Genomic DNA, 56,780 nt, shown 5'->3' with positions numbered 1-56,780 from the left:
GACGATCTGGGGGAAGGTTTCACTGCGCGTCTTGGTGGCGGCAAGCCCGTCGCCTGCGGGATCCCGCGGGCCGTAAATATCCGATCCGGTGCCCTTGTAGGCGACGTCGGCCCGGCCGGCGACGCTGAGGTTCATCCGAGCCTCGGCAACCTGCTCCACAAACGCTCCCGTGGTGCTGTTGCGCAGCTTGCTGCCACCCAGGACGAAGTAGAGGATCACGGCGATGAAGGTGTTGAAAAGCAGGCTGGCCATAAAGACGGCGAACGGGCTGGAGTCCAGATCGGTCTCGGCGATGATGCCGTTTACCGTGACGCCGTAGACGGCGATGGGGGAGAAGCCGCCGGCCTGCGCGCCGTGGATGACCATCATGCCCATCATCAGCGGGTTGATCCGGTACTTTGCGGCGAACCCGAGGGCGATGGGAGCCACGATGGCGACGGCGGCCGGTGACAGTGCGCCTACTGCGGTGATGACCGCGGTGATGGCGAACATGATCCACGGGATGAGCGCCACCCGGTTACCGACAAGCTTCACCGCTCCCCGGACCAACAGGTCGATGGTGCCGTTGTTCTGGGCAATGGCGAACAAATACGTCACGCCGACGATGGTCAGGAACAGGCCGCCCGGGAAGTTGGCGAGGATATCCTCGGTGCTCATGCCCAGGAAAACAAAGCCCAGCAGGAAGGCTCCGACGAAGGCGAGTGCCCCCATGTTCAGTGGCAATACGGTGGCCAGGAGGAACATGGCCACCAATATCAGGATGGAAAGGAGCGGAGCGGACATCATTGTTCCCTCGGTCGATGGTCAGGGGCCGCCCGGCAGCGGCGGCGGTGAGTGTGATCTACACCACAAGCACTGGACTAGCCTCCTAAACTCTCACCGTCTTGTCAACGCGTAATCCGGGCTGGCTATACTCGGATTCCTGGCCGGCGGATGCCGTGCAGGCGAAGAGAGAGGTTCCAATGCCCGGCAGTAACGGCGGCGGCGGGTTTGTCCGGGTGTCGCGTCCCCGGTTGTACGAGCGCCTGGTGGAACAGCTCCTGGGGTTCATTGCCGCGACGGGACTGGGGCCGGGAGACCTGCTGCCCGCTGAGCGGGAGCTGGCCGAGCGGATGGGTGTATCCCGGGCCACACTGGCGCAGGCACTGGTGGCGCTGGAGGTGTTGGGCGTTATCGATGTGCAGCATGGCACCGGTGCCGTACTGGTATATCGGCCCAGCGTTGCCTCCGTGCTGCGGGAACTGCGCGAGCACGGGGACCGGATGCCGGAAATCGTTGAAGCGCGCAGCACCCTGGAGGTAAAACTCGCAGCGCTTGCCGCCGAGCGGCGTACGCCCGCCGACCTTGCGGCGGTGGAGGCAGCGCTGGAAGCCATGGCCGGGGAGATTTCCAGCGGCAGCCGCGGTACCCATGGGGATGAACTCTTCCACCAGGCAGTGGCTTCCGCAGCACACTCCTCCATCCTCGCGTCCATGATGACGTTCATTTCCGAGCTGGTCCGCGAGACCCGGCTGGCCTCCCTGGGGCAGCCCGGACGTCCTGAGCGCTCCCTGGAATCCCACCGCGCCATTGCCGATGCCATCCGTGCGGCGGATCCGGACGCCGCGGCTGCGGCGATGCAGGCCCACATCGATCTGGTGTCGGAAACCGGCATCTAGACGGGCATAAAAAAGGGAACCGCCACGGGTGTGGCGGTTCCCTTCTTTGGTTTCTCCTAGGCAGGAGACGCGGCGGGACGCTTAGGCGTCGCCCCCGGCGTTTCCGCTGGTGCCGGCGTTCACGTCCAGCAGGTGGTACTTCTCCATTGCCTCCTTGGGGGCGTTGGCATCGACTTCACCGCGGCGTGCAAGCATTTCGAGCGCCCGCACCACCATCGAGTGGCTGTCGATCTTGAAGTACCGGCGTGCTGCTGCCCGGGTATCCGCGAAACCGAAGTCGTCGGCACCAAGGGTGGCGAATTCGTTCGGCAGGAACTGGCGGATCTGGTCCGGTACGGCCTTCATGTAGTCCGTGGAGGCAACGATCGGACCGGTGGCTCCGGCCAGCTGCTGCGTAACGAACGGCACGCGGGGCTCCGAGCCGGGGTTGAGGAAGGCTTCCTCTTCGGCGGCCAGGCCGTCGCGGCGCAGTTCGTTCCAGGAGGTGACGGACCAGACGTCGGCCGAAACTCCCCAGTCCTCAGCCAGGAGCTGCTGGGCTTCCAGCGCCCACGGCACGGCAACGCCGGAGGCCAGCAGCTGCGTGCGGGGGCCGTCGATCTTGGCCGGTGCAAGCAGGTAGATGCCCTTGATGATGCCTTCCACGTCCAGGTCCTCGGGGGCCTTGGGCTGCTGGATCGGCTCGTTGTAGACCATGAGGTTGTAGATGACGTTCGGATCCTTGGAATCCGGGCCGTACATCTCCTCGAGGCCGTGGCGCACGATGTGCCCGATCTCGTAGCCGTACGCCGGGTCGTAGGTCTTCACCGCGGGGTTGGTGGAGGCCAGGATCGGCGAGTGGCCGTCGGCGTGCTGCAGGCCTTCACCGGTCAGGGTGGTGCGGCCGGCGGTTGCCGAGATCAGGAACCCGCGTGCCATCTGGTCAGTGGCTGCCCAGATGTAGTCGGCGGTGCGCTGGAACCCGAACATCGAGTAGAACACGTAGACGGGGATCAGCGGCTCGCCGTGGGTGGCGTAGGACGTGCCCGCTGCGGTGAAGGCCGCGATCGAGCCGGCCTCGTTGATGCCCACGTGGACGATCTGGCCCTGCGGGGACTCCTTGTAGGCCAGGACGAGGTCCCGGTCCACGGAGAGGTAGTTCTGCCCCTTGGGGTTGTAGATCTTGGCCGTCGGGAAGAACGAGTCCATGCCGAAGGTGCGTGCCTCGTCGGGAATGATCGGCACAATGCGCTTGCCGAATTCCTTGTCCCGCATCAGGTCCTTGAGCAGACGGACGAACGCCATGGTGGTTGCAGCCAGCTGCTTGCCGGAGCCGCGGTTGGCTACTTCGTAGGCCTTGTCGTCCGGAAGGTGGACCGGTTCGTGCTTCACCCTGCGTTCGGGGACGTTGCCGCCCAGTTCGCGCCGGCGCTCCAGCATGTACTTGATCTCCGGAGCGTCGGCTCCGGGGTTGTAGTACGGCGGCCGGTACGGATCGGCTTCAAGCTGCTCGTCGCTGATCGGGATCCGCAGGTGGTCGCGGAAAGCCTTCAGGTCATCGAGGGTGAGCTTCTTCATCTGGTGGGTCGCATTGCGGCCCTCGAAGTGCGTACCCAGGCCGTAGCCCTTGACCGTGTGGGCCAGGATGACCGTCGGGGCGCCCTTGAACTCCGTGGCGGCCTTGTATGCGGCGTAGACCTTGCGGTAATCGTGGCCACCGCGCTTGAGGTTCCAGATTTCCTCGTCGGTCAGGTTGGCCACGAGTTCCTTGGTCTCCGGGCTCTTGCCAAAGAAGTGCTCGCGGACGAACCCGCCGGACTCGGCCTTGTAGGTCTGGTAGTCGCCGTCGGGGGTGGCATTCATGATGTCCACCAGCGAGCCGTCCTTGTCGCGCTGGAGCAGGTCATCCCACTCGCGGCCCCAGACAACCTTGATGACATTCCAGCCGGCGCCGCGGAAGAAGGCTTCCAGTTCCTGCATGATCTTGCCGTTGCCGCGGACCGGTCCGTCGAGACGCTGCAGGTTGCAGTTGATCACGAAGGTCAGGTTGTCGAGCTTGTCATTGGCGGCCAGCTGGAGCAGGCCGCGCGATTCCGGCTCGTCCATTTCGCCGTCGCCCAGGAAGGCCCACACATGCTGTTCGGAGGTGTCCTTGATGCCGCGGTTCTGCAGGTAGCGGTTGGACTGTGCCTGGTAGATGGCGTTCATGGGACCAATACCCATGGAAACCGTCGGGAATTCCCAGAAGTCCGGCATGCTGCGCGGATGCGGGTAGGACGACAGCGCATGCCCCTCGCGGGACTTCTCCTGGCGGAAGCCGTCCATGTCCTCTTCGGACAGGCGGCCTTCCAGGAAGGCTCGGGCATACATGCCGGGGGAGGCGTGACCCTGGAAATAAATCTGGTCTCCGCCACCCGGATGGTCCTTGCCCCGGAAGAAGTGGTTCATGCCCACTTCGTACAGGGTCGCTGCGCCTGCGTAGGTCGAGATATGCCCACCGACGCCGATACCCGGGCGCTGGGCCCGGTGCACCATGATCGCGGCGTTCCACCGCAGCCAGGCGCGGTAACGCCGTTCAACTTCCTCATCGCCGGGGAATTCTGGTTCCTGATCAACCGGGATGGTGTTGACGTAGTCGGTGGTGGTTACCATCGGCACGCCCACGCTCTGGGAACCGGCACGCTGGAGCAGCGAACGCATGATGTACTGCGCGCGCTCAGTGCCCTGCGAACGGATCAGCTCATCGAGTGATTCGATCCATTCTGCGGTTTCCTCAGGATCACGGTCCGGCAGCTGGTTGGTTAACCCGCTCAGGATGTCCGTTGTGTCTTCTGCGGCCACGGCCAACCTCTCTCATGTACAGATTGTGTCTGCGACATTCTTTACTGTGGGAATCCGGCCGGTGTCCGCCGGATCTTCACTTGCGCGTTTTGCGCGTGTGCGCGCCTCGGCGCCCGGATCTGCTTTCCTTCCACTCTAGTCCCGTGCCCCGGTTGTTGCGTAGCCTGCACCGGGAAGCATCGCTGACGGCGTACAGCCCGCTGGGCCTTGAAGCCTGCAGGTTTTAGGTGTTTCGTTGACTCTGAGACAGCGCGGATCAGGCAAATGTGTGATTCCCTTGTATTTATGCAGTCAACCAGGAGGAGTGAAGTGAGCGAGGCCGAGGCCGTCACTGAGGAAAACGTGGCGAGCAGATTGGGTTTCAAGGACGGCGACCTGGTTCAGGAGTTCGGCTACGACGAGGATGTGGATTTCGACTTCCGTGAGGACCTGGAAGACCTCATCGGGGGCGAACTCCTCACGGAAGACGACCACGATGTTGTGGATGGCGTCATCCTCTGGTGGCGTGCCGACGACGGCGACCTCGTGGATGCGCTGGTCGATTCCCTGACCACGCTGGACGAGGGCGGAACGGTCTGGGTGCTGACGCCCAAGTCCGGCCGGGACGGCTACGTTCCTCCGGCGGATATCGAGGAAGCGGCACCCACGGCGGGACTCCACGTCACCACCTCTCCGGGTGTCAGCGACGACTGGGCCGCTACCCGCCTGGTGAGCCGACGCAAGAAGTGACTGCAGGCCTGCCAGCGGCAGGTGCTGTGGTTCCCGGCTTCTGCCTCCCCAACCAGTTCGGCGAAGACGTCCGGCTGGAAGGACTGCGGGGCACCGGCGTCGTGCTTGTGTTTTTCCCCTTCGCGTATTCGAAGGTGTGCAGGGGTGAACTCGAGGAGCTGCAGTCCGCGAAGGGTCTGTTCGCCGACGCCGGCGTCCGCCTGCTGGCTGTCTCCTGCGATTCGAAGTACACCCTCCGGGCCTGGGCGGAGCAGGAGGGGTTTGGCTTCGACCTGCTTTCCGATTTCTGGCCCCACGGAGAAGCCGCCCGGACGTTTGGCGTCTTCGACGGACGCCGCGGGCTGGCCGAACGGGCCAGTTTTGCCATTGACCGCGGGGGAGTCCTCCAGGCATCGATCCGGACGGATTCCGGCGCCCCGCGTCCCCTCGACTGGTACCGCAGCGCTTTGGAGGACCTGTGAATGCAGAGCAGGATCCACGGCCGGGGCTGGGACTGACGGGCTTCGCCAGCGGACGTGCCCGCGGCACCGCACCTGCGCCTACCGGGACGGAGCTGCGCCTGCTCAGGCGCGCCGCTGAATACCTCGGCGGGCGGCGTCTAGCCCTGCTTACAGGCGCAGGGCTGAGCACGGACTCCGGAATCCCCGACTACCGCGGGCCGGACGCTCCGCCGCGCAATCCGATGACGTACCAGCAGTTTGTTGGCGACCCGGTACTCCGCCGCCGCTACTGGGCCCGCAACCATGTTGGCTGGCACCACCTGCGCCACGCCGTACCCAACTCCGGCCACCAGGCAGTAGTGGAGCTGGAACATCGGGGACTGCTCTCCGGCGTGATTACCCAGAACGTGGACCGGCTGCACACCGACGCCGGCAGCGTCAACGTCGTGGACCTCCATGGACGCTACGACAGAGTGGTCTGCCTGGCCTGCCATTCCGGCTTTTCCCGCTCCGAAGTCGCAGAACTGCTGGAGGAACTCAACCCGGGCTACCTGGACCGCCCCCGTCACGACGGCGAGATCGCCCCCGATGCCGACGCCGACGTCGTCGACACCGAAGACTTTGTGGTGGCGGACTGCCCGGTCTGCGGCGGCATGCTCAAACCCGATTTTGTGTACTTCGGTGAGAATGTCCCCAAGGACCGGGTGGCACGGGCCTTTTCCATGGTGGACGACGCCGGTGCACTCCTGGTGGCCGGCTCGTCCCTGACCGTCATGAGCGGCCTTCGCTTTGTCCGGTACGCGGTGAAGGCGGATAAGCCCGTAGTCATCATTAACCGCGGCGCCACCCGCGGGGATCCGCTGGCCACCCTGAAAATCGATATGGGAGTCAGTACCGCCCTAAGCTGGCTGGCGCGGAACCTGCCGGACCTGCCTGCACCGGAGGACCAACCCGCCGATTAGGCATCCGTGCGCTGAATGCGGTAACGTAGTTCCTCGTGATGCAGGGCCTGCGGAGTTATCTCGCCTCGGCCGGGCAACATGTTTTGGGTCTTTAGCTCAGCTGGTAGAGCGCCACGTTTACACCGTGGATGTCATCGGTTCGATCCCGGTAGGACCCACCAACGGCCGCCGTTACATTCCGCAGGAGCGGGAAGTAACGGCGGTTTTTTGTGTGCCCAAATGCATCCTTCCGAAGGATTAACCGCACAGCTATACGGAACACAGGGGATTGATGGGAAATACGGGGAAATCCGTCTGCGCCGCCGTGACGGCGCTGGTCCTGCTGGCCGGGTGCACGGCGCCCACGGATCCGGCTCCGGTGGAATCCACGGCCGGCTCCGCCGCGGCACCCTCAGCTCCAGCGGAACCTGTTCCTGCCCCGGTTGCCGCCGCTCTCGATGTGGTCGCTGCGGACCGGAAGGCGGATTTCTCCTTCGCCGTCCAGGACAACAGGACAGGCCGGTCATGGAGCTACAACCCGGACGCGCGGTACCTGGAGGCGAGCCTGGTCAAGGTTCCCATCCTCCTGACCCTGGTCCGCCAGGCCACGGAGGAAAAGCGCAGCCTGACGGCGGAGGAAGAGGAACTCGCCACCCTGATGATCGAATACAGCGACAATGAGGCCACCAGCGAGTTGTACGCCGACCTGGGCGGCCGGGAGGAACTGAACCGCACCTATGAACTCATCGGAGTGACCGACACCGAAGCCGGCGAAATATGGGGAGCCAGCGAAACCACCGCCAGGGACCAGATGGTGATCGCCCGGACGGTGGCCAACGGCGCCGACTGGCTGGATGCGGACCTGCTGGCATTCGCCGTCGGCCTGATGGAGAACGTATGCCCGGAGCAGAACTGGGGGATCAGCGCGGGCGTTTCCTCACCCCTGACGGAAGTGGCCCTGAAGAACGGCTGGCTGCCGGATGACGACGACGAGTGGGCTGTCGGCAGTTCGGGTTTTATCCGCGACGGGGAAAGGAACTACAGCATCGCGGTGCTCAGTTCCCGGAACAGCACGCTTTCGGAGGGTATCGGCGTCGTCGAAAACGTTGCCTCCGTGATCAACGGCTACGAAGCCGGTGCCTAAGGGCGCGCGTGTGGCGGCGGGATAGCGAAGAAGCATAGGCTGGAGCCTGAACACGGCGTGGCCATCCTGCCCCGTCCCGCCCGAACGATCCTTGGAGAGAACTTGAGTGCACAAATTGGTGTAACCGGCCTTGCCGTCATGGGTGCGAACCTCGCCCGCAACCTTGCCCGAAACGGTTACACGGTGGCCCTGCACAACCGTTCCATCGAAAAGACGGACGCCCTGCTTTCCGCGCACGGTGATGAGGGGAACTTCATCCGCACCGAGTCGCTCCAGGAACTCGTGGACTCCCTGGAGACACCGCGCCGCGTCCTGATCATGGTCAAGGCCGGTGCGCCCGTGGATTCCGTGATCAGCCAGCTGGTGCCCCTGCTGGAACCGGGCGACATTGTGATTGACGGCGGCAACTCGCACTTTGAAGACACCCGCCGCCGCGAGGCTGCGCTGGCCGAGAAGGACCTTCACTTTGTTGGCGTCGGCGTTTCCGGCGGTGAAGAGGGCGCGCTCCTGGGGCCGTCCATCATGCCCGGTGGTTCCCGTGAGTCCTATGACTCCCTCGGGCCGATGCTCGAAAAGATTGCGGCCAAGTACGACGGCGACCCCTGCTGCACCTGGATCGGCACCGACGGCGCCGGGCACTTCGTGAAGATGGTGCACAACGGCATCGAATACGCGGACATGCAGGTGATCGGCGAGGCCTACGACCTGCTGCGCTCCGCCGCCGGCATCGAGCCGGCCGAGCAGGCAAAGATCTTCAACGAGTGGAACGCAGGCCAGCTCAGCTCCTTCCTGATCGAAATCACCGCCGAAGTCCTGGGCCACGTGGATGCCAAGACCGGGAAGCCCTTCGTTGACGTAGTCGTGGACTCCGCCGGCCAGAAGGGCACCGGACGCTGGACCGTCGTGTCCGGCCTGGACCTGGGCTCCCCGGTCTCCGCCATTGCCGAGTCCGTTTTCGCACGCGCGCTGTCCTCCCAGCGCGGGCAGCGGGAAGTTGCCCAGGAGACGCTCCAGGGCCGCGAATCCACCGTCGAGCTGCCCGAGACCTTCGTGGAGGATGTACGCCAGGCCCTCTACGCCTCCAAGCTGGTCAGCTACGCGCAGGGCATCGACATGCTCAACGCGGCCGCGAAGGAATACGGCTGGGAACTGAAGCTGGATGAGATCGCCTCGCTCTGGCGTGCCGGCTGCATCATCCGCGCCGAGCTGCTGGACGACATCATGAAGGCCTACGCCGGCAGCGAAGCTCCTGCCAACCTGCTGTTCGCCCCCGCCTTCGCCGAGTCCATCGCCGCAGCCGTTCCGGCCTGGCGGCGTGTGGTCTCCGTTGCCGTGCAGCTGGGCATCCCCGTACCGGTGTTCTCCTCCTCGCTGGCCTACTACGACGGCCTGCGCCGCAAGCGGCTCCCGGCGGCACTCACCCAGGGACTGCGCGACCTCTTCGGTGCGCACACCTACCACCGGGTGGATGCCGAAGGCACCTTCCACACCATGTGGGGCCAGGACCACGCCGAGGTCGAAGCAGTGGACACCCACTAGGGCTCATCGCTTACAGGACATACAGAAAGGCCCGCAGCGGACGCTGCGGGCCTTTTGCAATGTCGGCCATGCCTTGCCGGCCGGCTAGATGTAGATGGCCGGGTCGACGTACTCCGCCGGATCGACGGCCGGCTGGGTCATTTTGGTGTCCCGGTGCCGCCACGTGGCGGGAATGCCGGTAATGATCGAATCCGCGGGAGCGTCCTTCACCACCACGGCATTGGCTCCCACCGCGCTGTTGGCGCCGATGACCACGGGACCGAGGATCTTCGCGCCGGCACCCACCGTGACGCCGTCGCAGATCGTGGGATGCCGCTTGACCTTGGCCAGTGAACGCCCGCCCAGGGTCACCCCGTGGTAGAGCATGACATCGTTGCCGATCTCGGCGGTTTCACCGATGACGACCCCCATGCCGTGGTCGATAAAGAACCGGCGGCCGATCGTGGCACCGGGATGGATTTCAATGCCGGTGGCGAAACGGGTCACCTGCGACAGGACACGGGCCGGGAACCGCAGCGCGGGCCGTGCCCACATGCGGTGCGTCACCCGGTGCATCCAGATGGCATGCAGGCCGGAATACACAACGAAGTTTTCAAACGAGCCCCGGGCCGCCGGATCATGTGATGCGGCGGCGTCGAGGTCTTCGCGCAGTCGGGCTAACAGACTCACAGAGAACTTTCTGCTCGGTTGGTCCGTCCCGCAGGGGGCGGAGCGCGGTCTAGCCGCGGATGTCGTCGTACAGGACGGTGGAGATGTAACGCTCTCCGAAGTCGCAGACAGTGGCAACAATCAGCTTACCGGCGTTCTCTTCCCGCTTGGCGAGTTCCAGTGCGGCCCAGACGATGGCCCCGGAGGAAATGCCGCCAAGGATGCCTTCCTGCGTGCCCAGTGCCCGGGCGGTGGCGACGGAGTCCTCGATGGAGGCGTCGAAGACCTCGTCGTAGATGGTGGTGTCGAGGATCTCGGGAACAAAGTTCGCGCCGATGCCCTGGATCTTGTGCGGGCCGGGGGAACCGCCGTTCAGGATGGGGGAGTCCTTCGGTTCCACGGCAACAATCTTCACATCCGGCTTGCGTTCCTTCAGGACCTGCCCGACGCCGGTGATGGTGCCGCCGGTGCCGATGCCGGCAACGAAGATGTCCACCTGGCCGTCCGTGTCCGCCCAGATTTCCTCGGCGGTGGTGGCCCGGTGCACAGCCGGGTTCGCTTCGTTCGCGAACTGCTGGGCCCAGATGGCGTTCTCGGTGGTGGCGACAATTTCCTTGGCCTTGTCCACTGCGCCGCGCATGCCGTCGGCACCGGGGGTGAGGACAATTTCGGCACCGTAGGCACGCAGCATGACCCGGCGCTCAGTGGACATGGTCTCGGGCATGGTGAGGATGACCTTGTAGCCGCGGGCTGCGCCCACCATGGCCAGGGCGATTCCGGTGTTGCCGGAGGTGCCCTCCACAATGGTGCCGCCGGGCTGAAGGGCGCCGGCCTTCTCGGCGGCGTCGACAATTGCCACGCCGATCCGGTCCTTGACGCTGTTGGCCGGGTTGTAGAACTCCAGCTTTACGGCGACCTGGGCGTGGAGTCCCTCAGTGAGCCGGTTCAGGCGCACCAGCGGGGTTCCACCTACGAGCTGGGTTACATCGTCATAAATACGAGCCATGGTTTTCCTCTATTCCTTCAACGTTCGTTTCACCGGATGGAGTGATATCCGTTCCAGCCTATCGGCGTGGATGCAGCGGCCTAGTCCTGGAGCCATTGGGAGTAATACTTGCGCGCTTTGGCCAGTTTCGGATTAATAATCACCTGGCAATAGCCCTGGCCGGGGTGCTTTGCGTAGAAATCCTGATGGAAGTCCTCCGCCGGGTAGAAGCGCGGAAGGGGCACGATCTCGGTGACGATCGGATCCTTCCAGTTCTCCCGTGCCCGCTCGACGGCGGCGTCGAAATCACTGCGCTGGCCCTCATCGGCGTAGAACATGGACGAACGGTACTGGGTGCCGACGTCGTAACCCTGGCGGTTCAGGGTAGTGGGATCGTGCTGCGAGAAGAACATGTCCAAAATGACTTCGGAGGGGATGATCTCCTCATCGAAAGTCACGGCCACCACCTCTGCGTGCCCGGTGATCCCGGCGCTCACACTGTCATAGTCCGGGTTCTCGGCCGCGCCTCCGGTGTAGCCGGAAACTACGTCGGTTACGCCGCGGACCTTGCGGTAGAGAGCATCGAGGCACCAGAAGCAGCCTCCGCCTAATACGTAAGTCATCATGCCTATAACAATGCGCCCGGGACCGCTTTGATTCCCGGCGCCCGGCAAGGGGCCCGGGGACTGTTCCCTGCATCACGGCAGGCGCGCCGGAATTGAGCAGGGCAACAGCCGCAGGGTAGAACTAGAGCTATGGAAGCGGATTCCCCCCACGAGCGCTCCGGCGCGGACATACCCGAGGACCAGGTTCAGGCACCCGAGGCCGACGTGCCTACCCTGGGCGATGTACTGCTGGCAGCCGAAGAACTCTGGCCCGAATCCCTGGCCGAGGGCTGGGATGCTCCCGGCCTGGTGTCCGGACGCGTCGACCGGGAGGTACGGCGGATCCTGTTCGCTGTTGATCCCACCAGGGAAGTCATCGACGAGGCCCTCGAATGGGGCGCGGACCTGCTCCTGACCCACCATCCACTGCTGCTGAAGCCGGTGAATTCCGTCGCCGCCAGCACCTTCAAGGGCGAGGCCGTGCACCGCCTGATCGAAGGCGGCTGCGCGCTCCTGACAGTGCACACCAACGGCGACAGCGCCGTCGGGGGAGTATCCGATGTCCTGGCCGATGCCTTCGGCCTGCGGCACGTTGCCCCGCTGGTGCCGGCCGCCGAAGGACTGCCCGAAGAGGGGATCGGCCGGGTCGGCGACCTGCCCGAGGTGCTCAGCCTGGCCGACTTCGCGGAACGTGTGTTCAGCATCCTGCCCGCCGTCGCCGGCGGCGTGCGGGTTGCCGGGGACCCGGACGGCCTGGTCCGCAGGGTCGCCGTCTGCGGAGGTGCCGGCGACGGCCTGTTCGACGCCGTGCGTGCCCAGCAGGCGGACGTCTATGTCACCGCGGACCTGCGCCACCACCCGGCGTCGGAACTGCGGGAGCGTGCCGCCACCGGCAACGGCCGCCCGTACCTCATCGATGTGTCCCACTTCGGCAGCGAATGGCTGTGGCTGACACCCGCTGCGAACGCCTTGGAAAACGTCCTCACGGACCAGGGCTTCGCCGCTGACGTGCGCGTCAGCGGAGTCAACACCGATCCATGGGACTTCGTACTTACTCCCGGGCTGAAGTGATCCCCTCCAGTGGCATAGGCTTAGGAGAGCCGGGCCAGGCAGGTCCGGATATACACGGAGGTATTCGGTGGCAAAAGCATCGCCCGCGGAGCAGCTGAGGCTGCTGGATCTGCAGGCCCTGGACAGCAGGATCAAGTCCCTGCGCAACCAGGCCCGCAACGTTAGCAACAATCCCGAGATCGCGTCCCTTGGCGATGCCGTAGCCGCCGCCGAAAGCGCACGCGTGTCCGCCGGTACCGAGGTCGCCGATATTGAACGCGAACTGGCGCGGGCCGAAGCGGACGTAGCTTCGGTCGTCGCGCGGATGGCCCGTGACCAGCAGCACCTGGACAGCGGGAAGGGCGGCTCCAAGGAGCTCACCGCCCTGCAGGCGGAGATCGTTTCCCTCGAACGCCGCCGGTCCGACTTGGAGGACGTTGAACTCGACGTGATGGAACGGCTGGAAACAGCCCGCACCCGCGAGGCCGAGGCAGGCGAGGCCCTGGGTGCCCTGCACGCCAAGCGCCGGGAACTGGAGGAAAAGCGCGACGCCGAGCTGGCAGTGATCGGCACCGACACCGCAGACGCTGAAGCCCGGCGCGGAGAACTCGCCGCCAGCTTCGAACCGGCCCTCCTGGCGGTGTACGAAAAGACCCTTTCCAAGCACGGTATCGGCGCTGCCCGCCTGTTCCACGGCACGTCCGAAGGCTCTGGCATGCAGCTGAGCCCCGGCGACCTCGCTGATATCCGTAAGGCCGCCGATGAGGACATTGTGTTCTGTCCGGATTCGGGCTGCATCCTGGTCCGCTCCGCCGAGTGGGGCAGCTGAGAAGTGACATTGTTTGACCCGGAGCCGGAGCCGGACTCCGGCGCCGAAGCTGAGGTTGCCCGCGTCCCGGCCGGCGGACCCCGTCGTACCCTCATCGTCGAAGCGGATGGCGGTTCGCGCGGCAATCCGGGAATCGCCGGCTACGGCGCCCTGGTCCGCGATCCCGACACCGGCCGCATCCTCGCCGAGAAGGCGGAATACGTAGGCCGCGTGTCCAATAATGTCGCGGAGTATTCGGGCCTCATCGCCGCCCTGGAGCTGGCGCACAGCATCGACCCGGACTGCTGGATCCTGGCCAAGATGGATTCCAAGCTGGTCGTCGAGCAGATGAGCGGCCGCTGGAAGATCAAGCACGCCGATATGCAGAAGCTCGCGGCTAAGGCACGTTCGATCGTGAATCCGCAGCGGGTTAAGTACCAGTGGATTCCGCGCGAGTTAAACAAGGACGCGGACCGGCTGTCCAACGAAGCGATGGATGCCGGAACCGCCGGAATTCCGTGGAAGCCGCGCGCAGGCGCAGACACCAAGGCGGCGGCTGCCGCAGCCGTACTGGAAGCGGCTGCGTCTCCGGCTCCTGCGCCCGCTCCCACGGGACGGCTGCACCACACGGAGATCTGGGTCAATGACTTCGCAGCGGCGGAGAAATCCCTCGGCTGGCTGCTGGAGCGGCTGGGCTACGTCCGGAAGGAAACCTGGTCCACCGGCGGAAGCTGGCAGGGCGCTGAGGGGTACATCGTGCTCGAGTCCGGGCCCGACGTCGAACGCGGCCCCTACTCCCGGAAACGGGCGGGCCTGAACCACCTGGCGTTCCGTGCCGGTTCGGAGGCCGACGTCGAGCTCCTGGCCCGTCGTGCGTCCAGCCACGGCTGGACCCTGTTGTTCGCGGACCGGCATCCCCACGCCGGGGGAGCGGAGCACTACGCCGCATACCTCGAAAACGACGAAGGCTTCGAAGTGGAACTGGTCGCCGGCTAGTTACCCGTGCAGGATGACGTTGAGCTGGTACGGTTTCCGGCCTGCCGGAGGCACCAGCTCGGCGTCCCACTTTTCCTGCGCGGCAGCCAGGAGCTCCTGAGGCGTAGCCGGCTCCACACCGGCCCGCTCGAGCAGGTGGCGGGCCAGCTCGCCCCGGGTGTGCTTGGCGAAATGCGAAACAACCTTCCGTTCGCCGTTGCGCACGGAGAACACGTTGACCGCCGCCGTGTTCCGGGGATCCGGTGACCAGGCAGCCGCGTAGGTGCTGGAGCGGCAGTCAACCACCAGGGAGTTCCCCGCATACTCATCCAGCGGGCCCGTGAGGTGCTGCTTCCAGAAAGCGGCGAGCCGGCCGGTTTCCGGCAGCCGCACCGACATGGAGAGCCGGTAGGCCGGGACCGGATCAGCAAAGCCAAGGGCACCCCACAGTGCGGACATCACAAGCACCGCGTCATCGGCACGCCGCTGCGCCGTGGGGGAAAGCGTCGCGTAGCCCAATGCGTCGTACAGCACGCCCGTGTAGACCCGGTGAGCGGGCGCACAGGGTTCCGTCTCCAGAGTGGTGTTGCGGCGCACTTCCGGTGCCAGCGTCGCCCCCACGCCCAGAACTGAGAGGGCGTCGCCGGAACTGCTCGCTTCGGCCAGGGCCTTGAGCACCAGGGAGCGGGGTTCGGACAGCAGCGGGAAATGCAGCCGGGACAGGTCCAGGGCGGCTCCTGTCGGCGCGGGCGTTTTTCCTTCGGAGGGCGGGAGCAGGATCAGCACCGGTTAATCCTACGCGAGCCGGGCGGCGGGTTCCGGAACACCGTCCGGGACGGGGCGGACCCCGCGGGACGGTAGAGTTGACGATGGACGGGTTGGCCAGGCAATCGCGTCGGTGCGGATGCCTTCGGGACATCCGCTGCCGCCGAGGAAAGTCCGGGCTCCACAGGGCAGGGTGGTGGGTAACGCCCACTCGGGGAAACCCGCAGGCCAGTGCCACAGAAAAGAAACCGCCGGCCCGGGCTGCTTTGCAGCCTGAGCAGGTAAGGGTGAAAAGGCGGTGTAAGAGACCACCAGCGTCCCGGGTGACCGGGACGGCTAGGTAAACCCCACCCGGAGCAAGGCCATACAGGACACGTTTGAGGGCTGCCCGCCCGATGTGTCCGGGTAGGCCGCTTGAGGCCGCCGGCAACGGCGGTCCTAGATGGATGATTGCCGCCCCGGTCCGGTAACGGTCCGGGCGTACAAAACCCGGCTTATCGGCCAGCCCGTCCACCCATCCTTCCGCCGAACATTCCGCCCGGCTGCCGCAGAACGCGCGTTAGCCACGCTTTAGCGCAAAGTTCACTGTTTGGTACGTTGACGGATCGCATTTCCCGGGTGCTGGGCTATTCTGTGGCAATGTCCAAGACCAAGGCGGCCGCAAGGCCACTGGTTATCAGAAACGCCAACTTCCGGCGGTTGTGGATCTCGTCGACCGCCGGCATCTTCGGCACGGCCGTCACCAGTGTTGCGCTGCCCGTCATCGCGGTCATGGAACTGGACGCCTCCAATGCCACAGTTGCCGTCCTCTCCGGCATGGCCTTCCTTCCCTGGCTCCTGTTTGCCCTGCCCATCGGCGTATTGGTGGACCGGCAGCGGCGCCGGCCCCTGATCGTGGTCTCACTCGCCGTACGGACCCTGTTGCTCGCCAGCCTGCCCGTGGCCTGGTGGCTCGGGCTCCTGACAGTTACCCAGCTGTTCGTAGTGTCCTTCGGCGCTGGTCTGGCAGCGGTGTTCTTCACCCTTGCGGAGCAGGCGCTGGTGCCCCAGGCAGTGGACCGGGAGGAACTCGTGGAGGGCAACGGGCTGATGACGGGTTCCGGTGCACTGGGCGACGCCGGCGGGCGGGCACTGGGCGGCTGGGTCACCGACGCCTGGGGTGCTTCCAATGCGCTGCTTCTCCAGGTGGCGGCCTCATTTGCTTCCCTGGCGGCGGTCCTGCGCCTGGACATTACCGAACCCCGTCCCGGCCGTGCGGAGAAGCGGCACGTGGTGAAGGAGATGGCCGAGGGGGTGCGGTACATCTTCAGTACCCTGGCCCTGCGGATGCTGCTGATTACCGGCGCGTTGTGGAACCTCGGCGGAAACATCGTCAACTCGCTGCTGGTTCTGCTCGTGCTCCGGTCGCTGGGGGAATCGCCCGGCATGCTGGGCCTGCTCACCGCGGCCACCGCCGTGGGAGGCACCGTGGGCGGACTGTCAGTAAAACGCTTGGCCGACCGATTCGGCTCCGGCCGGGTCTGGCGCTATTCGATGTTTCCCGCCGTGGCAGGTTACGCGAGCCTGTTGTTCATCTCCCCGGGCTGGGGGATGGCGGTCGGATTCGTTGGGCTTTTTGTCGCAGGCTTCTCGATTTCCCTGAACATTGTGGTCGCCACCGCGTTCCGCCAGCGTGTCTGCCCGCCGCAGATGCTTGGCCGCCTCGGTTCTGCCCAGCGGATGGTGAGCTGGGGGATGCTGGCCGTAGCTGCTTTTGCCGCCGCCCTGCTGGTGGAATTCCTCAGTATCCGCGGTTCCATCCTGACGGGGATCCTGGTGGCTGCCCTGGCGCCGTTGGTGGCTGCGTTCGGCCCGCTGCGCGGGATCCGGGACCTTGCCGAACTGGAGCCGGACCGGCCGGAGCTTCCGGCAGCCAGCCCTGCCACGACCGGACGGCACTCCGCGAAGATGTGACCTTTCTCTCCCCAGAGATACGGGTGGGAAGTTTGTGACCTAATACACTGGGAGGGACTACCGCCAACCGGCACAACGCAGTGCCGGCTGATAGAAGGATGTGAAGTTCTGTGAGCTCCAATTCGGATACGTGCCTTGACGCCTGGATGGATCGGGAGGCCCTCGCCGAGGCCATGATTCCGCTGATCGGACGGCTCTACCGGGAAAACAGCGTGGTGACCTCGGTGTACGGGCGTCCGCTCGTCAATAAATCGGTGATCGACATCCTGAAGGCCCACCGATTTGCCCGCCAGATCGACGAGACCGAACTGCCCGTGGCCGAAACCTATCCGCTGCTGCTGGCGCTGAGCGAGCTGGAACTGGGCGCCGCGTCCGTGGACCTGGCCCGGATGGGCAACAAGTACAAGGAACACGGAGGGGATCTCAAGGAGTTCCTACGGACCGAGCTGGCCGACGTCGCCGGTAAGCGCGGCGCGGACGAGAGGACCAGTACCGACGTCGTGCTCTACGGCTTCGGCCGGATTGGACGCCTGCTCGCCCGGATCCTCGTGGAGAAGGCAGGCGGCGGACGCGGCCTGCGGCTGCGCGCCGTCGTGGTCCGGAAGGGTTCGGAAAACGACCTCGTCAAGCGCGCCAGCCTGCTGCGCCGGGATTCCGTCCACGGTGCCTTCAACGGCACCATTTCGGTGGACGAGGAAAACAACACGATCCTCGCGAACGGGACGCTCATCCAGGTCATCTACTCCAACGATCCCGCCACAGTGGACTACACCGCGTACGGCATCAACGACGCAGTGGTGGTGGATAACACCGGTCGTTGGCGCGACGAGGAGGGACTCTCTCGGCACCTTGCAGCGAAGGGTGTGTCCCGGGTGCTGCTGACCGCTCCGGGCAAGGGCAGCCTGAAGAACATCGTGCACGGAATCAACCATGGTTCCATCACCGACGACGACCGCATCATTACGGCCGCCTCCTGCACCACCAACGCCATCACTCCGGTGCTCAAGGTCCTCAACGACAAATACGGCATTGTGAACGGGCACGTTGAAACGGTGCATTCCTTCACCAATGACCAGAACCTGATCGACAACTTCCACAACGGCGACCGGCGCGGGCGCTCGGCGGCGCTGAACATGGTCATCACGGAAACCGGTGCGGCCAAGGCAGTGGCCAAGGCCCTGCCCGAGCTTGAGGGCAAGCTCAGCGGCAACGCCATCCGGGTCCCCACCCCCGACGTGTCCATGGCGATCCTGAACCTCAACCTGGAGAACGCCACCACCAGGGACGAAGTGAACGCGTTCCTGCGCGAAACGTCGTTGAACTCGCCGCTGCACAAGCAGATCGACTACATCGCGTCACCCGAGGTGGTTTCCAGCGACTTCGTCGGCTCCAAGCGTGCGGGGATCGTGGACGGACTGGCCACCATCTCGAACGGCAAAAACCTCGTGCTGTACGTCTGGTACGACAATGAATTCGGCTACAGCTGCCAGGTCGTCCGGGTGCTGGAGGAGATGGCACGCGTCAATCCGCCGGCCTTCCCGAAGGCGGAGTCGCTGGCCGCCATCGCCGGCTAGCAGCAGGCCCGGCTGGGGCATCCAGACAGGTTAGGACAGCACAGGCCCGCAGGAGGAATCCTGCGGGCCTGTGCTGCTTTTTTGGGGCAGTGGTGTCAGTGCCCGAACGGGTCCGGATCCACGCCCGGCATCCAGGTGTTGCCCGGAACAGTCCAGCCCTGGGCTTTGATGACTTTCCGCGCCTTCCGGCTCCACCGGTCGTTGAGCCGATCGACGTAGAGCTTGCCGTCCAGATGGTCGTACTCGTGCTGCAGTACGCGGGCAAACCAGTCGGTCGCCTCGAACTCGACCGGCGCCCCGAATTCGTCAAAGCCGCTGATCTTGACCCAGTCCGCGCGGTTGACCGGGAAGTTCTCCCCGGGAACGGAGAGGCAGCCTTCAGAGGTTTCGTCCGGATCGGGGGCGGAGCCCGGGACCTTCGAGGTGATCAGGGTCGGGTTGATGACAACGCCGCGGTCCGGGGCGTCGTCGTCGTTCGCGTAGTCGAACGTAAACAGGCGTAGGCCGACGCCGATCTGCGGGGCAGCCAAGCCCACCCCGTTGGCCACGTCCATGGTCTCGTACATGTCGGCAACCAGGGTGCGGAGTTCTTCGTTGAACTCTTCCACGGCGGCAGCCCGGCGGTGCAGAACGGGTTCTCCATGGATGACGATGGGACGAACGGTCATTACTGTCTTTCTCTCGTGGTGATATGCGGGGATCAGGCTCAGCGTGCGATGCCGCGCCCGATGACTTCCCGCATGATTTCGCTGGTGCCGCCGAAGATGGTCAACAGCCGGGCCGCCAGGAAGGCCTGGGCCACCGGGTATTCCAGGATGTAGCCGTAGCCGCCGTGCAGCTGCAGGCAGCGGTCCGTGATGGACTTGGCGCGTTCGCTGGCCCAGAGCTTGGCCTTGGCGGCCGAGACGGCGTCCAGCTTCCCCTCGTTGAAGGCGAGGATGGCGGAATCGACATAGGCTTCGGTGACTTCGACCTCGGTAAGGATGTCGGCCAGCACGAACCGGCTGTTCTGAAAGTCGGTGATCCGTTCCCCGAAGGCGTTGCGGTTCCTGGTGTACTCCAGTGTTGCTTCGTAGACCTGCCGGGCGACGGCGGAGGAGGCGACGGCGATGGCCAGCCGGCCCTGGGGGAGCTGGCCCTCGGCATACTCCAGCCCGCGGCCGACTTCGCCCACGAGGTTTCCGGCCGGAACGTACACGTCGTCAAAGAACAGCTCCGCCGTGTCGGACGCTTTCAGGCCCATCTTGTCCAGCTGCCGGCCGGTGCTGTAGCCCTCGGTCTTCTCCACCATGAACATGCTGAAGGAATCGCGCATCCCGCGGCCGGTGCTGCCGTCGGTCCGGGCCAGAACCAGGGACGCGTCGCCGCTGATGCCGTTGCCGATGAAGGTCTTCTGGCCGCTCAGCCTCCAGCCGCCGTCGTCGGCCCGGACCGCCTTGGTGCGGATACCGCGCAGGTCGCTTCCGGCGCCGGGCTCGGTCCAGGCAACGGAGGTGACCTTGTCCCCGGAGACCATGTCCGGCAGCCAGCGTTCCTTGAGCTCGTCGGAGCCGTAGGCAAGCAGGTGCGGGAGGACCATGTCATCGTGGAGGTGGAAGGCCAGCCCGACGGCGAGATGGTTGTTCCGGGCGAATTCCTCATCCATCACGGCTCGGAAGCGGTAATCCGGCATACCGGCGCCGCCGAACTCTTCCGGGACGGCCAGTCCGAGCAGGCCCTGCTCACCGGCGGCCTTCCAGAGACCGCGGGGCATCATGTGCGCCGCATCCCAGTCCGGGTATGCTGCAGCGATTTCTCGGGAATCGAATTCCCGGACGACGTCCCGGAACAGCTCATGGTCCTCTTCGAACAGTCTGCGGTCCAAGGCGGCCTCCTCATTGATAAGCCACGCGCAGGCGCAGCAGGTCCGGCACGGGCCGGTACCCGTGGGCGCCGTGCGCACCGTGCCGCTAACAGTGAAAGACAAACATAAAAGGCCGCCCCGGACTAATCCGAGGCGGCCTTTGGAAGCTGGAACTGCCAGCCTCATTGGGGTGAGTAACGGGGGTTGAACCCGCGACCTCCTGGACCACAACCAGGCGCTCTGCCAACTGAGCTATACCCACCATGTGCCTCAAACGTTCATCCGCGAAGTCCAGGCGAGTGGTCTTGCGGACTCATTTATCTGAGGCAGCGGAATCAAGCTTACACGGTTTTTTGAGTGCTTCTGACACACCCGGCCACCGGAGGCCCGATTGTGACAGACCTAACCCGAAATCCCGGCGGCGATCTTCTTGGCCGTGGCGGAATCCGGTCCCGGGGCGGGAACGAAGACAGCTTCCCGGTAGTAGCGCAGCTCGTTGATCGAATCGCGGATATCACCGAGGGCGCGGTGTCCGCCGCTCTTGGCCGGAGCCTGGAAATAGGCCCGCGGGTACCAGCGGCGGGCCAGCTCCTTGATGGTGGACACGTCAATGATCCGGTAGTGCAGGTAGTCGATGACTTCCGGCATGTCGCGGGCCAGGAACATCTTGTCCGTTCCCACGGAGTTGCCGGCGAGCTGGGCCTTCTTCGGCTCGGGGACCCATTTGGTGATGTATTCGACGACGGCGGCCTCCGCCTCGGCCATGGTGATGCCGTTCGGCAGTTCATCCAGCAGCTTCGAGGTGGTGTGCATCTGGCGCACAAAGTCGCCCATCTGCGCCAGTGCGGCGTCGTCCGGCTTGATGACCACGTCCACACCGTCGCCGAGGATGTTCAGCTCGGAGTCCGTGACGAGGACAGCCACTTCGATCAGGGCGTCGTTCTTGATGTCCAGACCGGTCATTTCACAGTCGATCCAGACCATACGTTCATTTGTTATTGGCACGTGTCCAATGTACCGCTTCCACACGGACACTTCCGGGCGGCGGCTCCGGAACTAGAGGCTGGAGTGGCTGCGCTGGCGCCGGTCCGGCAGCCCGGCATCGGCGGTGGCATAGCTGGCCGGAATACCGCTCAGGTAGGGCTGCAGGGGGATCTGGCCGGTGTCGGGCGGCCCGAATGTACGGGTCCAGCGGCTTGGCTCTGCGGGCATCTCGTGGAACACCGGAGCAACGGCGGCCCGCCGGCCGTGCGGCGCGGTGCGGATGCGGGCCGGGTGGGAGACAGCGGGGTGAAGCGGGGCTGCTGCGGTGCGGACCGGAGCGGCCGCGCGGAGGGCTGGTGCCGGCAGGCGCTCCGCAGCAGGTGCGGCGGCCGCCGTCGGACGCGGGGGAGTGAGCGCCCAGCTGAGCGCAAAAGCGAAAAGCAACAGAGCCGAAGCGGATGTGACCCCGCCGTACGGCACACCCACCCACAGCATGGCCACGGTGGCCACCACGGTGAGGAAGGCACCCCAGGCCAGCAGTTCGTGACTGCGTTCCTGCTTCACTGCCTGCTTCAATTTCTGACCCGGTGCCGGCTTCACTGCCTGCAGGGACGCCGATTGTGCAGCCTCGGCCCGTCTCCTTGGGTGTTTGCTGGTCCTAACAGGTTCTGCCCGGTGGCGCCCCACAGCCAATACCGCCTTGCTTCGTTTATCACAACAGAAATTCCAGTCTATGCGACCGTGCGCCGGCTCACAGCATTGACAGCGGCCGAGTCGGGGTATCTCCGGGGGAGGCGCAGGCCGCGGTGCTAATATCAGCCTGTTGAAGGTACCCGGGCATTCCTGTGCCGGCATTCACTCCGCGACCGGACCCTGACTGCTGCCAGGCCCGCAGGACAAGTGTTTTACCCAGAGATTGGAACCACGTAGATGACCGCCCAGGTCCCAGCGACTGAGCCTTCGTCTCCGGGCCCGGAGATAGCGAAAGCCGACCGCCCCAATATTGCGATCCTGCAGGGGTTCATCGGGTCCCTTCTGATGCTTGTCGGCTCGTTTGGAGTGGGCTGGCTTTCGCTTGCCTCAGTCGATCTCCGCAGCAATCCGCTGATTATCTGGATGCGCTTCGACGAGCCCGTCGGCGCCGTCGCAGCCGTCCTGATGCTGGCAACGGGCGGGATGCTCCTGGTGCGGTCCTGGCTGCGCCTGGGGCAGCGGATGAAGGGGTGGGGCCCGGAATCCCGGCCCGTGGTCCTGCGCGCAGTCATCGCCTGGTCCGCTCCCATGTGCTTCACGCTGCCGCTGTTCAGTCGTGATGTCTTCGCCTACATCGCCCAGGGCCTGGTGATGGTGAGCGGACTCAATCCGTACAAGGACGGCTATTCCCAGATCTCCAACTACCTGCAGCTCGGTGCGGATGATCTCTGGGCGCAGAGCCCCACCCCGTATGGTCCGGTCTTCCTCTGGATCGAGGAACTGGTGGTACGGATCACGGGCGGTCAGCCCGAGTTTTCCATCCTGCTGTTCCGCGTGATTGCGCTGATCGGCGTGGCGCTCTGTGTCTACTTCGTGCCGAAGCTGGCCGAGCTGCACGGCATCAACCCGAACCGGGCACTGTGGCTGACCGCCGCCAACCCGCTGTTCCTGGTGAACTTCATCGCTGCCGTCCACAACGATGCGCTGATGATCGGCCTGGCCCTGGCCGGGCTCTACCTGGCCGCGACCAACCGTTCCCTGGCCGGGATCCTGCTGGTGACCCTGTCCATCGGCATAAAGCCCATCACCGTTATCTTCCTGCCGTTCATCGGCCTGCTGTGGGCCGGGAAGAATGCGTCGTGGCGGCGGAAATTCGCTTACTGGGCCATGACGGCCGGCATCTCCCTGGGGCTGCTGTGGGTCATGGGCCTGATCAACGGCTTCGGTTTCGGCTGGGTGGGGGCGCTCAGTACGCCGGGCAGTGTCTGGATCTGGTACGCCCCGGTGGGCTTTGCCGGGATGCTGGTGGCCACGTTAGGCAACGCCCTCGGACTGCCGGGCTGGACGCTGGCAGACATCGTGCACACCATCGGGCGGCTGGCCTCCGTGGCCATTGTGCTGTGGCAGATGTTCGTGGGGCAGCACAGCCGCATGATCAGGCGCCTGGCACTGGCCTTCGCGGCCATCGTGATGCTGGCACCGATGATCCAGTCCTGGTACGTCGTCTGGCTCATCCCGCTGTTCGCGGTGACTGGCCTCCGCGATGACTGGCAGGCGAAGACGCTTTACCTCTTCGTTTCGTTCTTTATGGTCTACGCCATCAGCGACCAGCTGGATATCTGGCCCTACTTTGAGTTCAGCCTCAGCGCGGCCCGCCAGATTGCCGCAGTCACCGCGCTGGGCTTCGCCCTCTACCTGATCTTCGTGGACCCCAAGACCAAGGTCCTGTTCCGCAAGCGGCTTACGGCGCCCGCTCCGGGCGAACTGCGGACGCACTAAGCGCCGTGCCGCCCGCCCGGGTCAGACGGATGACCCGGGCCAGCGACCAGCCGAAGAGCACCAGCAGCAGGATATTGCGGGCGGTCAGGAGCAGGGCCACGGCAACATTCAGGTCGTTGTACAGAGCCGAGTAGAACATCGGATACACCAGCGTGGTCAACGCCGCAATGGCGGGCATCAGCATCCCGGGCACCTTCCAGGACCGGCCCTCCCACGCCAGTCCGACGGCCACCACCGCACCCAGCCACAGCATGAACTGCGGCGAGCCCACCTTGTTGAACACAATGAACGCGCTGACCAGGGCCAGTGACCCGGAGATCAGGAGCGCACGTGGATCCGCGCCGCGGCGCAGGGCCCAGATGAGCAGCCCGACGACGGCGAGGGCAGCCAGTGCCAGCAGCGGCGTCATGAGTGCGGCCACCGGCTCGCCCAGGGCGCCGCGGACTTCGCGGGTGTTGATGATCTTGTCTTCGTAGATGTGCGCATCCGACGAGCCAAGGATCGCCTGCCAGAGACCCGGCGTCGTGAACGGTGCTTCCATCTGCATGCCCCGGGCACCCTGTTCACCGAAGAAACTCAGCAGGTGGGGCAGGCCGCCGGAAACCGCCACGGCTACAGCGATCACCGCCGACACGGCGGCACCCGTGGCCAGCAGGGTGAGGCGCTTCTTCCACGCAACGAGCACCGCCAGGATAACGGCGGCAGGCCAGACCTTGATCCAGGTTGCCACTGCCAGCAGTGCGGAGGCCAGTACCGGACGGGCGGCCAGGAACAGCAGGCCCATGATCACCAGGGGTGCGGTCAGGCCGTCCACCCGTCCCACGGCAACCGGCCCCAGCAGGGAGGTAACGGCCAGCCACCAATACGCCGCCGCGGTGCCCCGGGACCCCGCACGGCGGCTCAGGACAGCCACCCCGCACGCGTTGAGGGCGGTGAAGAGCAGGAACCAGGCAAACTGGTAGCCGCCGTAGCCGAAGACCGCGGCCAGGACCATCGGCACCAGGGCGGCGATGGGATAAACCCAGCCGGCGTCGATTCCGACCCAGTGGCCGTCCTGGAGTCCCTCGAACGCCCAGCGCCGGTAGAAGCCGACATCGCTGAGGACATCGCCGTTCAGGATGCGCGATGCGAGGGCGGCAAGGAAGCCCAGATGGACTACGGCAAAGACCGTCCAGAGGGTGGCCGGGCGCAGTGCCCACTGCCGAAGGGAAGCCGGTTTCCGGGTCATGCGAGGGTGGTGCTCCTTAGGTAAATCCGCTGCCGTGCCGCGTCCGGGCACAGCGATAAGGCTACCCAAGCCACACACCCGGCATGCAATCCGCGCCCGGACACGGGATACTGAAGTAATGACCGACCTAACTGAAGAAGTAATTGTGGCGGATTTTGACGTTTCGGAGTGGGAACCCACCCCGTACCAGGTGGAAGGAACCAACAGCGAACTCTCCACGGTCCGGGCAGTGAAAATCTTCGAAGGAGACATCACCGGGACCAGTGTTGCGGACCTGATCATGGCCGGAAATTCCGTGGGCGCAGGCTATGTCGGCTCCGAGGTGTTCGCCGGAACCATTGCCGGGCGTTCCGGGACCATGGTCATCCAGCACTGGGGCCTCGCCGAGGGCACAGCCACGGCGAGCTCCGGGCACATCATCCCGGGCTCCGGCACCGACGGACTCGCCGGCATTGCCGGCAAGGCCATCTATACCCAGGAAGAAGACGGCCAGCACCGGCTCGAACTGCGGGTGACCTTCCCCGCTCCCCAGGCCTAGGCGCCCGCGCGGGATTATCCGCGCAGGAAGGCGAGGGCCGACGTAGCCAGCGAAGCGGCGATCACGAGGGCGAACCCCGCCAGCCAGACGACGGCAGGAACCCCGGTGCGCCGGGAGAGGATGTAGGCGTCGGAGCTTTCCAGGTTCCGGCGCCGGCGTGTGTGTACGCCCAGCAGGTTCACCCAGTCCCGGACCGCCCCGACCAGGAGCGCAATCCCGGTGCACATGGCCACATAGCCGGCCACCGGCGGGGCCGCGAACCAGACCAGCAGTACCGAAATCCCGGCGCAGCCAAAGGCGATCACGAATCCCTGCCCGTTCCGGATGAACAGCAGCGCACCGAGCAGCACCAGGGCACTGGCGGACAGTGCTGCCCCGGACCAGCCGCCAAGGGCGGCAAGGACCAGGACAGTACCCACCACGGCCGGTACGGGGTAGCCCCAGAAGCCGGCCCACGCTGCAGGGAACCCGCCCCGGCCCAGGGACCGCATGTCGCCGGAATGATCGAAGCGAAGACGGATGCCCTTGACCACCTGCCCGGTCATCAGGGCGGCAAAGGCGTGGCCGAGTTCGTGGACGAAGGTCACGAACAGCCCGAACCACCGCCAGGTTCCCCGGGGGATGCTGAGCAGGGCGGCTAGGGCTGTAATCAGCAACAGCACCCGGGCATCCGGATCCACAGCGGGAACACGGCCGAAGCCGGCCAGGGCCCGGGACCACCACTCGGCGGCGACGTCCAGCGCTTCAGCCACGGCCGGCCAGGCGCTGCGTGGAAACCCTAGGGGTCAAGGACGCCGCGGAGGATCGAATCCCCGGAGTGCGTGGGGTTGCCGTCAAAAGGCTCGTCGGAGATGTCAACAATTGGGTACTCATCGAGGTCAAGGTTAGCCGGGATGGTGAACCGGCCTTCCGTCCCCTCCATCGTCCCGAGGCTGACCATCCGCTCGACGTCGGGGGCGATCAGCCACACCTCGCGGAACCCCTGCGCGCCGGAACCGGTTGCCGTGACGACCAGCTCGCGGCCGCCGTCGGACCGCTGGTCCACCTCGGCGCGGCCCGATTCCGAGTACGCGGGCAAAGGATCCAGGTCCACCGCGGCGATCGTCTCGGTCCGGTCCGCCACAATGCGCGAGATGCCCCAGGTGCCGGCGGCAGCCAGCACCACCGCCGCGGCCGCGGCGCCGAGGATCTGAGGCAGCCGCCGCCTCTCCCGCCGCTTCCGGACGGAATCCAGCGGTACCGGGGAAGCCCCAGAGGTGGTCGGCGCTTCGACCGGCGGGGCCGGATTCCAGGGTGCCGCCTCAAATGGATCAGTGCGGGCGGCATCGCTGAGCCCAAGCCGGTCGTGGATGCCTGCCCAGACCTGCGACGGCGGCCGGGGGAGTGCCTCCGGAGCAGCCGGTGCCCTTCCAGCGGTTACTACCCGCTGCAGTGCAGTGACCTCGGCAGTGCATTCGGTGCAGCTGTCGAGATGGGCAGTGTCTTCGGGGCCGGCCTCGCCCAGGGCGCACAGGGCCAGCGCTTCAGGTGGCAGATGCTGCATCGCTGACCTCCAATCGCTGCCGGAGTTGGACAAGACTTCTTCGGATGTGGCTCTTTACGGTACCCAACGGGAGTTTCAGTGTTTCCGATATCTGCTGATGTGTCAGGTCTTCGTGGAAGGCCAGGCGGAGGATGGACCCCTGTGGTTCCCCGAGCCTGGCCAGTTCGGCGTCGAGAACCACACGGTCCGCCACACCATCGGGATCCGGGCCGGCGGGTGGAAGCTGGGCCCGTCCGGTCTCCGGAGTTTCCATCAGGGTCTCCGAGGAACGGGCCCTTGCCATGGCCATGCCGGCGGCCACGTTCCGGCCGATCCCGACCAGCCAGGCGGCCAGGGTGGATCGGTCAGGTGCGTAGGTGTCCCGGTATTTCCAGGCCCGGATGAACACTTCCTGAACGGCGTCGTCGGCCGCGCCCGGATCGAGCAGCCTGCGCAGCGCCAGCGCGCGGATCAGGGGTGAGAAGCGGCGGTACGCCTCGGCCAGCGCTGCTTCGTCCCCCGCCGCGAAGGCAGAGTCCATCGCGGCGTCGTTCTCTGGCGCGCCCGTGGGCATCAGTGCCGTTCTCCTGCCGTGCTCGGCTGCCTCCGGTACCCGGCAGCTCTCTGGGGTTGCCACTATGGTACGGGTACGGCGGTGAGCACAACGTTGTCTTCATAGTCGCCCTCGGATTCCAGCCATTTCCCGCCGCAGGTAACCAGTTCCAGCCGCGGCGCGCCGTCGCGGTCAAAGAGGTTGAATTCGTCGAGTGAGGCCTTGGGAATGTTCTGCACCTTCTCGGTGGTGTAGCGCAGGACCGTTCCGTCGCTGCGGGTCACGGTGACGGGGGTGCCGGCAGGAACATCGTCCAGGTCAGCGATGGGAAGTGCTTCGGTCCGGGAATCCACATGGGCTGCCAGCACCGCCGCTCCGCGGGAGGAGCCGGGTGCCGGACCGTAGCGGTACCAACCGGCCTGGTAATGGTTGTCCGGCAGTGTCATGGCGCCGTTCGTTTCCTGGCCCACGGGGATGACCTCCAGCTCAATACCGGTTCCCTCCACGCTCACCCGGACGGGCTCGGGAACGTCTTCCGCAGGGGTGGGTACGGCCGGCCGCACGGGTATCCCAGTGGCGGGGGCTCCGGACGGCGCCGACGGCGGGGCGGATGCTGGCGCCGCCGAAATGGAGGTGGGCGGGGATTCGGCCTCGGGGGTGCCGCCGCACGCCGCAGTTCCGGCAAGGACGGCCGCAGAGAGGGTGGCCGCTGCTGCGAACCGCCGCAGGGGGGTAAGGGGCATGGATGGACCTCCGGAAAAGAAAGGGGCCCCGGTGCTGCCGCGCGGAAAGGGGGTGCGCAGCAGCACCGGGGGGATCGGGCGGGTGCTGCTAGCTGCCGCTGACCGCGGAACGGCGGCGGAGCAGGGCGGCACCCAGGGCGAGCAGTGCAACGCCGCCGGCGGCAGCAGCCGCCCTCAGGGCCTGGTCATCCCCGGACTGGGTAACCTGCTCCATGGCACCCGGCACCGCGTGGGGTGCGGAGTGCATCCCCTCGATGGTCTGGGTGGCGAGGGCCAGGTTTCCCGCTTCAAGTGAGCCCCACGCATAGACAATCGTGTTCGTGCCTTCGGCCAGGGCCAGGTCCGCCGGACCGATCACCGGCGTCGTGGTGCCCGCTGCGGCGACCGACGCAGAGACTGTTCCGGCGTCGACTGTCAGCGCCTTCTCATTGGGGTTGGTCAGGCCGGAGATGACCGGCGTTCCACCGGCCAGGACGTCGACGGCGGGAGCGGCCGCTACGTGCCGGACGGTCAGGCGGGACTTGCCCGCTTCGACGGCCGATGTGTCATTGGTGAACAAATTCGCCGTCGGGCTGCCCGAGGCATCGAGGTTGGCCGTGGCGGTGTAGTTTCCTCCCGCTGCCAGATCCGCAGATACCGGGCCGATGATCGGGGCGGATGCATCCGTGGCATCGGCGGCGGTGATGGCGAGCTGGTAGTTCCCGCCGGGCAGGTCCAGCGGCCCGGCAAGTTCACCGGGCATGAAGTCGTCCAGGGTAAGCGTGCCGTTGACGTACACGTCCACCGGGGTGTCCGGTACGCCGTGCAGTACCGACAGTTTTGCCATATCCGTGTCGGCTGCCGATGCCGGTACAGCGGAGAAGGCTGCGGCGGTACCTAGGCCGAGGGCCGTAAGAGCGGTAGCGGTCTTGCGCATGGTCTGAGCTCCTTGATCTGCCGCACCCATCGGTACGGGTTTGTGACTTACACCCCTATTACTTCCGGGGGGTCCGTCTTGGATGCAGACAGGCTGGAGTTCTTTTCGCATGGTTGCGGAACGCCGTCCGCCGGGCGGTCCGAAACGCAGGATGGGGTCGCCGTAGTATCATCGTGAGGTTGCCCCCGTAGCTCAATGGATAGAGCAACGGCCTTCTAATCCGTAGGTTGCGCGTTCGAGTCGCGCCGGGGGCACTTTGCAGTTTGGGCCGGTTGTCCTCTACAGCTTGTCCTCTACACCTTGTCCTCCACAGCCGGCCGCCCGTCGAGGCAGGCTCCGCCGGTATCCACAACCGCGGCTGTCCCGGGGTCTCTGCCTGCGGCAAGTCGGAAACTGGCTGAACCGGCGGACCCGCCGGTACCCAGGCCGCCGGACCGTGCAGGGCCGTACAGGGCACGGCGCAGCACGCCGCGGCAGTGAGCCGAAGGCAGGACAACATGACCGACACCATTACGCTCCGGGGCTACGTCGCCACCGATATCCGCCGGAACACCACCGACAACGGGCTCGCGGTGGCCAGCTTCCGGATGTGCACGACGGAACGCCGTTATGACCGGGACACAGGGAGCTGGCTGGACGGGCAGACAAATTGGTACGCCGTCAGCCTTTTCCGCCAGCTCGCCACCAATGCCGCGTTCAGCATCCATAAGGGCGACCGGGTGGTGGTGACCGGGCGGCTGCGCCTGCGGCAATGGGCCACGGAGGACGGCCGAAGCGGCACCAGCGCGGACATCGATGCAGACACGGTGGGCCATGACCTGATGTGGGGGACGGCCAATTTCCGCCGCACCTTGTCCGCCGGAACGGACGGATCCGCCGGGGACCGGACCGAGGGCGGGGACCGGGGCCGGGACAGTGCAGGCGTCGGCGGAACCGCGGGCGACCCTGACCTCGATGGGTCCCTGGGCCGGCTGGACCCGCTGACCGGGGAGCTGCTCGATCCCACCGGAGAAGGCAGCGCCGATGAAGACAGCAGCAATGAAAGCCGCACCGTCGGACCCGGGGAAGAGGCCTTAACGACCGGGGACGAGCGCGAACCGGCCGTCACACCGTATTAGGCGCGGTTCGCTGCGGCTTTCCTTGCCCGGCTACCTTCTCCCGGCAGTATGGCGCATGGCACAATCACCGGATGACGGACCGCCGCAGACCCCCGCACGCCGCTGCCATTGCGCTGGCGGGAGGCTCTATGGCGCTCGCAGTGGTCCTTGCCGGCTGCATCATGACGGGGGAGGGCGCCGGGGAAGACAAGGTCGCGGCGCCCGCTGGTTCCGCGGCCACGGAACCGGCCCCGCCCCGCGCTGCCGAGTCCAGTCCCACGCCGGTGGAAACGCTGGAATCGGAACTCGGGAAGCTGGCCGCATCCGATCCATCCCCGGACCGGCAGGCCATGGCTGACGCCTTCGCCGCGGCCGGGTTCCCGGCGGCATCGGTGGAAGTCTCGGCTGACCGGACCCCCACCGGGCTGGAGGTCGACTCGATCCAGGCCGCCGCCTTGCAGGGCGGGGAATGTGTGTTCGGCGAAGTGAGGGACGGTGCGGCCACCGTGACCGTGCTTCCACCGCTGTCCGACGGCGGCTGCTTCGTGGGGAACTGAAACCGGGACTGACGCCGGGGACTCAAGCCGGGACTGACGCTGGATCTGGGACTCGAGCCTGCCCTGCCGAATCGGGACAAATGGTATATATCGGCGCTGACACATTAGCCTTGTAGATATGGCGGAATTTATCTACACGATGACCAAGGCCCGCAAGGCCGTTGGCGACAAAGTTATCCTCGACGACGTAAGCATGTCCTTCTACCCCGGTGCCAAGATCGGTGTGGTGGGTCCCAACGGTGCGGGTAAGTCCACCATCCTCAAGATCATGGCTGGACTGGACACCCCCTCCAACGGTGAGGCCCGGCTCAGCGCCGGCTACACGGTGGGAATCCTGCTCCAGGAGCCGCCGCTGAATGAGGAAAAGACCGTACTCGGCAACGTCCAGGAGGGCGTTGGAGAGATCTACGGCAAGATCCAGCGGTTCAACGAGATTTCTGAAGAGATGTCGCAGCCGGACGCTGACTTCGACAGCCTGCTCGAGGAAATGGGCAAGCTGCAGGAAGCCATCGACGCCGCCGATGCCTGGGACATTGATTCCCAGCTCGAACAGGCCATGGACGCCCTGCGCTGCCCACCGCCCGAAGCCGATGTCACCCTTCTCTCCGGTGGTGAGCGGCGGCGCGTGGCACTGTGCAAGCTGCTGCTGCAGAAGCCGGACCTGCTGCTCCTTGACGAACCCACCAACCACCTCGACGCGGAGAGCGTGCTCTGGCTTGAGCAGCACCTGTCGGCCTACCACGGCGCCGTCCTGGCCGTGACCCACGACCGGTACTTCCTGGACCACGTGGCCCAGTGGATTGCCGAGGTCGACCGCGGGCACCTGTACCCGTACGAGGGTAACTACTCCACCTACCTGGAGAAGAAGCGTGCCCGCCTGGAAGTCCAGGGCAAAAAGGACCAGAAGCTGGCCAAGCGCCTCACCGATGAGCTGGACTGGGTCCGCTCCAATGCCAAGGGCCGCCAGACCAAGTCGAAGGCCCGTCTGGCCCGCTACGAGGAAATGGCCGCGGAGGCCGACCGCACCCGCAAGCTGGACTTCGAAGAAATCCAGATCCCGCCGGGCCCGCGGCTGGGTTCCCTGGTCCTTGAGGCCAAGAACCTGCAGAAGGGCTTCGGTGACCGGCAGCTTATTGACGGCCTGTCCTTCTCCCTGCCCCGCAACGGCATTGTCGGCGTGATTGGCCCGAACGGCGTGGGTAAGTCGACGCTGTTCAAGACCATCGTCGGCCTGGAAGAGCTCGACGGCGGTGAGCTGAAGATCGGCGACTCCGTCAAGATCTCCTACGTGGACCAGTCCCGCGGCGGGATCGATCCGGAGAAGAGCCTGTGGGAAGTCGTTTCCGAGGGGCACGACTGGATCCAGGTGGGCCAGGTGGAAATGCCATCGCGTGCCTATGTGTCGGCCTTCGGCTTCAAGGGTCCGGACCAGCAGAAGAAGGCCGGGGTGCTCTCCGGTGGTGAGCGCAACCGCCTGAACCTGGCGATGACCCTGAAGCAGGGCGGAAACCTGCTCCTGCTCGATGAGCCCACTAACGACCTGGACGTGGAAACCCTTTCCAGCCTGGAAAACGCACTGCTGGAATTCCCCGGCTGTGCCGTGGTGGTCTCCCACGACCGCTGGTTCCTGGACCGGGTGGCCACCCACATCCTGGCCTTCGAAGGCACCGAAGAGAACCCGGCGAACTGGTACTGGTTCGAGGGCAACTTCGAGTCCTACGAGCAGAACAAGATCGAACGACTCGGCCCGGACGCGGCCAAGCCGCACCGGGTAACCCACCGCCGCCTCACCCGCGACTAAGGGCGCAGCCGGATAACGAAGAGCTCCGCTTCCCCCAGGGGAAGCGGAGCTCTTTTCGTTGCTGCGGCGGATGCAGCTACTGCGGAATGCGGATCATTCCTTCCTGGGCCACGGTGGCCACCAGTTCTCCGCTGCGGTTGAAGATCCGGCCGGTGGACAGGCCACGGGCGGCGGAGGCGCTCGGTGATTCCTGGACATACAGCAGCCAGTCATCAACCCGCACCGGGCGGTGCCACCACATGGCGTGGTCCAGGCTGGCAATGCTCATGCCGGGGGTGGTCCAGGAAAGCCCGTGCCCGCGCAGGACCGGTTCCAGCAGCGTGTAGTCGCTGGCATAGGCGAGGACCGCGCGGTGCAGGTTCTCGCCGTCGGGCAGCGGCTTGAACGTCTTCATCCAGACCGCGTTGTGCGGTGTCTTTTCGCGGCCGGCGCGGACGTAGACCGGGTCCATGACGTGGCGGATATCCATCGGGCGCCGGTGGGACCAGGCTTCGGCCACGGGATGGTCGAAGTCCTTCAGCAGTTCGGCAGTAGTCGGCAGGTCCTCCGGTTCGGGGATGCCCGCAGGCATCTCCTCCTGGTGGTCGACGCCGGAATCGGGAACCTGGAAGGAGGCAATCATGGACAGGATCGGTTTGCCGTCCTGGTACGCGTGGCTGCGCCGGGCGGAGAAGGACCGGCCGTCCCTTAGGCGTTCCACGCCGAAGGTGATGGGCACTTCGGTGTCACCGGGACGCAGGAAGTAGCCGTGCATGGAGTGCATGACCCGGTCTTCGGGAACGGTCCGGGCAGCGGCGACGAGGGACTGGCCCAGCACCTGCCCGCCGAAGACCCGCTTGCGCGGCTCCGGCTGGGAGTCACCGACAAAGATGTCCTCATCCGTCTTCGCACCGCCGGCAGAGCTGAGGTTCAGCAGTTTCAACAGCGAGGCTGTCGGATCGAAGGACTCATCAATGGACATCAGGGACTATCTCCTAGCAGCAAAGGCAACGCTTCCGGGGGAACCACGGAACACTCTTATCTTAAACGTACCGGGCAGTAACATCGCTGCCGGACCGCGGACGGCGTTTTAGGGCAAACCTCACTCTCTGAAAGGATGGGAGCATGCATCGTTTTCCCATCCAGCTTCGGTTCGGCGACCAAGATCCCAACGGCCACGTTAACAACGTCGCGTTCGTCCAGTTCCTCGAGGAGGCACGGGTCCAGCTGGGCCTGCTGCCGCTGCCGGAGGGTGCCGGGGGACCGGGGAGCTTCCGCGACCTGACCGGGGACCGGACGGCAACCTATGTGGCCCGGCAGGAAATCGAGTATCTCGCGCCGCTGCTCCACGGGAAGGAACCTCTCTGGGTGGACGTCTGGGTCACGCGCATCGGTTCCAGCAGCCTCAGCTACGGCTTCCGGCTGGCCGATGAAGACCGGGACACGGTGTATGCCTACGCCGAAGCGGCCATGGTGCAGGTGGAGGCGGCCACCGGCAAACCCATGCCGCTCACCGACGGACAGCGCCGGGTGCTCCAGGAATGGCTGGGCGAGCCGGTGCCGTTCCGTGCCGCCGCCACTGCAGGAAAAGGAAACTAGATGGACAGCGAACTCCTGCTGGCGGATCCGCAGGTCACGGCTGATCTGCGCAACTTCATCACCCGTGCCAGGGCCGCCGATGACGGTGCCGTACGCCTGCAGGCGGTCGGCAGTGTCCTGGCCGCCTATGTGTGCATCCTGCGCCCCCGCATCCTGGGTGAGGGTACCCCGACCGTGCTGGGCCTGCGGACCATGCCGTTGGCGTCCCCCGCCGAGGTCGACGCCACGGTGCAGCTGTCGGCGGTAGGCGACCGGCTGGCCCGGATGGGATCCGCCGAGACGCTGCTTCAGGTGCCGCCGATGACCGTGCGTGAGACCTGGGCGGGTATTCTGCCTCCGCGGTCCGGCTGGGAGCCGGCCGGCCGGGTCCCCGTCCAGCTCCTGGAGCAGACCGCGCACCGCGGCATCCGTGAGGTGGCTGCGATGCTGCCGCAGAGCCCGGGAGCCGCCGTCGTACACAGTGCGCGTTCCGGAGTCTGGGCGCAGCCAATGGGCGGAACCGCGGTGCCGGTGCCGGCGGGAGCCGCATTTGCGGCGCTCTCCCTCGGCTTCCTGCCGGGGGACGGCCCGGACGCCGGAGGCGCCGAGGCCGCCCTGTTCAGCAACGGGCGCTGGCTGCGGCTGAGCACAGCCCGCGGGCACGTCCTGACGCGGTTGCCCGCGGTTCTGTAGGCGCTGGCCGGCCCGGTCCTACGCCGAGTTGACCATGGAGTGGGCGGCGCGCTCCAGATAGTCCCACAGGGTTCCCTCGTGAAGGGGAGAGAGGTCGAGGGAGTCGACGGCGGCGCGCATGTGGCGCAGCCAGGCATCCCGGGCCGCGGGGGTGACGATGAAAGGCATGTGCCGCATCCGTAGGCGCGGATGTCCGCGCTGTTCGCCGTAGGTCTTCGGGCCGCCCCAGTATTGCTCCAGGAAGAGCAGCAGGCGTTCCTTGGCGGGGCCCAGGTCCTCTTCGGGATACATCGGGCGCATCAGCGGATCGTCAGCCACACCGTCGTAGAACACGTCAACGAGCTTCACGAAGGTGGGGTGGCCGCCTACGGCCTCGTAGAAGTTGTCGGTGTACTGCGGCTGCTGGAAGGCCGGCGGCTGCTGGCTGGACGGCTGCGCGGGCTGCAGCGGGAGGGATGAGGCGCTGGGCGGCGCCGGTTCGCCCAGCGGGGCCGGATCAGTCATTGGCGGCCATTCCGTCCTTGACGGGTTCCGCCTTCGCCGGTTCGGCCTCGCCCACGTAGGTGCCCTGGGAGCGGTTGCCGATCTTGGCGATTTCGCCGTTGCGGATGTACCAGATGACGCCGCGGTCATCGACGATCCGGGTAATCCGGATCCCCACCGACTGCACCGTTCCCGCGGTGTCACCAACTTCGATGACGTCGCCGATCCCGTACTGGTCCTCAATGGTGATGAAGAATCCGGCCAGCGCGTCGCGGATGAGTTCCCGCGCGCCGAAACCAAGGGCAATACCGACAATCCCGACGCTGGCCAGCAGCGGTGCGATGTTGATTCCGATGGCGTCCAGCACCATGATGATCGCGACAGTCCAGATGGAGACATTGACGGCGCTGCGGAGCAGGGCGCCGATGGTGTCGGCACGCTGGGCGCGGCGTTTCTTGTCCAGGTTGCGCATCACCGGCTGCGCCCACTTGATCTTGGAGGAATGCAGCAGCGAATAGCCCTTCTGGGCACGCGCCACCAACCGGTTGATCAGGAAGCGCGCGGCGAACCAGACGCCGGTGGCGGCCAGGACAATAACGGCAGCCTCGATCAGGCCCGACATGTCAAAGTCGTTGAGGGTCACTGACGAGAGGTCAATTTCGGAAGCGGAAAGCACGGGTAGCTGGTCATCCTTATGTTGTAGCCGGAGAGGGTCTGCGGTTAAGGCTACCCGGCCACGCCGTCCCCGGACGGCATCCCGGTGCTGCTGAAGATTACCGGCTGGTGCTCCACCGGGAAGTTCACGCTCCTGGCGATGAAGCAGAGGCGGTGCGCCTCGCTGTGCATCGGGCCTCCGGCCAGCTCGACGGCGGCGGAACCGCCGGCGTCATCGATGGTCACCTGGGGGCGCAGCAGCACCGAGGTGAATTCACCGCTGCCGTCCCGGTTCAGGCGCAGCAGCCCCTCGGGGGAGTCCTGGTAGGCAAGGACACGGATGCCGTTCCGGACCGCGACATGGAGGTAGGACAGCATATGGCACTGTGCCAGGGCGGCAAGCAGCAGCTGTTCGGGGTTCCAGCGGTCGCGGTCCCCATGGAAGGTTGGATCGGCGGTTCCGGGCAGGTCGGGCAGCCCGGCGGCCCGGATGAGGTGGTCGCGGCCGTAGCCGCGGTACGAGTCCGTGCCCCCGCCGCGGTTTCCCGTCCATTCGAGCTCGAGCGTGTAACGGTGTTCGGAAAGGTTCACGCTCTCCAAGCTACCGTCTCCGCCCTCCGGTGGAAGGGAAACCGCCGCGGTTTGGTGCTACCGGTCGGCGTCCTGGGCCTTCAGCGCGCGGACGACGCCGTCACGGTTTTCCAGGATCAGGCGGCGCAGTGAGGGGGAGTCCGCGCCCAGATCGGCCAGGAAGGAATCGGTGGCCTCCACCGTTTCCCGGCGGGTCAGCCGGGAGGGATAGAGGCCGACGGCGATCTGCTGGGCAATCTCATGCGTGCGGCTGGCCCAGACATCGCGGATCGACGCGAAGTACTTGTCGGCATACGGTTCCAGCAGCTGCGCGTCGTGGACCCGCATGAACCCGGCGATGGCGGAACGCTGGGCAGCGTTGGGCATGTCCGACCGTTCCACGATCGCTTCCCAGGCCGCCGCCTTTGCCTCGGCGGTGGGCAGCGCCGCCCGTGCCATGGCGCCGGCAAGGGCACCGGTGGCGGTGGCATCGCGTTCCAGCTCGGCGTCGATATCTTCGGCACCCATCCGGCCCCCCGCCACAAGGCCGGTGAGCAGCTCCCACCGCAGGTCCGCGTCAATGCTCAGCCCTTCAAGGGACTGGCTGCCGGCGAACAATGCCGCCAGCGTGTCCAGCTGCGCACCGGAAGAGGCATGGGCGGCAAAGGCCTTGACGAACTGCAGCTGGGAATCCGAACCCGGCTCCGCAGCGGAGGCCAGCTCCCAAAGGCTGTCCGCGGCGGCAACCATCATGGGTTCACGGTCTGCGGGGCTGACGTAGAACGCCAGGGTGGTGGCCAGCTGGCGCAGCAATACCTGCACCACGGTGGAATCGGATTCGGAGGCGATGTTCTGCAGGACCAGTTCCACATAGTTGCGGGCCGGGATCTCCGCATCCCGCGCAGCGTCCCAGGCCGAGGCCCAGACGAGGGTGCGGGGAAGCGAGTCGGCAATGTTGCGCAGGTTCCTGGTGGCGGTGTGCTGCGAGGCCTCGTCGAGGCGGATCTTCGCGTAGGCAAGATCGTCGTCGTTGAGCAGCACCAGGGCCGGCCGGGGCTGACCGGCGAGGTCGGGCACCTCGGTGCGTCCGCCGTCGACGTCGAGCTCCACGCGGTGCGTGCGCTGCAGCCGGCCGTCTTCGTCCGGGTTGTAGAAGCCGATGGCCAAGCGGTGCGGGCGCAGCGTGGGGTATTCCTCGATGGCGCTCTGCAGGACGGCGAAGGAGGTGATGGTGCCGTCCGCATCCGACTCGATTTCAGGACGCAGCGTGTTCACGCCGGCGGTTTCCAGCCACTGGGCGGACCATTCCTTGAGGTCCCGCCCGCTGGCCGCTTCCAGCTCCGACAGCAGGTCCGCGAGCTCCGTGTTGTGCCAGGCGTGCTTGCCGAAGTACTCCCGTACCCCGGCCATGAACTTGTCCTGGCCGACCCAGGCCACCAGCTGCTTCAGGACGGAAGCGCCCTTGGCGTAGGTGATGCCGTCGAAGTTGACCTGGACGTCTTCCAGGTCGCGGATTTCGGCGACGATCGGGTGGGTGGTGGGCAGCTGGTCCTGGCGGTAGGCCCAGGCCTTTTCCAGGGAGGCGAAGGTGGTCCACGCCTGCTTGAACTCCGTGGCCTCCGCCGCGGCGAGGGTGGACATGAACTCCGCGAAGGACTCGTTCAGCCAGAGGTCGTTCCACCAGCGCATCGTGACGAGATCGCCAAACCACATGTGCGCCAGTTCGTGCAGGATGGTCACTGCGCGGCGTTCAACCGTGGCGTCTGTGACCCGGGAGCGGAAGACGTAGCTCTCCAAGAAGGTCACGGCTCCGGCGTTTTCCATGGCGCCGGCATTGAACTCCGGCACGAAGAGCTGGTCGTACTTTTCGAACGGGTAGGGGGTGCCGAACTGCTCCTCGTAGAAGGCAAAGCCCTGGCGGGTCAGTTCGAAGATGTTCTCTGCGTCCATGAACTGCATCAGGGACCGGCGGGCAAACACACCCAAGGGGATGGTGCGTCCGTCGGAGCTGGTCAGTTCGCTGCGGACGGCCTGGTACGGGCCGGCGATCAAGGCGGTGATGTAGGACGAGATGCGCGGGGTCGGCTCGAAGGACCAGGTGGAGCGCGGGCTGGCGTCGTTCAGGTCGCCGGCGGCAACGGGTTCCGGGGTGGGGGAGTTGGAGATGACATCCCAGTGCGACGGCGCCGTGACCGTGAAGCGGAAGGTGGCCTTGAGGTCGGGCTGCTCGAAGACTGTGAACATCCGGCGGGAGTCCGGCACCTCGAACTGCGAATACAGGTAAACCTCGTTGTCCACGGGATCAACGAAGCGGTGCAGGCCCTCGCCGGTGTTCATGTAGAGGGCGTCGGCCTCCACCACCAGTTCATTGGACTCGGCGAGGTTCGGCAGGGAAATACGTACGCCGTCGGACACCTCCTCCGGGTCCAGGGACACGCCGTTCAGGGTAATGCGGTGCACGGCGGCAGTGACGGCATCGATAAACGTGGAGGCGCCCTGCTGCGCGGAGAACCGGACAACCGTGATGCTGCCGAAGACCTCATCCCCCCGGGTGAGGTCCAGATTCACGTCATAAGATTCGACATTTATCAGTTCAGCGCGTTCACGGGCCTCGGAGCGCGTGAGATTCATACCTGGCAAGGGGGTGCCTTTCGAAAGGAAAAGGATTCCGGCATTTTCCATTGGGTTTTCATTGGGTGGTGATGGATACGCCGGAGACTGGTGATCTTCTGCACCATACTCTCACTCCTAAGCACCCTGACAAAGCGCGAGAGGGCGGATTGCCTATGCAACCCGCCCTCCTCATCTGCTGCCGCAGCAGCGCCCCAATCCGCTAGTTGTAGCGGATAGCCGCTTTCCCATCAGCGTCCAGAATGATCTGGCCGCCCTTGAAATCCTGGACCCGGGTTTTGCCTACGGCATATTCACCGGAGGTCGGATACCCAAGCCTTCCGCCCTCGAATCCCTGTCCGCGGTAGGCATCGCGGATAGGACCGTTGGCGGAGACCTGTGCTCCGCCGGTGGGGGACCAGAGGATGGCACCGTTGGCGTAATTCTGGTATTTGCCGCCGGGGATGACCATTTCGCCGCTGGTGGGGTAGCCGAGCGGGCCGGTTTCGAAGCCGGATTTCTGGTAGGCGTCCCGGACGGGACCGTTGGAGGAGACCTGGGCACCGGTGGCCGGGCTCCAGAGGATGGCGCCGTTGGCGAAGTTCTGGTATTTTCCGCCGTTGGCGCTGACTTCGCCGCTGGTGGGGTAGCCGAGCGGGCCGCCCTCGAAGCCGGACCTTTGATAGGCGTCCCGGATGGCACCGTTGGCGGAGACCTGCGCTCCACCCGCGGCGGACCAGAGGATGGCACCGTTGGCGAAGTTCTGGAATTTTCCGCCGGGTATGGGAACTTCGCCGCTGGTGGGGTAGCCGAGCGGGCCCCCCACGGACCCGGACTTCTGGTAGGCGTCCCGGATCGAACCGTTGGAGGAGACCTGGGCGCCGGTGGCCGGGCTCCAGAGGATGGCACCGTTGGCGAAGTTCTGGTATTTCCCGCCGTTGGCGCTGATCTCGCCGCTGGTGGGATAGCCGAGCGGGCCGCCCTCGAAGCCGGACTTCTGGTAGAGGTCCCGGATGGAACCGTTGGCGGAGACCTGTGCTCCGCCGGCGGGGGACCAGAGGATGGCACCGTTGGCGAAGTTCTGGAATTTGCCGCCGGGTATGGCGACTTCGCCGCTGGTGGGGTAGCCGAGCGGGCCGCCCTCGAAGCCGGACTTCTGGTAGGCGTCCCGGATGGCACCGTTGGCGGAGACCTGTGCTCCGCCGGCGGGGGACCAGAGGATGGCACCGTTGGCGAAGTTCTGGTATTTGCCGCCGGGGATGACCATTTCGCCGCTGGTGGGGTAGCCGAGCGGGCCGCCCTCGAAGCCGGACCTTTGGTAGGCGTCCCGGACGGCACCGTTGGCGGAGACCTGTGCTCCGCCGGCGGGGGACCAGAGGATGGCACCGTTGGCGAAGTTCTGGTATTTGCCGCCGGGGATGACCATTTCGCCGCTGGTGGGGAAGCCGAGCGGGCCGCCCTCGAAGCCGGACCTTTGGTAGGCGTCCCGGACGGCACCGTTGGCGGAGACCTGTGCTCCGCCGGCGGCCGACCAGAGGATGGCACCGTTGGCGAAGTTCTGGAATTTGCCGCCGGGTATGGCGACTTCGCCGCTGGTGGGGTAGCCGAGCGGGCCGCCCTCGAAGCCGGACCTTTGGTAGGCGTCCCGGATGGCACCGTTGGCGGAGACTTGTGCTCCGCCGGCGGGGGACCAGAGGATGGCACCGTACTGGAAGTTCTGGTATTTGCCGCCGGGTATAACCATTTCGCCGCTGGTGGGGAAGCCGAGCGGGCCGCCCTCGAAGCCGGAGCTCTGGTAGGCGTCCCGGACGGCACCCTTTACGGAAACCTGTGCGCCGGTGGCCGGGCTCCAGAGGATGGCGCCGTTCGCGAAGTTGCGGTACGCCCCGTTATCCCTGATGCCACCGATGACATCAGAGATGGCTGCACCGAGTTCGGGGTGCGCCGCACGCGCCTGCGCGATTGGTTCGATGGCCCGGGCGGCGGCGCCGCCGGTGATGGTGATAGACGCCGAGTCCCCGCTGACCGAGTTAATACGCACGGTTGTTCCCGCATGCGTCGTAAACGTCTGGCCTGCCTGCCAGGTGCTGTTCGCATTTGTGTAGCCGGCGAAGTCGCGGGTATTCGGAGCTACCACCAGGGAATTGAGCGCCCAGTTATTTGCGAGGTCCCGCTTGACGATCTTGACGCCGCGGTTTCCTCCAACGGCTGTTGAAGCGTCGTACCCCACAGGGAGCCGCAGCTCCAGATAGTAGGTTTCCCCCGACGTGTCCCTGAACTTGACGGCCCGGTTTGACGCCGACCCGGCCCAAGCCCTCAACGTGTAGTTGGTGGCTGACCCCGGAGAGCCGGCATCGTATATTTCATCGCCGCGCCCGAAGCCGCCTTGATCCCAGAAGAATGAGCTGATGGTCGGCGAAGGGTATTGGGCATAGCCCATCAAATCGGAGGTATCTCCGTATTCGCGCGAGGTGCAGGATCCGTCGCCCCAGGCACCGTTAACGCCAAGCCCGACATCGGCCCGGCCGTTATTGCATTTGAGGCTGTTGGCGTGCAGGAGCCCGAGGACGTGGCCGAGCTCGTGGGTAACCACGTTATTGGTGAAGCCGGAGGGGCGGGGCATAAGCACCGAGCCGCTCGTTGGTCCGCTGGTCCAGCCGCCACCCAGGATGCCGCCGTAGCCCCCGCTGCGCAGGTCCCCTGCCGGGACGAAGACCACCAGGGCCTCATCGGGATCTTCGTACCAGTTGAGGTCCCGCCTGATGGTGTTCATCATGTCCGCGTAGTCCTGCCCGGAGTTCGCGGTGCTGTTAATGGATCGTTCCGCCACGATGCTCATGCCGAGCCTGTTGTTGGACATGGCACGCCAGTATTTGTTTGCCTCGACGACGGAGCCGCGGGCGGCGTTCTGGTCCACCCCGTTGCGGTTATCCGTCAGGGTGGCAAAGACCAGGGTGACCTTGATGGTTCCGCTGCGGGCCGCCGCACCCGCGGTGCTTGCTCCGCCGTTCCGGGCACTGAAGGTGGAGGCGCCGTGGTCGTGGACCGCGGAGATGTCGGTCTCCACGGCCGACCGGACGGTTCCGTCAGGGTCCGTCACCATCGGGGTATTAGGCCCGGGAACGGGGAATCCGCCGCCGACCACCGGTTCAAAGCCTTCGTCGTCCTGCTGCTCCTCCGACTCCCCGGGCTCTGTGTCCGCCGGCGCGGTGGGCTGCGCCGGTTCCGTGCCTGCAGCTTCGGGCGTGGCCGGTACCGTAGCCGCCGTCGCACCATCCGCCGGCTCCTGCGCCGGGGATGTGGGAGGCAACGTCGATGCGGCGCCCCCGCCGGGTGCGGCGGTGGCAGCCGGGTCCGGGAGCTCGGTGTAATCCTGCGCCGGCAGTCCACCGGCTGTCAGGGAAACCGCGAGAACGGCCAGAACTGCGAGTTTTGCACTTTTCAATGTAATTCCTTGTAGAGCGAGACATGGTGAACGCTGCTGTGGAACGGTTGCAGCGTCCACGTCCGACGGGGGAACGGGGCCGAACCCAAGGGGGATCGGAAGATGGTCCTACCTGCCTTATCGGCAGGCCCGCGCGGAATGTAAGCCGGGTTACCCGGGACGGAGCCGTGGATTTGGAAAGGCACTGCACGGGAAAGTTAGGCTGGACATGTTCCCCACCCCCCGACGAAACGGACTTACTCCACATGCGCGTCCACATTGCCACCGACCATGCAGGCATGGACCTGAGCTCCCACCTCATTGCCCATCTGACGGGCAAGGGGTACGACGTCGTCGACCACGGTCCGCGGAAATACGATGCGGAAGACGATTACCCGGCGTTCTGCATTGACGCCGCCGAGGCAGTGGTCCGGGACCAGGAAGCCGGCACCGCAGCCCTGGGAATCGTGCTGGGAGGATCAGGCAACGGCGAGCAGATCGCTGCCAACAAGGTCCGCGGCGTCCGCGCGGCATTGGCCTGGAACCTGGAAACAGCCAGGCTCGCCCGGCAGCACAACGATGCGAACATCGTGGCTGTCGGCGGCCGGCAGCACACCGTCGAGGAAGCCACGGAAATCATCGAGGCCTTCCTTGCCGAACCCTTCAGCGACGCCGAACGCCACGTCCGCCGGATCGGCCAGATTGCGCGGTACGAAGCCACCGGTTCCACCGTCTGATGCCCGAGGGCCACTCCATACACCGTCTGGCCCGGCAGTTCTCCTCGGTATTCGGCGGGTCCAGGCTCACGGTCAGCAGTCCGCAGGGCCGGTTTGCCGCAGGTGCCGGGCAGCTGGACGGCCATGTGCTCGAGGGCGCGTCCGCCGTCGGGAAGCAACTGTTCCTGCATTTCGACAACGATCTGTATCTGCGTATCCATCTCGGCCTGTACGGTGCCTTTGATTTCGGCGGAGATGAAACGTTCGCCGGTGCCTCCAGCATCGGTGCGCCCAGACGGGTGGGGGAGCGCGAGACAGCAGGGGACGACGGTGCGGGATACGCCGGGCCGCCCGAGCCCAAGGGGGCCGTGCGGGTCCGGTTGGTCTCCGACCACGGCTGGGCGGATCTGCGCGGCCCCACCGCCTGTGAGGTGGTGACGGAAGCCGAGCGCAGCAAGGTGCTGGCCCGGCTGGGGCCGGACCCGCTGGCGGACGGGGCCGACGGCACCGCCGGGGCCGAGCGGGCGGCTGAATTCGCCCGCCGGCTGGGCAGCAAGGGCTCGCCCATTGGCCTGCTCCTGATGAACCAGGAGGTGTTGGCCGGAGTGGGCAACGTCTACCGTGCCGAAGTCCTCTTCCGTGCCGGGATTTCCCCCTGGCGGCTGGGGCGGAGCGTCAACGGGGACGAAGCGCGGGAGCTGTGGAACGACGTCGTGCGGCTGATGAACGACGGCGTGCGGCAGGGCAGGATCATCACCACCCTTCCCGGGGACCGGGAAGACGCCGGCGAACCTGTTCCGGTGTCCGAAGCCCACTATGTCTACCAACGCACGGGGCTGCCGTGCCGGCGGTGCGGAACGCCGGTGGCTGGAACCGAGATGGGTGCGCGGAAACTGTACTGGTGCCCGTCCTGCCAGGCGGACTGACCAACCGGCCGGCACCGGGGGACCGGCACCCGCGGCCAGGCGCCGTATAACCCGGCAAACGCAGAAGGGCCTTCCGCACAGCGGAAGGCCCTTCTAAGGTGGAGGGGATGACGGGAATCGAACCCGCGTAATCAGTTTGGAAGACTGAGGCTCTACCATTGAGCTACATCCCCGGCGCCGTAAGGCAGGTTTTACCTTAGCACGCGACAACCGGCCGTGAATAATCGGCCAGCATCCGGTTCCCTGCCGGGTGTGGAATCCGTCCCGGAGCGCGGAAATTCGTCATACCCGCTTCAGGGCAGGTAGGCTGTCAGGTGCACTGACGGGGTGTAGCTCAGCTTGGAAGAGCGCCTGCTTTGGGAGCAGGAAGTCGCAGGTTCAAATCCTGTCACCCCGACTCTGTATAACCATGGTGCAGACCAATCCCAGAACCCTCAGGAGAACTTACGCTGTGAAGAGCGCCGTAGAAAACCTCACACCCACGCGGGTAAAGCTCAACGTCGAAGTTCCGTTCGAGGAACTGAAGCCGAGCATCGAAGAGGCCTACAAGACCATCGCCACCCAGGTGCAGGTCCCGGGCTTCCGCAAGGGCAAGGTTCCCAACCGCCTCATCGACCAGCGCGTTGGCCGCGGCTACGTTCTCGAGACGGCGATCAACGACGGACTGAATGGCTTCTACGCGGAGGCTGTCCAGGAAACCGGTATCAGCCCCATGAGCCGGCCCGAAGTTGAGATCACCGAAGTGCCGGACCCGGCCACCGACGAAGGCCAGCTGGTCTTCACTGTCGAGCTTGACGTCCGCCCCGAGATCGAGCTGCCGGACTACGCCGGCCTCGAGGTCACCGTTGAGCCGGCCGAGGCGTCCGACGAGGACGTCGTCAAGGCCCTGGACGAACTGCGCAGCCGCTTCGGCACGCTGAAGTCCGTGGACCGTCCGGCAGCTGCCGATGACTTCCTGACCATGGACCTGGTTGCCAAGGTTGACGGCGAAGAGGTCGACTCGGCCGCAGACCTGTCCTACCAGGTAGGCGCCGGCACCATGCTTGAGGGCATGGACGAGGCCGTCACCGGTCTGAGCAACGGTGAATCCGCCACCTTCAACACCAAGCTGGCAGGCGGCGAGCACGCCGGCGCCGACGCCGTGGTGACCGTGACGGTCAAGGCTGTCAAGGAGCGCGAGCTCCCCGAAGCCAACGACGACTTCGCCCAGCTGGCAAGCGAGTTCGACACCATTGCCGAACTGCGTGAAGACCTCACCAAGCGGGCCGCTGAGTCCAAGCTGATGGAGCAGGGCGTCGAGGCCCGCGACAAGGTCCTGGAGAAGCTGCTCGAGCTCGTTGAGGTTCCGGTTCCGGAATCCGTTATTGAAGAGCAGATCGAACAGCACTTCAACTCCGAGAGCGCCCAGACCTCCGGTCCGGACCACGACACCGAAGAGCACCGCGCCGAGGTCCGCGCCAACACGGAAGCCGCCTTCAAGAACGAGATCATTCTTGACGCCGTAGCCGAGAAGGAAGAAGTAGGCGTCAACCAGAACGAACTGATCGACTACATCGTTTCCTCCGCCTCGCAGTACGGCATGGATCCGAACCAGTTCGCCCAGCTGATCGACCAGAGCGGCCAGGTTCCGATGATGGTCGGCGAAGTCCGCCGCCGCAAGGCGCTGGCCAAGGTCCTCGAGCTGGCCAAGGTCACCGACACCAACGGTGCCGAGATTGACCTGACCGAATTCGTCCGGCCCGCCGGCGAAGAGGCCGAGGCAGTAGAAGCAGACACCGAAGAGCAGAACGAAGACAAGGCCTAGCCTGTCCGGTTCTCCCCGGAGAACCACTGTGCCGCCGTCCCTCCGGGGCCGGCGGCACAGCTGTTTAAGCGGAGTTTTCCCCGGTGGGCCGTGCCGCACCCCGATGTGACGCGCATCGTGCGCCGTCAGCGAACAGCCAGCGAAACGGCAGCAGGGGACAGCCGCAACAGGCTAGTGTCCTAGAAGAGACAAACGGCAGGAGCCGCTGGCACGGCCAGCACCCGTTCCTGCCAGAGCGAGAGGTCACTCAGTATGGCAACTGCACCGAACACACCCACCATGGCAACGGTGGACCCGGCCGGCCGGGACGACTACATCTACAACCGCCTGCTCAAAGAGCGGATCATCTGGTTGGGCTCGGAAGTCCGGGACGAGAATGCCAACGCGATCTGCTCCCAGCTTCTGCTGCTTTCCGCGGAAGACCCTGAGAAGGACATCTACCTTTACATCAACTCTCCCGGTGGTTCCGTGACCGCAGGCATGGCGATCTACGACACCATGCAGTTCATTCCGAACGACGTCGTCACGGTGGCAACGGGTCTTGCCGCCTCCATGGGCCAGTTCCTGCTGTCCTCCGGCACCAAGGGCAAGCGCTACGCGACCCCGCACGCCCGCATCCTGATGCACCAGCCCTCCGGCGGAATCGGCGGTACGGCTTCGGACATCAAGATCCAGGCTGAGCTGATCCTGAACATGAAGCGTGTGATGGCTGAGCTGACCGCCGAGCAGACCGGCCAGAGCGTTGAGACCATCCTCAAGGACAATGACCGCGACAAGTGGTTCACCGCGCAGGAAGCCCTGGAATACGGCTTCTTCGACAAGATCTCCGCGCACGCAGGCGGAGTGACCGGCGGCGGCGGAACCAACCAGGACCAGGCAGAGGGCAAGGACGAGGACTAAGGTCCCCCCGGCTAGCCACCCCTCCATTTGCAGACTTCAGGAGTAATTCATGAACCATAATTTCGGCACCGCCGGCTCCGCCGTCGCCCCGCAGATGCCCACCAGCCGCTACGTCCTGCCGCAGTTCGAAGAGCGTACGCCCTACGGCTTCAAGCGCCAGGATCCGTACACCAAGCTGTTCGAAGACCGCATCATCTTCCTGGGCGTCCAGGTTGACGACGCGTCTGCAGACGACGTCATGGCCCAGCTGCTGGTCCTTGAGTCCACCGACCCGGACCGCGACATCACCCTGTACATCAACTCCCCGGGCGGATCGTTCACGGCCATGACGGCCATTTACGACACCATGCAGTACATCCGCCCGGAGATCCAGACGGTCTGCCTCGGACAGGCAGCCAGCGCGGCCGCCGTGCTGCTCGCTGCAGGCACGCCGGGCAAGCGCCTGGCACTGCCGAACGCCCGCGTGCTCATCCACCAGCCCTCACTGTCCGGCGGCCAGGGTGGACAGGCCTCCGACCTGGAAATCCAGGCCGCCGAGGTCATGCGGATGCGCACCTGGCTGGAAGACACCCTGGCGCTGCACTCCAACCGCACCTCCGAGCAGGTCAACACGGACATTGAGCGTGACAAGATCCTGACCGCTGATTCGGCCCTGGAATACGGGTTGATCGACCAGGTGCTTGATTCCCGCAAGCTCAAGACGCCGGCCATCAACAAGATGTAACCAGCTGCACCAAGAAGTAAGCCTGTTCCGGCGGCCCGTGGCGCGTAATATCGCACCACGGGCCGTCTGGTTGCTGAATAGCTCCGCCAAGTGTCCTAGAGTGGATCATGGTTGGCTCAGCACCTGCTGCGGAACCGGTTTTTGAAGGACCATCTAAGGGGACTGAACTATGGCTCGCATTGGTGAGAGCACGGATCTGCTCAAGTGCTCTTTCTGCGGAAAGAGCCAGAAGCAGGTGCGCAAACTCATTGCCGGCCCCGGCGTGTACATCTGTGACGAGTGCATCGACCTCTGCAATGAAATCATTGAGGAAGAACTCTCCGAGGTTGCCGATCTGGGGACCTTCGAGCTGCCCAAACCCCGGGAAATCTTTGACTCCCTGCAGGAATACGTCATCGGCCAGGAACCCGCCAAGCGTTCGCTGGCCGTCGCCGTGTACAACCACTACAAGCGCATCCAGGCCGGCCATGCCCCGAGGGGTGCCGGAAACCTTGCCGATGCCGTAGCCGCCGACGACGTCGAAATCGGCAAGTCCAACATCCTCCTGATCGGCCCCACCGGCTGCGGCAAGACCTATCTGGCGCAGACGCTGGCCCGCCGCCTGAACGTCCCGTTCGCCGTCGCCGACGCCACCGCGCTCACCGAAGCCGGGTATGTGGGTGAAGACGTCGAAAACATTCTGCTGAAGCTCATCCAGGCCGCCGACTACGACGTCAAGAAGGCCGAGCAGGGCATCATCTACATTGACGAAATCGACAAGATCTCCCGCAAGAGTGAGAACCCCTCCATCACCCGGGACGTTTCCGGAGAGGGCGTCCAGCAGGCGCTGCTGAAGATCCTCGAAGGCACCGTTGCCTCCGTGCCGCCCCAGGGCGGGCGGAAGCATCCGCACCAGGAATTCATCCAGATCGACACCACCAATGTCCTCTTCATTGTTGCCGGCGCCTTCGCCGGCCTGGAGGAGATCATCGGCTCCCGGTCCGGCCGCAAGGGCATCGGTTTCGGTGCACCGCTGATCGAGACCACCAAGGGCACGGACTCCTACGCCGAGGTCATGCCAGAGGACCTGCTGAAGTTCGGCCTGATCCCCGAGTTCATTGGCCGCCTGCCGGTCATCACCACCGTCTCCAACCTGGACCGCACGGCCCTGATCCGGATCCTGACGGAGCCGAAGAACGCCCTGGTGAAGCAGTACCAGAAGATGTTCCAGCTCGACGGCGTCGAACTCACCTTCGAGCAGGGCGCACTGGACGCGATCGCCGACCAGGCGCTGGAACGCGGCACCGGAGCCCGCGGCCTGCGGGCCATCCTGGAGGAAGTCCTGCTGCCGGTGATGTTCGATCTGCCGAGCCAGGAAAACGTCGCCACCGTGGTGATTACGGCCGATACCGTGGAGAAGAAGGCCGAACCGACCCTCATCTCCCATGCTGTGGCCACGAAGCGCCGGAACAAATCAGCCTGATCCACGGTTTAGGGAAGTAGTACCAAGGGCGCCAAAGCGCCGCTTACTGCTTCGAAGGAGTTCTCTATGACCGCTGATGCCTTTGTGTCCGCTGCCGGTTCCGCATCCACTGCCGGTTCGGTATCCACCGCCGATTTCTGGTTCGATCCGATGTGCCCGTTCGCCTGGGTCACGTCCCGGTGGATGGACGAGGTGGAAAAGGTCCGCGATGTCCGCACCAACTGGCATGTGATGAGCCTGTCGGTGCTCAACGAGGGCCGCGACCACCTCCCGGAGGACTACCGGAAGCGCATGGACGCTGCCTGGGGGCCGGTGCGCGTGATCATCGCGGCCCGGGAACTGCACGGCACCGAGTACATCAAGAAGCTCTACGACGCGATGGGCACCCGCATCCACACCGGCGGGAACTCCGACTTCCCGACGGTGATCCGTGAAGCGCTGGCCGAGGTCGGCCTGCCTGCCGAGCTCGCGCAGTACGCCGACACCGAGGAGTACGACGCGCAGCTGCGCGCCTCCCACAAGGAGGGCATCGCCAAGGTCGGCGACGACGTCGGAACCCCCATCGTGGCCTTCAACGGCACTGCGTTCTTCGGCCCCGTGCTGACCCGCATCCCACGCGGCGAGGAAGCCGGCCGGATGTTTGACGGCGCCGTCATGCTGGCTTCAAACCCGGCGTTCTTCGAACTCAAGCGCAGCCGGACCGAGCACCCGCAGTTCGACTAGGTCCTCAGCACAGAAAACGCCCGGCCGGGTAACCCGGCCGGGCGTTTTGCTGTTTGCGGCTCTTTTTACTCGGCCGGCGGAGCCAGTTCCACATCGGAGACGGCCAGCTCGCCCTCACCGACGGCGAGGTTCAGCTCGCGGACGTTGCCGGCGGCCTTCAGATCCGCCTGTCCGGCCCGGAGGCGGGCCACTGCACCCTCAGGTGCGGTGACGGTCGCCTTCAGGACCTCGGTCCGCTGCTTGACCTTGGCTTCCGACTTGGCCTTGCGGATGCCGCCCAGGGCGGTGGCAACCGTGCCGAGGATACCGGCGTCGGCGTCGGCCACCGCGGTGGAGAGACCGTCCACGTTCGGCCACGGGGCCCGGTGCACCGAACCCGCACGCCACCAGCCCCAGACCTCTTCGGTTGCGAAGGGCAGGAACGGGGCAAACAGGCGCAGCAGTGCGTCCAGGGTGGTGGCCAGGGTGGCCAGCACCGAGGCCTGCTCCGCCTCGCCTGCGGCACCGTAGGCGCGGTCCTTGATCAGCTCCACGTAGTCATCCGTGAAGGACCAGAAGAAGGACTCGGTCAGCTGCAGGGCCTTGGCGTAGTCGTAGCGGTCAAACGCGCTGGTGGCGGCCTGGACGACGTCGGTGAGCTGGGCCAGGAGGGACAGGTCCAGGGCGTTGGTGATCACCGAGGTGTCCTCCAGTGCCACGTTCTTCTCCGTGGCACCCAGGTTGAGCACGAACTTGGACGCGTTAAGCAGCTTGATGGCCAGCCGGCGCCCGATCTTCATCTGCGCAATTTCGTAGGCCGTGTCCGCGCCGAGCTTCGCCGAGGCTGCCCAGTAACGCACGGCGTCGGACCCGAACTCGTTGAGCACATCGGTGGGGACCACCACGTTGCCCTTGGACTTGGACATCTTCTTCCGGTCCGGATCCAGGATCCAGCCCGAAATCGCTGCGTGCTTCCACGGAGCGGCGGCGTTCAGCGCATCGGCGCGCACCACGGAAGAGAACAGCCAGGTGCGGATGATGTCGTGGCCCTGCGGACGCAGGTCGAACGGGAAGACCTTTGCGAACAGGTCCTCGTCCACACTCCAGCCGCCCACAATCTGCGGGGTCAGCGACGACGTGGCCCAGGTGTCCAGCACATCCGCGTCGCCGATAAAGCCGCCCGGCTGGTTGCGCTGGGATTCCTCGTAGCCCGGTGCCGCTTCCGCCGCCGGGTCCACTGGAAGGGACGCGGAATCGGGCAGCACGGGATGGTCATAGTCCGGGTTTCCGGCGGCATCCAGCGGGTACCAGACGGGCACGGGGACGCCGAAGAAGCGCTGGCGGGAGACCAGCCAGTCACCGTTCAGGCCCTCGATCCAGTTCTCGTACCGGGAGCGCATGAACGCGGGGTGGAAATCGATTTCCTTGCCGCGGGCAATCAGGCGTTCGCGGCGCTCCTCGTCACGGCCGCCGTTGCGGATGTACCACTGGCGGCTGGTGACCACTTCGAGGGGCTTGTCGCCTTTTTCGAAGAAATTGACGGGGTGGGTGATCTTTTTGGGTTCGCCGTCGAGGTCGCCGCTTTCGCGGAGCATCTCCACGACGGTTTCCTTGGCGCTGAAGACCGTCTTGGTGGCCAGGGCGGCGTAGTTTGCCTTCGCCGTCTCGGTGGCGATCCACTCCGGGGTATCCGCGAGGATCCGGCCGTCGCGGCCAATCACGGCACGGGTGGGCAGGTTCAGTTCCCGCCACCAGGTCACGTCGGTAAGGTCGCCGAAGGTGCAGATCATGGCGATGCCCGAGCCCTTGTCGGGCTTGGCCAGCGGATGCGCCTTCACCTCCACCTCGACGTCGAACAGCGGGGACTTCACCGTGGTGCCGAACAGGCGCTGGTACCGCTCGTCGTCGGGGTGTGCCACCAGGGCCACACAGGCGGGAAGCAGTTCCGGGCGGGTGGTCTCGATGTAGATCTTTTCGCCGTCGGGGGCATGGAAGCTCACCCGGTGGTAGGCGCCGGGCTGCTCGCGGTCCTCGAGCTCGGCCTGCGCCACGGCGGTGCGGAAGGTGACGTCCCAGAGGGTCGGTGCCTCCGCCATGTAGGCGTCACCGGCGCGCAGGTTGTCCAGGAAGGCGCGCTGGCTGACGGCACGCGAGTGGTCGTCGATGGTGCGGTAGGTGCGCTTCCAATCCACGGACAGGCCGAGGGTGGAGAAGAGGTCCTCGAAGACCTTCTCGTCCTCCACTGCCAGTTCCTCGCACAGCTCGATGAAATTGCGGCGGGAAACGACGTCGAAATCACGCTGGTTCTTCGCGGCCTTGGCAGGCGGGCGGTAGTCGGCGTCGTACGGCTTGGTGGGGTCGCAGCGCACGCCGTAGTAGTTCTGCACGCGGCGCTCGGTGGGCAGGCCGTTGTCGTCCCAGCCCATCGGGTAGAAGACGTTCTTGCCGGTCATCCGCTTGTAGCGGGCCATAACGTCGGTCTGCGTGTAGGAGAACATGTGCCCCACGTGGAGCGAGCCGGAGGCCGTGGGCGGGGGAGTGTCGATGGAGTAGACCTCGTCGCGGACCGTGTCCGGGTCAAACGCGTACGTTCCCTCCTCGCGCCAGCGGGCGCTCAGCTTGGACTCGAGCCCCTCAAGGGCCGGCTTGTCGGGGACGGATACTGTCTGGGGTTCGTTGTCGGGCGTGTCTGTGCCCGGGATATGTTCAGCCATGGTGTCTATTCTTCCATGCAGGCCTATGGTCTGAGGCACTGCCGGACTTACCGGACTGTCGGGGGTGTTGCTGCCTGCTTCCCATCCTGCGGTGACTTGCCGAAGTAATGGGCCAGGAAAAAGGTCATGGCCAGGGCTCCGGCCAATGTCGGGATCCGGTCGCGGGAACCTGCTCTGGTCCGGCCGAGCAGTGCTGCACCGCCGGCGGCATTCAGGGCGCTCCACGCGGCGTTGGCCATGGGTCCGGAGAGTCCGACGCCGGGCGGATTGGCAAACGGGGTGGGAAACCTTCGCCCCTGGACAGCGCTGACCCCGTGCGGGACCGCATTGGCGAGGAGCACTCCGGCGAGGAATCTGGAGACGAGGGGCATGGCTGTGTCCTGTTCGGTTGGCGGGCCGGTGGGCTGGCGTATCGAGAGCCTACAGCTATGGCACCAGCCCTAGGCGCCGCACAGCATCCCACTGGGTGGTGCTGCTGGTGCGGGTGGGACCTCAGCAGGTACCACCAGTCCCAAATTGTGGGATGGCGTGCGCGGGTTTGGGCCAACCGCCGCACAGCATCCCACCGGGTGGTGCTTCTGGTGCGTGTGGGGCCTCAGCAGGAAACACCAGTCCCAAACCGTGGGATGGCGTGCCGGACTGGGTCGCTTGCCGCACAGCACCCCTCCGAGTGGTGCTGCTGGTGCAGGTGGGGCCTCAGCAGGCAATACCAGTCCCAAACTGTGGGATGGCGTGCGCGTAGCCCGCGGCTTCTATCCCTCCACACACGCTCCAACCGCCCAGGATGCCTGGTTGCACTCCACCCCGCAGCTTGGAAGAGCAACGATCGGCCGGAGAGACATCATTGTGTGGGGGATGCAGCAACTGGAGGCGTTCCTGCTCACACGTTACGGAGTAGCCAGCTACGGGACGCTGACTGCCAACGGGTTCCCCCGGCGGACGGTCGACCAGGCTGTGCGGACCGGGATCGTCCGGCGCGTGGCCCGCGGGACGTTTGCGCTGCCCCAGGCAGACGCCCGGTTGGTTGATGCCGCACGCAACCGGGCCTCGTTGACATGTGTCTCGGCGGCACACCTTCTCGGCTGGTGGGTACTGACCCCACCGGTAACTGCACATGTCCGGTGCGACGCGGCCCGTGCCATACCCGGCGCGGTCCTCCACCGGGGACAACGGTCGGCACACCGGCTGATAGCGCCGCCGCAGCAGATCCTCCGGGACGCCTTCCGCTGCCTTCCCCGGCTGGACGCACTGGTCATGGCGGAATCAGCAGTCATAACCAACGCCGTGGGACTGCAGAGCCTGCAGAAGGAATTCTCCAGGCAGCAGGACTGGCCGGTCCGGGCACTGCTGGGGACGATTCGGCGAACCACGGCATCGCCGCTTGAGGTCTGCGCGCGGTTCCATCTGCTGAACGCGGGACTACGCGTCGAGACAGAGGTGCTCCTGCCCGGTAGCGGACGAGTTGATCTGCTTGTAGACGGGTGGCTGATCGTCGAGATTGACGGGTTCGCTTTCCACAGCAGCAGGGAGCACTACCGCATGGGCCGGCGACGGTGGAACGCTTCGTCCGCGGCCGGGTGGATCACGCTGCGGATCACCGCGGAACTTGTCCTGCACCGGCCGGACGAGTTTGTGGATCTGGTGAAGAAGACGCGGGATACGTGGGGCCCCCGGTTGCGGCAGCAGTCGCAGTACCAGGGCAGCAGCAGCAGCGGACCAGCAGCCGCGACCGCAGCAGCCGCAGCCGTAACAGAAGGGCTGGACCATCGGAAGAATCCCGGCGGGCACCGGAACACTGGCTAAGGTGTTTCCATGACTGACATGACACCAAAGCGGGCCGTCGTTACCGGAGCAAGTTCAGGGATCGGAGCCGCGGCAGTACGTGCGCTGCGGGCCTCGGGCTGGGACGTCGTCGCCGTGGCCCGCCGCGAAGAGAAACTGCAGGCGCTCGCCGAAGAAACCGGCGCGGAAGCCATCGCGGCGGACGTCACCGACGACGCGTCCGTGGCACAGCTTGCCGAGCAGATCCTGGCGGGCGGGGGAGTGGACGCCCTGATCAACAACGCCGGCGGAGCCTTCGGGCTGGACCCGGTAGCCAGCGGAAGCACCGCGGACTGGCAGCGTATGTACGACGTCAACGTCCTCGGCGCCTTGCGGATGACGCAGGCGTTCCTGCCGGCCCTGCGGGACAGCGGACAGGGATCGGTCCTGCTGCTCACCTCGACGGCGGCATACACCGCCTATGAGGGCGGTGCCGGATATACGGCGGCAAAGGCCGGGGAGCAGATGCTGGCCCGGACCCTGCGGCTTGAGGAAGCCGAGCACAACGTACGAGTCATCGAGATTGCCCCCGGCATGGTGAAGACCGAGGAATTCTCCCTGAATCGGCTGGGAGACAAGGAAGCGGCGGAGAAGGTCTATGACGGGGTCGAAAACCCGCTTACCGCTGAAGATGTTGCCGGGGTGATGGCGTTCGCCCTGAACGTTCCGCACCACGTGAACCTGGACCAGGTGGTGGTGCGGCCGCTGGCACAGGCTGCCCAGCACAAGGTCATCCGCAGCAGCCAGTCAGGTACTGCGCAGCAGCCCGGCAGGTAGTACGCAGCAGCCCGGCAGGGCAGCAGGGCCCCGCCCGGAGGACAGTGCTTCGACAACCCTCCGGGCGTGGCCTAAACTTGACCGGAGCAGCACTGACCCGGCCATCACCGGTGAGCTTCCGGAAGAACAGCCGCATCTGCCCCCGCAGATTGCAGCCCAGTAGAACCGGACGGGTAAGCCCGTCACAGCAGTCAATGAGCGGCAGCCGCGCGGCCCCCAGCACACCGGGGAACGTACGGCGGCAAGCGAGGTGGTACCGCGGTTACCGCCGGTCTTCGGACCGGTAGAGGCCGCCCTCGCATCCTGTTCCACAGCCAGATTCACTTGCCGCTATCAGGATGACGAATATGCCCTCTGTATACCCCAAAGCCAGCACCGGCGACTCAGCCGCTGCTGCTGTTCCCTCCTCACCCCGGTTTCCGGAACTCGAAGAACGCGTTCTGAAGTACTGGGACAAAGACGGCACCTTCCAGGCCTCCATTGACGCCCGTCCGGCCGGAAAAGACGGCGACAACGAGTTCGTCTTCTACGACGGCCCGCCTTTCGCCAACGGCCTGCCGCACTACGGGCACCTGCTGACCGGCTACGTCAAGGACCTGGTGGCCCGCTACCAGACCCAGCGCGGCCGCCGCGTGGAGCGCCGGTTCGGCTGGGACACGCACGGCCTGCCCGCCGAACTCGAAGCCATGAAGCAGCTCGGCATGAGCGACAAGGTCCAGATCGAGAAGATGGGCATCGACAAGTTCAACGATGCCTGCCGCGCCTCGGTCATGAAGTACGCCGGTGAGTGGCAGGACTACGTCACCCGCCAGGCCCGCTGGGTGGACTTCGAGAATGACTACAAGACGCTCAACGTCGAATACATGGAATCCGTCATCTGGGCGTTCAAGACCCTGCATGAAAAGGGCCTGACCTACAGCGGCTTCCGCGTCCTTCCGTACTGCTGGAAGGACGAGACGCCCCTGTCCAACCATGAGCTGCGCATGGACGACGACGTCTACAAGATGCGCCAGGACCAGACGGTCACGGTCACCTTCCCCATCACTGCCGGAGACAACCCGCTCTCCGCGGAGCTCGACGGCGTGAACGCGATCGCCTGGACCACCACCCCCTGGACCCTGCCCACCAACATGGCCCTCGCCGTCGGACCCGAGGTCCGCTACGCCGTCGTGCCCGCAGGCCCGAACGGCACTCAGGCAGGCGAGGGACGTTTCCTGCTGGCTGAAGACCTCGTGGGTTCCTACGCCAAGGACCTGGGGTACGACGACGCCGAGGGCGTCCGTGCGGCCGTCACCGCCGTCCACCTGGGCAAGGACCTGGCCGGGCTGCGCTACGCCCCGCTGTGGAACTACTAC

Annotated in this window: 52 protein-coding genes, 5 tRNA genes and 1 other RNA gene (2 of these 58 running past the window's edge); 32 read left to right on the top strand and 26 right to left on the bottom strand. The window is 65.6% G+C overall.

Annotation, left to right across the window (positions count from 1 at the left end; all coding sequences use genetic code 11):
- Positions 1–783, bottom strand: partial view of an SLC13 family permease gene (locus QNO03_RS03765; RefSeq protein ID WP_229948867.1) — the 5' portion only. Its footprint begins 579 nt before the window's first position; only the first 783 of its 1,362 coding nucleotides appear in the window; the start codon lies at positions 781–783; the stop codon falls past the left edge of the window.
- Positions 784–962: 179 nt separating this feature from the next.
- On the opposite strand from QNO03_RS03765, the gene QNO03_RS03760 reads away from it, so the two are divergent.
- The gene (locus tag QNO03_RS03760) at positions 963–1,658 is read left to right on the top strand and encodes a FadR/GntR family transcriptional regulator (protein ID WP_289601948.1); all 696 of its coding nucleotides are present in this window, start codon (positions 963–965) and stop codon (positions 1,656–1,658) included.
- A gap of 81 nt (positions 1,659–1,739) precedes the next feature.
- On the opposite strand, the gene aceE is transcribed toward QNO03_RS03760, so the two are convergent.
- Positions 1,740–4,484, bottom strand: a complete 2,745-nt coding sequence (aceE, locus tag QNO03_RS03755; protein WP_231707478.1) for a pyruvate dehydrogenase (acetyl-transferring), homodimeric type — start codon at positions 4,482–4,484, stop codon at positions 1,740–1,742.
- Positions 4,485–4,787: 303 nt separating this feature from the next.
- Between aceE and QNO03_RS03750 the strand changes: the two genes are divergently transcribed.
- From QNO03_RS03750 to gnd, 6 genes are all read left to right on the top strand, one after another.
- Complete coding sequence (locus QNO03_RS03750; RefSeq protein WP_229948860.1) at positions 4,788–5,207, top strand: DUF3052 domain-containing protein; 420 nt, start codon at positions 4,788–4,790, stop codon at positions 5,205–5,207.
- Positions 5,204–5,668, top strand: a complete 465-nt coding sequence (locus QNO03_RS03745; protein WP_289601947.1) for a peroxiredoxin — start codon at positions 5,204–5,206, stop codon at positions 5,666–5,668. Before QNO03_RS03750 ends, QNO03_RS03745 begins: the two co-directional genes overlap by 4 nt.
- Positions 5,665–6,609, top strand: a complete 945-nt coding sequence (locus QNO03_RS03740) for an NAD-dependent protein deacetylase (RefSeq protein ID WP_289601946.1) — start codon at positions 5,665–5,667, stop codon at positions 6,607–6,609. The genes QNO03_RS03745 and QNO03_RS03740 overlap by 4 nt, the downstream gene beginning before the upstream one ends.
- A gap of 85 nt (positions 6,610–6,694) precedes the next feature.
- A tRNA-Val gene (locus QNO03_RS03735) sits at positions 6,695–6,770 on the top strand.
- 110 nt (positions 6,771–6,880) lie between these two features.
- A complete protein-coding gene (locus QNO03_RS03730) occupies positions 6,881–7,732 on the top strand; it encodes a serine hydrolase (protein ID WP_289601945.1) in 852 nt (283 codons plus the stop codon).
- A gap of 102 nt (positions 7,733–7,834) precedes the next feature.
- Positions 7,835–9,271 (top strand): NADP-dependent phosphogluconate dehydrogenase, encoded by a 1,437-nt coding sequence (gene gnd, locus QNO03_RS03725; RefSeq protein ID WP_289601943.1) that lies wholly within the window; start codon positions 7,835–7,837, stop codon positions 9,269–9,271.
- Positions 9,272–9,355: 84 nt separating this feature from the next.
- On the opposite strand, the gene epsC is transcribed toward gnd, so the two are convergent.
- The 3 genes from epsC to msrA all read right to left on the bottom strand — a co-directional run bounded on the left by epsC (position 9,356) and on the right by msrA (position 11,530).
- Entirely contained in the window at positions 9,356–9,940 is a 585-nt protein-coding gene (gene epsC / locus QNO03_RS03720; protein WP_229948850.1) for a serine O-acetyltransferase EpsC, read from the bottom strand.
- Between the two features lie 49 nt (positions 9,941–9,989).
- Positions 9,990–10,925 (bottom strand): cysteine synthase A, encoded by a 936-nt coding sequence (cysK, locus tag QNO03_RS03715; protein WP_229948848.1) that lies wholly within the window; start codon positions 10,923–10,925, stop codon positions 9,990–9,992.
- Positions 10,926–11,005: 80 nt separating this feature from the next.
- Positions 11,006–11,530, bottom strand: coding sequence for a peptide-methionine (S)-S-oxide reductase MsrA (gene msrA / locus QNO03_RS03710; RefSeq protein ID WP_289601942.1), 525 nt, complete (start codon positions 11,528–11,530; stop codon positions 11,006–11,008).
- A gap of 129 nt (positions 11,531–11,659) precedes the next feature.
- On the opposite strand from msrA, the gene QNO03_RS03705 reads away from it, so the two are divergent.
- From QNO03_RS03705 to QNO03_RS03695, 3 genes are all read left to right on the top strand, one after another.
- The gene (locus QNO03_RS03705) at positions 11,660–12,580 is read left to right on the top strand and encodes a Nif3-like dinuclear metal center hexameric protein (protein WP_289601941.1); all 921 of its coding nucleotides are present in this window, start codon (positions 11,660–11,662) and stop codon (positions 12,578–12,580) included.
- Between the two features lie 67 nt (positions 12,581–12,647).
- Positions 12,648–13,388: a zinc ribbon domain-containing protein gene (locus QNO03_RS03700; RefSeq protein WP_229948832.1), complete on the top strand. Its 741-nt coding sequence runs from the start codon at positions 12,648–12,650 to the stop codon at positions 13,386–13,388.
- Between the two features lie 3 nt (positions 13,389–13,391).
- Positions 13,392–14,363, top strand: a complete 972-nt coding sequence (locus tag QNO03_RS03695) for a reverse transcriptase-like protein (RefSeq protein ID WP_229948830.1) — start codon at positions 13,392–13,394, stop codon at positions 14,361–14,363.
- Here the strand turns inward: QNO03_RS03695 and QNO03_RS03690 are convergent, their stop codons facing one another.
- The gene (locus QNO03_RS03690; RefSeq protein WP_289601938.1) at positions 14,364–15,128 is read right to left on the bottom strand and encodes a YaaA family protein; all 765 of its coding nucleotides are present in this window, start codon (positions 15,126–15,128) and stop codon (positions 14,364–14,366) included.
- Positions 15,129–15,216: 88 nt separating this feature from the next.
- On the opposite strand from QNO03_RS03690, the gene rnpB reads away from it, so the two are divergent.
- From rnpB to QNO03_RS03675, 3 genes are all read left to right on the top strand, one after another.
- An RNA gene (rnpB, locus tag QNO03_RS03685) (RNase P RNA component class A) lies at positions 15,217–15,620 on the top strand.
- 126 nt (positions 15,621–15,746) lie between these two features.
- Positions 15,747–17,060 (top strand): MFS transporter, encoded by a 1,314-nt coding sequence (locus tag QNO03_RS03680; protein WP_289601936.1) that lies wholly within the window; start codon positions 15,747–15,749, stop codon positions 17,058–17,060.
- 110 nt (positions 17,061–17,170) lie between these two features.
- A complete protein-coding gene (locus QNO03_RS03675) occupies positions 17,171–18,634 on the top strand; it encodes a glyceraldehyde-3-phosphate dehydrogenase (protein WP_283995883.1) in 1,464 nt (487 codons plus the stop codon).
- Between the two features lie 95 nt (positions 18,635–18,729).
- Here the strand turns inward: QNO03_RS03675 and QNO03_RS03670 are convergent, their stop codons facing one another.
- The 5 genes from QNO03_RS03670 to QNO03_RS03650 all read right to left on the bottom strand — a co-directional run bounded on the left by QNO03_RS03670 (position 18,730) and on the right by QNO03_RS03650 (position 22,025).
- On the bottom strand, positions 18,730–19,302 hold the full coding sequence (locus tag QNO03_RS03670; RefSeq protein ID WP_289601934.1) for a peptide deformylase: 573 nt from the start codon (positions 19,300–19,302) through the stop codon (positions 18,730–18,732).
- A 38-nt stretch (positions 19,303–19,340) separates the two neighbouring features.
- Entirely contained in the window at positions 19,341–20,498 is a 1,158-nt protein-coding gene (locus QNO03_RS03665; RefSeq protein WP_229948820.1) for an acyl-CoA dehydrogenase family protein, read from the bottom strand.
- Between the two features lie 165 nt (positions 20,499–20,663).
- Positions 20,664–20,739: transfer RNA gene (locus QNO03_RS03660), tRNA-His, on the bottom strand.
- A 140-nt stretch (positions 20,740–20,879) separates the two neighbouring features.
- Positions 20,880–21,482, bottom strand: a complete 603-nt coding sequence (gene orn / locus QNO03_RS03655; protein ID WP_283995882.1) for an oligoribonuclease — start codon at positions 21,480–21,482, stop codon at positions 20,880–20,882.
- A 51-nt stretch (positions 21,483–21,533) separates the two neighbouring features.
- Positions 21,534–22,025 carry a hypothetical protein gene (locus QNO03_RS03650; RefSeq protein WP_289601933.1) on the bottom strand — a complete coding sequence of 164 codons (492 nt, stop codon included), beginning with the start codon at positions 22,023–22,025 and terminating at the stop codon, positions 21,534–21,536.
- 366 nt (positions 22,026–22,391) lie between these two features.
- Between QNO03_RS03650 and mptB the strand changes: the two genes are divergently transcribed.
- Positions 22,392–23,933 carry a polyprenol phosphomannose-dependent alpha 1,6 mannosyltransferase MptB gene (gene mptB / locus QNO03_RS03645; protein ID WP_289601931.1) on the top strand — a complete coding sequence of 514 codons (1,542 nt, stop codon included), beginning with the start codon at positions 22,392–22,394 and terminating at the stop codon, positions 23,931–23,933.
- Here the strand turns inward: mptB and QNO03_RS03640 are convergent.
- Positions 23,896–25,161, bottom strand: coding sequence for a glycosyltransferase family 87 protein (locus tag QNO03_RS03640; protein ID WP_229948814.1), 1,266 nt, complete (start codon positions 25,159–25,161; stop codon positions 23,896–23,898). The two genes, mptB and QNO03_RS03640, sit on opposite strands and share 38 nt — an antisense overlap.
- A gap of 118 nt (positions 25,162–25,279) precedes the next feature.
- Between QNO03_RS03640 and QNO03_RS03635 the strand changes: the two genes are divergently transcribed.
- Positions 25,280–25,699, top strand: coding sequence for a DUF3224 domain-containing protein (locus QNO03_RS03635; RefSeq protein ID WP_229948811.1), 420 nt, complete (start codon positions 25,280–25,282; stop codon positions 25,697–25,699).
- 14 nt (positions 25,700–25,713) lie between these two features.
- Here the strand turns inward: QNO03_RS03635 and QNO03_RS03630 are convergent, their stop codons facing one another.
- From QNO03_RS03630 to QNO03_RS03610, 5 genes are all read right to left on the bottom strand, one after another.
- Positions 25,714–26,451: a M50 family metallopeptidase gene (locus tag QNO03_RS03630; protein ID WP_289601928.1), complete on the bottom strand. Its 738-nt coding sequence runs from the start codon at positions 26,449–26,451 to the stop codon at positions 25,714–25,716.
- 26 nt (positions 26,452–26,477) lie between these two features.
- The gene (locus QNO03_RS03625) at positions 26,478–27,242 is read right to left on the bottom strand and encodes an anti-sigma factor (protein WP_289601927.1); all 765 of its coding nucleotides are present in this window, start codon (positions 27,240–27,242) and stop codon (positions 26,478–26,480) included.
- Positions 27,223–27,795, bottom strand: coding sequence for an RNA polymerase sigma factor (locus QNO03_RS03620; protein WP_289601926.1), 573 nt, complete (start codon positions 27,793–27,795; stop codon positions 27,223–27,225). Before QNO03_RS03620 ends, QNO03_RS03625 begins: the two co-directional genes overlap by 20 nt.
- Positions 27,796–27,857: 62 nt before the next feature.
- Positions 27,858–28,517, bottom strand: coding sequence for a class F sortase (locus QNO03_RS03615; RefSeq protein WP_289601924.1), 660 nt, complete (start codon positions 28,515–28,517; stop codon positions 27,858–27,860).
- An 88-nt stretch (positions 28,518–28,605) separates the two neighbouring features.
- Positions 28,606–29,433: a DUF4397 domain-containing protein gene (locus QNO03_RS03610; RefSeq protein ID WP_289601922.1), complete on the bottom strand. Its 828-nt coding sequence runs from the start codon at positions 29,431–29,433 to the stop codon at positions 28,606–28,608.
- 181 nt (positions 29,434–29,614) lie between these two features.
- Here QNO03_RS03610 and QNO03_RS03605 point away from each other — a divergent pair.
- From QNO03_RS03605 to ettA, 4 genes are all read left to right on the top strand, one after another.
- Positions 29,615–29,687 (top strand) — tRNA-Arg (locus QNO03_RS03605).
- 243 nt (positions 29,688–29,930) lie between these two features.
- Entirely contained in the window at positions 29,931–30,551 is a 621-nt protein-coding gene (gene ssb, locus QNO03_RS03600) for a single-stranded DNA-binding protein (RefSeq protein WP_289601920.1), read from the top strand.
- A gap of 128 nt (positions 30,552–30,679) precedes the next feature.
- Entirely contained in the window at positions 30,680–31,087 is a 408-nt protein-coding gene (locus QNO03_RS03595) for a DUF6993 domain-containing protein (protein ID WP_289601919.1), read from the top strand.
- Positions 31,088–31,205: 118 nt separating this feature from the next.
- Entirely contained in the window at positions 31,206–32,888 is a 1,683-nt protein-coding gene (gene ettA, locus QNO03_RS03590) for an energy-dependent translational throttle protein EttA (RefSeq protein ID WP_229948796.1), read from the top strand.
- A 76-nt stretch (positions 32,889–32,964) separates the two neighbouring features.
- Here ettA and QNO03_RS03585 read toward each other — a convergent pair whose 3' ends face one another.
- Positions 32,965–33,849, bottom strand: a complete 885-nt coding sequence (locus QNO03_RS03585) for an acyl-CoA thioesterase (protein ID WP_289601917.1) — start codon at positions 33,847–33,849, stop codon at positions 32,965–32,967.
- A 143-nt stretch (positions 33,850–33,992) separates the two neighbouring features.
- Between QNO03_RS03585 and QNO03_RS03580 the strand changes: the two genes are divergently transcribed.
- Positions 33,993–34,466: an acyl-CoA thioesterase gene (locus QNO03_RS03580; protein WP_289601915.1), complete on the top strand. Its 474-nt coding sequence runs from the start codon at positions 33,993–33,995 to the stop codon at positions 34,464–34,466.
- Positions 34,467–35,138 carry a DUF8185 domain-containing protein gene (locus tag QNO03_RS03575; RefSeq protein ID WP_289601914.1) on the top strand — a complete coding sequence of 224 codons (672 nt, stop codon included), beginning with the start codon at positions 34,467–34,469 and terminating at the stop codon, positions 35,136–35,138.
- Between the two features lie 18 nt (positions 35,139–35,156).
- On the opposite strand, the gene QNO03_RS03570 is transcribed toward QNO03_RS03575, so the two are convergent.
- From QNO03_RS03570 to QNO03_RS03550, 5 genes are all read right to left on the bottom strand, one after another.
- Positions 35,157–35,642, bottom strand: coding sequence for a globin (locus QNO03_RS03570; protein ID WP_289601912.1), 486 nt, complete (start codon positions 35,640–35,642; stop codon positions 35,157–35,159).
- Positions 35,635–36,297, bottom strand: coding sequence for a mechanosensitive ion channel family protein (locus QNO03_RS03565; protein ID WP_289601910.1), 663 nt, complete (start codon positions 36,295–36,297; stop codon positions 35,635–35,637). Before QNO03_RS03565 ends, QNO03_RS03570 begins: the two co-directional genes overlap by 8 nt.
- A gap of 50 nt (positions 36,298–36,347) precedes the next feature.
- Positions 36,348–36,866 carry an OsmC family protein gene (locus tag QNO03_RS03560; RefSeq protein WP_289601909.1) on the bottom strand — a complete coding sequence of 173 codons (519 nt, stop codon included), beginning with the start codon at positions 36,864–36,866 and terminating at the stop codon, positions 36,348–36,350.
- A 57-nt stretch (positions 36,867–36,923) separates the two neighbouring features.
- On the bottom strand, positions 36,924–39,476 hold the full coding sequence (gene pepN / locus QNO03_RS03555; RefSeq protein ID WP_289602056.1) for an aminopeptidase N: 2,553 nt from the start codon (positions 39,474–39,476) through the stop codon (positions 36,924–36,926).
- A gap of 202 nt (positions 39,477–39,678) precedes the next feature.
- Positions 39,679–42,900, bottom strand: a complete 3,222-nt coding sequence (locus tag QNO03_RS03550; protein WP_289601908.1) for an LGFP repeat-containing protein — start codon at positions 42,898–42,900, stop codon at positions 39,679–39,681.
- 245 nt (positions 42,901–43,145) lie between these two features.
- Here QNO03_RS03550 and QNO03_RS03545 point away from each other — a divergent pair, with 245 nt between their 5' ends.
- Both QNO03_RS03545 and QNO03_RS03540 read left to right on the top strand, forming a co-directional pair.
- Complete coding sequence (locus QNO03_RS03545; protein ID WP_289601907.1) at positions 43,146–43,616, top strand: ribose-5-phosphate isomerase; 471 nt, start codon at positions 43,146–43,148, stop codon at positions 43,614–43,616.
- Positions 43,616–44,521 carry an Fpg/Nei family DNA glycosylase gene (locus QNO03_RS03540; RefSeq protein WP_289601905.1) on the top strand — a complete coding sequence of 302 codons (906 nt, stop codon included), beginning with the start codon at positions 43,616–43,618 and terminating at the stop codon, positions 44,519–44,521. Before QNO03_RS03545 ends, QNO03_RS03540 begins: the two co-directional genes overlap by 1 nt.
- Before the next feature lie 99 nt (positions 44,522–44,620).
- Here the strand turns inward: QNO03_RS03540 and QNO03_RS03535 are convergent.
- A tRNA-Gly gene (locus QNO03_RS03535) sits at positions 44,621–44,694 on the bottom strand.
- A gap of 150 nt (positions 44,695–44,844) precedes the next feature.
- Here QNO03_RS03535 and QNO03_RS03530 point away from each other — a divergent pair.
- The 6 genes from QNO03_RS03530 to QNO03_RS03505 all read left to right on the top strand — a co-directional run bounded on the left by QNO03_RS03530 (position 44,845) and on the right by QNO03_RS03505 (position 50,134).
- Positions 44,845–44,918, top strand: a tRNA-Pro gene (locus QNO03_RS03530).
- A gap of 54 nt (positions 44,919–44,972) precedes the next feature.
- Positions 44,973–46,325, top strand: coding sequence for a trigger factor (tig, locus tag QNO03_RS03525; RefSeq protein WP_289601904.1), 1,353 nt, complete (start codon positions 44,973–44,975; stop codon positions 46,323–46,325).
- Between the two features lie 279 nt (positions 46,326–46,604).
- Positions 46,605–47,225, top strand: a complete 621-nt coding sequence (locus QNO03_RS03520) for an ATP-dependent Clp protease proteolytic subunit (RefSeq protein WP_229948941.1) — start codon at positions 46,605–46,607, stop codon at positions 47,223–47,225.
- Positions 47,226–47,274: 49 nt separating this feature from the next.
- Positions 47,275–47,949 (top strand): ATP-dependent Clp protease proteolytic subunit, encoded by a 675-nt coding sequence (locus QNO03_RS03515; protein ID WP_227921049.1) that lies wholly within the window; start codon positions 47,275–47,277, stop codon positions 47,947–47,949.
- A gap of 169 nt (positions 47,950–48,118) precedes the next feature.
- Positions 48,119–49,411: an ATP-dependent Clp protease ATP-binding subunit ClpX gene (gene clpX, locus QNO03_RS03510; protein ID WP_229948776.1), complete on the top strand. Its 1,293-nt coding sequence runs from the start codon at positions 48,119–48,121 to the stop codon at positions 49,409–49,411.
- Between the two features lie 66 nt (positions 49,412–49,477).
- Positions 49,478–50,134: a mycothiol-dependent nitroreductase Rv2466c family protein gene (locus QNO03_RS03505; protein ID WP_289601901.1), complete on the top strand. Its 657-nt coding sequence runs from the start codon at positions 49,478–49,480 to the stop codon at positions 50,132–50,134.
- Positions 50,135–50,199: 65 nt separating this feature from the next.
- On the opposite strand, the gene valS is transcribed toward QNO03_RS03505, so the two are convergent.
- Positions 50,200–52,827, bottom strand: a complete 2,628-nt coding sequence (valS, locus tag QNO03_RS03500; protein WP_289601899.1) for a valine--tRNA ligase — start codon at positions 52,825–52,827, stop codon at positions 50,200–50,202.
- A gap of 47 nt (positions 52,828–52,874) precedes the next feature.
- Positions 52,875–53,198, bottom strand: a complete 324-nt coding sequence (locus tag QNO03_RS03495) for a hypothetical protein (RefSeq protein WP_289601897.1) — start codon at positions 53,196–53,198, stop codon at positions 52,875–52,877.
- A gap of 484 nt (positions 53,199–53,682) precedes the next feature.
- Here QNO03_RS03495 and QNO03_RS03490 point away from each other — a divergent pair, with 484 nt between their 5' ends.
- From QNO03_RS03490 to ileS, 3 genes are all read left to right on the top strand, one after another.
- The gene (locus QNO03_RS03490; RefSeq protein ID WP_289601896.1) at positions 53,683–54,630 is read left to right on the top strand and encodes a type IV toxin-antitoxin system AbiEi family antitoxin domain-containing protein; all 948 of its coding nucleotides are present in this window, start codon (positions 53,683–53,685) and stop codon (positions 54,628–54,630) included.
- 18 nt (positions 54,631–54,648) lie between these two features.
- Positions 54,649–55,425: an SDR family oxidoreductase gene (locus tag QNO03_RS03485; protein WP_502874541.1), complete on the top strand. Its 777-nt coding sequence runs from the start codon at positions 54,649–54,651 to the stop codon at positions 55,423–55,425.
- Positions 55,426–55,763: 338 nt separating this feature from the next.
- Positions 55,764–56,780, top strand: the beginning of a protein-coding gene (gene ileS, locus QNO03_RS03480) for an isoleucine--tRNA ligase (protein WP_289601894.1). 2,286 nt of this gene lie beyond the right edge of the window; the window shows 1,017 of its 3,303 coding nt (coding positions 1–1,017); the start codon lies at positions 55,764–55,766; its stop codon lies beyond the right edge, outside the window.

Origin of the sequence: Arthrobacter sp. zg-Y877, from assembly GCF_030373105.1 — a bacterium.
In the GTDB taxonomy this organism is placed as follows: Bacteria; Actinomycetota; Actinomycetes; order Actinomycetales; family Micrococcaceae; genus Arthrobacter_B.
This window is presented reverse-complemented; position numbering and strand designations above follow the sequence as displayed.

Coding starts and splice junctions, on each gene's coding strand:
- QNO03_RS03760 (WP_289601948.1), top strand. CDS start 963: ATGCCCGGCAGTAACGGCGGCGGCGGGTTTGTCCGGGTGTCGCGTCCC.
- QNO03_RS03730 (WP_289601945.1), top strand. CDS start 6,881: ATGGGAAATACGGGGAAATCCGTCTGCGCCGCCGTGACGGCGCTGGTC.
- cysK (WP_229948848.1), bottom strand. CDS start 10,925: ATGGCTCGTATTTATGACGATGTAACCCAGCTCGTAGGTGGAACCCCG.
- msrA (WP_289601942.1), bottom strand. CDS start 11,530: ATGATGACTTACGTATTAGGCGGAGGCTGCTTCTGGTGCCTCGATGCT.
- QNO03_RS03705 (WP_289601941.1), top strand. CDS start 11,660: ATGGAAGCGGATTCCCCCCACGAGCGCTCCGGCGCGGACATACCCGAG.
- QNO03_RS03680 (WP_289601936.1), top strand. CDS start 15,747: ATGTCCAAGACCAAGGCGGCCGCAAGGCCACTGGTTATCAGAAACGCC.
- QNO03_RS03670 (WP_289601934.1), bottom strand. CDS start 19,302: ATGACCGTTCGTCCCATCGTCATCCATGGAGAACCCGTTCTGCACCGC.
- mptB (WP_289601931.1), top strand. CDS start 22,392: ATGACCGCCCAGGTCCCAGCGACTGAGCCTTCGTCTCCGGGCCCGGAG.
- QNO03_RS03640 (WP_229948814.1), bottom strand. CDS start 25,161: ATGACCCGGAAACCGGCTTCCCTTCGGCAGTGGGCACTGCGCCCGGCC.
- QNO03_RS03635 (WP_229948811.1), top strand. CDS start 25,280: ATGACCGACCTAACTGAAGAAGTAATTGTGGCGGATTTTGACGTTTCG.
- QNO03_RS03625 (WP_289601927.1), bottom strand. CDS start 27,242: ATGCAGCATCTGCCACCTGAAGCGCTGGCCCTGTGCGCCCTGGGCGAG.
- QNO03_RS03620 (WP_289601926.1), bottom strand. CDS start 27,795: ATGCCCACGGGCGCGCCAGAGAACGACGCCGCGATGGACTCTGCCTTC.
- QNO03_RS03615 (WP_289601924.1), bottom strand. CDS start 28,517: ATGCCCCTTACCCCCCTGCGGCGGTTCGCAGCAGCGGCCACCCTCTCT.
- QNO03_RS03610 (WP_289601922.1), bottom strand. CDS start 29,433: ATGCGCAAGACCGCTACCGCTCTTACGGCCCTCGGCCTAGGTACCGCC.
- ssb (WP_289601920.1), top strand. CDS start 29,931: ATGACCGACACCATTACGCTCCGGGGCTACGTCGCCACCGATATCCGC.
- QNO03_RS03595 (WP_289601919.1), top strand. CDS start 30,680: ATGGCGCTCGCAGTGGTCCTTGCCGGCTGCATCATGACGGGGGAGGGC.
- ettA (WP_229948796.1), top strand. CDS start 31,206: ATGGCGGAATTTATCTACACGATGACCAAGGCCCGCAAGGCCGTTGGC.
- QNO03_RS03585 (WP_289601917.1), bottom strand. CDS start 33,849: ATGTCCATTGATGAGTCCTTCGATCCGACAGCCTCGCTGTTGAAACTG.
- QNO03_RS03580 (WP_289601915.1), top strand. CDS start 33,993: ATGCATCGTTTTCCCATCCAGCTTCGGTTCGGCGACCAAGATCCCAAC.
- QNO03_RS03575 (WP_289601914.1), top strand. CDS start 34,467: ATGGACAGCGAACTCCTGCTGGCGGATCCGCAGGTCACGGCTGATCTG.
- QNO03_RS03570 (WP_289601912.1), bottom strand. CDS start 35,642: ATGACTGATCCGGCCCCGCTGGGCGAACCGGCGCCGCCCAGCGCCTCA.
- pepN (WP_289602056.1), bottom strand. CDS start 39,476: ATGAATCTCACGCGCTCCGAGGCCCGTGAACGCGCTGAACTGATAAAT.
- QNO03_RS03545 (WP_289601907.1), top strand. CDS start 43,146: ATGCGCGTCCACATTGCCACCGACCATGCAGGCATGGACCTGAGCTCC.
- QNO03_RS03540 (WP_289601905.1), top strand. CDS start 43,616: ATGCCCGAGGGCCACTCCATACACCGTCTGGCCCGGCAGTTCTCCTCG.
- QNO03_RS03520 (WP_229948941.1), top strand. CDS start 46,605: ATGGCAACGGTGGACCCGGCCGGCCGGGACGACTACATCTACAACCGC.
- QNO03_RS03515 (WP_227921049.1), top strand. CDS start 47,275: ATGAACCATAATTTCGGCACCGCCGGCTCCGCCGTCGCCCCGCAGATG.
- clpX (WP_229948776.1), top strand. CDS start 48,119: ATGGCTCGCATTGGTGAGAGCACGGATCTGCTCAAGTGCTCTTTCTGC.
- QNO03_RS03505 (WP_289601901.1), top strand. CDS start 49,478: ATGACCGCTGATGCCTTTGTGTCCGCTGCCGGTTCCGCATCCACTGCC.
- valS (WP_289601899.1), bottom strand. CDS start 52,827: ATGGCTGAACATATCCCGGGCACAGACACGCCCGACAACGAACCCCAG.
- QNO03_RS03495 (WP_289601897.1), bottom strand. CDS start 53,198: ATGCCCCTCGTCTCCAGATTCCTCGCCGGAGTGCTCCTCGCCAATGCG.
- QNO03_RS03490 (WP_289601896.1), top strand. CDS start 53,683: ATGCAGCAACTGGAGGCGTTCCTGCTCACACGTTACGGAGTAGCCAGC.
- QNO03_RS03485 (WP_502874541.1), top strand. CDS start 54,649: ATGACACCAAAGCGGGCCGTCGTTACCGGAGCAAGTTCAGGGATCGGA.